The following is a 55611-nucleotide window of genomic DNA, read 5'->3' as shown; positions in this document are numbered from 1 at the left end:
CGGGTTGATCGTCCGGTGGCTCCCGTAGTAATGCCCCTTGATGTGCTCGAAATTCACCGTCTCGGCCACCCCCGGCCACTGATATAACTCGCGCAACCAGTTCGACAGGTTCGGATAATCCGCGATCCGCCGCAAATTACACTTGAAGTGGCCGTAATACACCGCATCAAATCGAATCAGCGTGGTGAACAGCCGGATATCCGCCTCGGTGAGGTATTCGCCGGCCAGGTAGCGATGATCGCCAAGGTGCTGTTCCAGGTGGTCGAGTTCGGCAAACACATCGTCAAATGCGCTTTCGTAAGCCCTCTGCGACGTGGCGAAGCCTGCGCGATAGACGCCGTTGTTCACGGCCGGATAGATGCGCTCGTTGAGGCTGTCGATGGTTGCACGGAGTGGCTCAGGGTAAAAATCCAGGGTATTGCCGGTCAGTCCATCGAATGCGCTGTTGAACATGCGGATGATCTCCGCCGATTCATTGCTGACGATGCGCTTGAGTTGTTTGTCCCACAGCACCGGCACGGTGACGCGCCCGGTGTAGTCGGCAGTCTCGGCGGTGTAGCGCTGGTGCATGTAGGTAAAGTCGTCGAGGGCATCGCCGGTAGAGCCGTGAGCCTTATCGAAGGTCCAGCCGTTTTCCAGCATCAGCCAACTGACCACGGACACGTCGATCAGGCTTTCCAGGCCCTTTAGCGCGCGCATGATCAAGGTGCGGTGAGCCCAGGGGCAGGCCAGGGACACGTAGAGGTGATAGCGACCGGCCTCAGCCTTAAAGCCGCCTTCGCCGCTGGGGCCGGGCTGGCCGTCGGCCGTCACCCAGTGGCGGCGTTGGGCCTGTTCGCGCTGGAAAGCGCCATCGGCGCTGCTTTCGTACCACTGGTCTTTCCAGTGTCCTTCGATCAACAAACCCATGACTGGCTCCTCAACTGTTAAGCGTTGGAGCCCAGTCTAAAGGGATGAGTTCGAACTAAAAGCGCAAAGACTGCGGGTCAATGATCGATTAAATCGATTTGTCCCGTGCGTCCCAGTACTGCTGGGCCAAAGCGAAGGCCTGTTCCCGCGGGTGGCCGAGACCGCGCAAGGCCAGGGCCATGGTGGCAATCAGCGCCAATTGCGGATAGCTGTCCTGTACGTCGCCACGCCATACCGCTTTTAAATGCGCCGGGTCGAGGGCGGCCGGTTTTACGTGGCGCTGGGCGGAGAGGGCGGGCCATTCTTCGTCCCAGCTTTCGCCGCCGGTGGTGCCGTAGAGGTGGCTCGCCGTGTCGGGGTTGATCTCGATCTCACCGCCGTCGCCCTTGACCACAATCACGTTGTCGCCGAGCAGGCCGCTGGCGTCGCGGTGCACACCCTGGTAACCGGGGTGGAAAATGCTTTGCAGCCCGCAGCGTGCATTCAGCGGGTTGAGCAGGCGTGCCAGGGAGTGGATCGGCGAGCGCAGGCCCAGGGTGTTGCGCAGGTCGATCATGCGTTGCAGTTGCGGCGCCCAGTCGCCCAGCGGGATAAACGCCAGCTTGCCCTGTTCGAACGCGGTGCCCACCTGCTGCCAGTTGCGGCACAGCGGAATCTGCAAGTCGTCGAGCAGTTGTTCGGTGTACAGCCGGCCGGCGGTGTGGGCGCCGCCGCCGTGCATGAGGATGCGCACGCTGTTGTGTGCCAGACATTTGGCTGCCAGTAGATACCACGGCAGGTGGCGTTTTTTGCCGGCGTAGGTCGGCCAGTCGATCGCCACATCAAACTCGGGTGCATTCAAGCGTTCGCGCACGGCCTCGGTGAAACCGGCGAGTTCTTCCGGGCTTTCTTCCTTGTGACGCAGCAGCATCAGGAACGCGCCGAGTTGTGTGTCTTCAACTTTATCGTCGAGCAACATGCCCATGGCCTCGCGGGCTTCCTCGCGGGTGAGGTTGCGCGCGCCGCGCTTGCCTTTGCCGAGGATGCGCACGAAGGGCGCAAACGGGTGTTCGGCAGGGGTTTGAAGGGTCAGCGGGGCAACGTCGGTCATAAGCAATTCGTCGGTCTGGGCAGGCCCGCCAGTTTGGCGGCGAGTTTGGCGGGAGTGCCGTTGAACAGTTTGTTGAGGTGCAGGCTGTTGCCCTTTTCCGGCCCCAGTTTCATGGCGGTGTACTTGATCAGTGGGCGGGTGGCTGGCGACAGTTGGAACTCGGCGTAAAAGGCGCGCAGCAGTTCGAGGATCTGCCAGTGGTCCGCGGTCAATTCCAGGTGCTCGGCGGCGGCCAGGGCGTGCGCCACCTCGTGTGACCAGTCGTTGAGGTCGACGAGGTAGCCGTCCTTGTCCAGTTCGAGGCGGCGTTCGCCAATGGTCAGGGTGTTCATAGCCAGGTGTTGACCTTGTCGTAGTCGATCGACAGTTGCACAAAGCCTGGGTAATCCACGCTGTCAGCCCAATCCGGCAGCGGCAGGTTACGCGCTTGCATGTCCTCGGCCAGCACGAACACTTTGACCCCCTTGAGGTGCAGCGCCGGGGTGTGCAGCCCGTAGGCGCCGTCGCCGCAGAGCAGGATCGCGTCTTCGCGGGCGCAGATGCGCAGGCAGCTCTCGAGTCGGCTGTCGGTAAACGGGGAGTGGGCTATCACGTGTAAGGTCGACATCAGAGGGTAATCACCTGGTCGTAACGGTCAATCAGCTGCGAGATCGCGCGGCTGTCCAGCGGTTGTGCGTTGGCGGGGTGGGGCAGGCCACGCTCGGCCAGGCTGTGGTGGCAGGCAAATACATCGTCGACACCAAACAGCTCCAGTGCCTGCAGGTTGGCGCTCAGGTCTTTTTGTTGCACGGCTCTGGCGTCCTGATGCGCTGCCAACTGGAACACACCGTCATCCATGAATAGCAGGCCGATAGGCAGGTCGAACGCGCCGCCGGCCAGTACGATATCCAGCGCTTCGCGTGCGCTGGGCCCGGACCAAGGCGCCTGGCGGCTGATCACCAATAGGGATTTGGACATGTCATGGCCCTCCAAAACAGATCAGGCGGTCGGCACCCTGTATCGCATCATGCAATTGGCCCAGGCCCGACAGCGCCCAGGGCGCCTCCAGGTTCACCGCGCTGCGTTGATAGCGCGTAGCCTCTTCGCTATCAAGCACGCCACGGCGCAAGGCGGCGGCAATGCACACCACGCCGTCGAGTTGGTGCCGGCTGACCAGCTCGCGCCATTGGCGAGCGATGTCTTGCTCATCCTGAGGCGCGACGATGTTATTGGACGCGCTGTACACGCCGTCCTGATAAAAAAACAACCGCACAATCTCGTGCCCGCCGGCCAGTACGGCCTGGGCGAACAGCAGGGCGCGCCGCGACGAGGGCACGTGGGCGGCGGAATACAGGGCTATCGCAAACTTCATGGAGCACTCGGCAAGCAAACGTGGGCCAATGATAAAGCCGCAGCCCCAAAAAAGCCCGCCGTGATCAAAACAGTCACTATTGATGATTGTTCTGACGATTGCCGGTACGAACAAGGCTGCCTAGTCTGTGGGAACTCGAAACCGAAGTGGAGTTTCCATGACAGGTCCCTTGGCGTCCCTCAAAGTCCTCGATTTTTCTACCTTGCTGCCCGGCCCGTTTGCCTCCCTGATGCTCGCGGATATGGGCGCCGACGTCCTGCGTATAGAAGCGCCCAAGCGTCTGGACCTGCTGCGCGTGCTGCCGCCCCATGATCAGGGTACCTCGGCGAGCCACGCCTACCTCAATCGCAACAAACGCAGCCTGGCCCTGGACCTTAAACAGGCCGAAGCGCTGGAGATCGTGCGCGCGCTGGTGAAGGACTACGACATTGTGCTGGAACAGTTCCGGCCGGGCGTGATGGAGCGCCTGGGCCTGGGGTATGAAGCGTTGAAGGCGATTAATCCGCGGCTGATCTATGTGTCGATCACCGGGTACGGCCAGACGGGTCCGTATAAAGACCGCGCCGGGCACGATATTAACTACCTGGCGCTGGCGGGTGTGGCCAGTCACACCGGACGTCAGGACAGCGGGCCGTTGCCGCTGGGCGTGCAATTGGCGGACGTGGGCGGTGGTTCGTTGCATGCGGTGGCGGGGTTGCTGGCCGCGGTGATCGCCCGCCAGCACAGCGGGGTGGGGCAATACCTGGACGTGAGCATGACCGATTGCGCGTTCAGTCTGAACGCCATGGCGGGGGCGGGGTATCTGGCCTGTGGCATAGAGCCGGGTTGGGAAAGTCATGCGCTCAATGGCGGCAGTTTCTACGATTACTACCGTTCCCGTGATGGACGCTGGATGTCGGTCGGCAGCCTTGAGCCGGCTTTTATGCAGCGGCTCTGCGCGGCATTGGGGCGACCGGAGTTGGTCGCGTTGGGGTTGAACCCCGAGCGACAGCCGGCGCTGAAGCAGGCACTGCAGGTGGAATTCGAGAAGCGCAGCTTTGAGCAGTTATGCGAGTTGTTTGCCGGGGTGGACGCCTGTGTAGAGCCGGTGTTGAGCTTTGGTGAAGCCGTGGAGCATCCGCAGTTGAAAGCGCGGGAGTTGGTGAGCCAGGTACCTCGCGGCGACGGTTCGACCCAGGCGCAGATGGCCTGCCCGCTTAAGTTTTCTGAAGGGTTGCCAGCGCCTCGCTATATTGGCGCCGCTGTTGGGGCGCACACCGATGAGGTGCTGGCGGCCCTGGGGATCAGTGCTCAGCGGATCGCCGATTTGCGGCAGGGCAAAGTGGTTGGGTGACTGCGTGGCCTGGGACGAGGCCTCATTCCACCCGAGTTTCCCCGGAAAACACCAAGGTCTGCCGACACCGCCGACACAAATATCGCCGTCCCTGAGCCACCATGCCATGACGCTGCGCCGAAAACGGAAAATCACTCTCGGCACACGGGCAACGGTAGATGTAGCGGGTCACCTGGCGGCGTTTCACGACATAGGTATGGCAACGGTCGGGCGGCAACTCATACACGCCGCGCATGATCAATTGCCATTCCTCGCCATGGGGCTGGATGCGTTCGCCAAACAATTGATGAGCGATCAGGTGCGCCACTTCGTGGGCCACGGTTTGTTTGAGGAAATGCAGGCTGTTTTCACGGTACAACTGTGGGTTGAAGCGCAGCAGGTTCTCGTGCAAATGCGCGACACCGGCTTTCTGGCCCCGCAGCTTGAGGCTGACCTGGGGGCGTTTGAAGCTTCGTTTGAAAAAGGACTCGGCTTGCAGGAAACACTCTTCGACGCGGGTATTGAGTTGCTCGGACATGCTGTACATCTCTCCAGAGACGCCCAGTATGCCGCAAAGCCGAGTGTTTCCGAATCTGTCAGGCGCCGAATGGTCATGCATGACGCACAAAGCCACCTTGCGGTGGCCTTGCCTGCGGGTATGCGGTCAGTTGGTATAGATCGGGCCGACGCCCAAGCCCCACACGATCACGGTGAACGCCATGATCGCCACCAGCACCACCAGGCCGACCGCCAGCACCGAGCTGGAAAACAGGAAGCCTTCGTCCGGATCGATGTTCATAAAGGTCGGCAGCCCTACATACAGCAGGTAGACGGTATAGCAGATCGCCGCCGTGCCCACGACCATGCCCAGCCACATATGTGGGTAAAGCGCCGCCAGCCCGCCGATAAACAGCGGCGTGGCGGTGTAGGTGGCAAAGGCCACGCAACGCGCCATGCTGGGGCTGGCGTCGTAGGTGCGCGCCATCCAATGAATGAATGCGCCCATCACCGCCACGCCGCCGAGCATCGCGGCATACGACATTAGGGTCATCCACAACGCACTTTCCTGGGTCAGCATCACCGGCGCACGGTTGCCGATGACCCAACCCACCTGGGTGGTGCCGATAAACGCCGAGATTGCGGGAATCGCCGCGAGAATCAGGGTGTGAGTGAGGTACATGTGGCCGATGCTTTCTTCTTTATCGCCACGGATTTCCCGCCATTCCTGATCGGGATGGGTAAACAGCCCCACGACGTGATGGATCATGCCAGTCACTCCTGTCGTTATTACCATCGCCCCCCAGCGGAGCGCCCACGGGCCACATGGCCTCAAAGGTCCGGATAGATGTGTGCGACCTCTAGTCGCAGTATAGGAAGGGATGACCGGAAAAACTGTAGGGCTTTAGAGCAAATTGCGCTGTAAACATTGGGGTTAATCGCGGCGGGGTCTTTTAGTGCTAGCGCTCTCGCCAGTTTTTTTGCGTAAAATACCCGGCTTTTCGTCACACACCTTCAGCGGATCCAAGCGCCATGGGCACTCTTACGGTCAACCAGAACAAACTGCAAAAACGCCTGCGTCGCCTGGCCGGTGAGGCAGTCGCCGATTTCAACATGATCGAGGACGGCGACAAGGTCATGGTCTGCCTCTCCGGCGGTAAAGACAGCTACACAATGCTCGATGTGCTGCTGCACCTGCAAAAGGTCGCGCCGATCAAATTCGAGATCGTCGCGGTCAACATGGACCAGAAGCAACCGGGCTTTCCCGAGCATGTGCTTCCGGCCTATCTCAAAGCGTTGGGCGTGGAGTACCACATTGTCGAAAAAGACACCTATTCGGTGGTCAAGGAACTGATCCCGGAAGGCAAGACCACCTGCTCGCTGTGCTCGCGCCTGCGCCGTGGCACGCTGTATACGTTCGCCGATGAGATCGGTGCGACCAAGATGGCCCTTGGGCATCACCGCGACGATATCGTCGAGACCTTTTTTCTCAATATGTTCTTCAATGGCTCCCTCAAGGCCATGCCGCCCAAGCTGCGTGCCGATGACGGGCGCAACGTGGTGATTCGGCCGCTGGCGTATTGCAACGAGAAGGACATCCAGGCTTACTCCGACCTCAAGCAGTTCCCGATCATCCCGTGCAACCTGTGCGGCTCCCAGGAAAACCTGCAACGCCAGGTGGTCAAGGAAATGCTGGTGGACTGGGAGCGCAAGACTCCAGGTCGCACCGAAAGCATCTTCCGCAGCCTGCAGAACGTGATTCCATCGCAGTTGGCCGACCGCAACCTGTTCGACTTCAGCAGCCTGAAAATTGATGAGAGCGCCGCTTCGCGTTTCGTCAATGTGGTGAACCTCTGACGCTGTTCAACGCTCTGAAACACGGCGCTCATGGGCGCCGTTTTGATTTTCTACCCCCAGGAGAGGGCATGCGCGATTACAAGTGGCTGCACGAATATTGTCTGAACCGCTTCGGTTCAGCGGCCGAGTTGGACGCCCACCTGCCTGTCCCCAAGACCCCGGCACAACTGCGCAAGATCAGTGATGACCGTTACCTGTCGACCCTGGCCCTGCGGGTATTCCGTGCGGGCTTGAAGCACAGCGTGGTCGACGCCAAGTGGCCGGCGTTCGAGCAGGTGTTCTTCGGCTTCGATCCGGAAAAAGTTGTGTTGATGGGCGCCGAACACTTGGAGCGCTTGATGCAGGACACCCGCATCATCCGCCACCTGGGCAAGCTCAAGAGCGTGCCGCGCAATGCGCAAATGATGTTGGATGTTGTTCAGGAGACGGGCAGCTTTGGCGCGTTTATCGCCGACTGGCCGGTGACTGATATCGTTGGTCTGTGGAAGTATCTGAGCAAGCACGGGCACCAGTTGGGCGGGCTGTCGGCGCCGCGCTTTTTGCGCATGGTGGGCAAGGACACGTTTGTGCCGAGCGATGATGTGGTCGCGGCGTTGAATGCGCAGAAGATCGTCGACAAAGCGCCGACCAGCCTGCGCGACCTTGCCACGGTGCAGGCGGCGTTCAACCGGTGGCACGAAGAGAGTGGGCGGCCGATGTGTCAGTTGTCGATGATGCTGGCGTACACCGTCAATCACTGATCTGTGGGGTGGAGCGAGCAAGCTCGCTCGCCACTCAGGCCTGCGCCAGCCGCCGATTCAACTGATGCCGCCAGCGCACGTAAAGCAGCGCAGTACAGAACACGGCCAAGCTTGCGAGCATCTCCAGCACCCCGAACCACTGGCGGTTCGGGTCGTACGCGGCCAGCGCGCCCTTGATGAAATACAGGTTCACCACAAAGCACATCCACGAATGCCCGCGTGCGCTGCCGGTCAGCATCCCCGGCGCCAGCACCAGCAAGGGCACCAGTTCGATCAGCAGGATCACCCATGGCCGCGCGCCGTGCAGGTCGGCGACGAACAGGTAATAACCGCACAGCAACCCCACCAGACCGAAGAACGCCAGCAGGCTCAGCGCGCGCGCCACGTTCACGCGTGGCTCCAGCCACGCCTGGGGTGGCAGCACCTTAGGCTTTCTGGCCACGGCCGTTCTCCAGCAGCGTTGCGGTGGTGGCCAGGCGCAGGCCCAATGCGCGGCACAGGGCGATTTCATGGGTGTCGAGCAGGCGCTTGCCGTCCGGCCCGGAATGGTGGCTGGGGCCGTACGGCGTGCCGCCGCCCTGGGTGTCGAGCAGCGCCTGTTCGCTGTAGGGCAGGCCGGTAATCAGCATGCCGTGGTGCAACAAAGGCAGCAGCATCGACATCAGCGTGGTTTCCTGGCCGCCGTGCAGGCTGGCGGTGGAGGTGAACACGCCAGCCGGTTTGCCGACCAGGGCGCCGGTGAGCCACAGGTTGCTGGTGCCATCCAGGAAATACTTGAGCGGCGCTGCCATATTGCCGAAACGCGTCGGGCTGCCGAGGGCCAGGCCTGAGCAGTTTTTCAGGTCGTCGAGGCTGGCATACAGCGCGCCTTCATCCGGAATGCTTGGCGCCACGGCCTCACACTCGGTGGAGATCGCCGGCACGGTGCGCAAACGCGCCTCCATGCCGCCTTGCTCAATGCCCCGGGCGATCTGCCGCGCCATTTCACTGACCGAGCCGTTGCGGCTGTAATACAACACCAGCACATACGGTGTGGTCACGGCAGAATCTCCAGTACGTTTTCCGGTGGGCGGCCAATGATGGCCTTGCTCGCGGTTTCCAGGATCGGGCGTTCCATCAACTTGGGGTGTTCAGCAATGGCTGCGATCAGGTGTGCTTCGCTGAGGCTTGCATCGGCCAGGTTCAGGCGCTGGTATTCTTCTTCGCCGGTGCGCAGCAGTTGGCGCGCGCTGAGGCCGAGCTTGGTGAGCAAGGCCTTGATTTGCGCGGCGTTCAGCGGGGTTTCCAGGTAGCGCACCACGATCGGGGCGAGGCCGCGCGCTTCCAGCAGTTCGAGCGCACCGCGGGATTTCGAGCAGCGCGGGTTGTGATAAAGCGTCAGATCGGTCATGTGCGGGTCGCATCTTGCGTAAGGTGGCGGGTATTCTACCCGCGCGGCGCCCCGTCCTTAAACCGTAAGAGGCGATAGGTCGCAGCCAACGTTCATTTTTGCGAAGGATTACCCCATGACAAGTCGACTGATCGGTGCATTGGCGATCATCACAACCCTGCTGCTCAGCGGCTGCGGCAATGACTATGGCGTTGACCAATATGGCCAGAAAATCGCGGCCGAACGCCTGGACAAGCAATGGCTGGTGGTCAACTACTGGGCTGAGTGGTGTGGCCCGTGTCGCACGGAAATCCCGGAGCTCAATGCTCTGGCCGAACAGCTCAAGGCCCAGAACGTAGGTGTGTTCGGGGTCAACTTCGACAACGTACAGGGTGAAGAACTCAAGGCCGCCAGCGACAAGCTGGGGATCAAGTTCACCGTGCTGGCGCAGAACCCTGAGGGGATCTTTGACATTCCACGCAGTGAAGCCTTGCCGGTGACTTACATCATCGATGACAAGGGTAAGGTGCGTGAGCAGTTGATGGGTGAACAGACGGCGGAAGGGGTGTTGGCCAAACTCAAGGCTTTGCGCGGCTAGCGTCATTTGCCTCAGCAAAAGGGGGGAGAGGGCAAGCCCGCTCCCGTCTTTGCATCTCATGACCTGCAGATATCTGGAATCAGCCCTCTTCAAGCCACAAGCGAATCGGCTTGCCCTCGGCGGGCCAGAAACGCGTCTGCTCGATGGGTGAGATGTCCCAGCGCTGCACGCCCTGCAAAGCCTGGAAGAAACGTTGCTCCTGTTCCATCAAGGCCTCGCCGCACAGCTTGCGGGTGCTGCCAAGCTTGCCGAAGCTGAGCTTGTCGCCGTCCAGGGTGTAGGGCGCAAACCAGTGGTTGCAGCCGCCGTTGCCGTAGGCGCGGCCATCCTCACCGAGGGTGACGGTCAGGTGCGCGTAATCCATCAACGGCCGCTCACCGATCCACTCCACCACATAGCTGTGATTCTGCTTGAGCTTGACCGCATTCCCTGCGCAACCGCTCAGGCCCGCCATGGCGGCGGCGAGCAGAAGCAGGCGTTTCATTGCGCGGCCTGCTGGCATTTCGGGCAGCGGTGTTTGTCGGCGTCGCGGGCCCAGCCCAGCGCTTGGATGCGCGCGTTGGCGGCCGGTTGCAGCGGTTCTTTGGTCAGCTTGGTTTCCACCGCGAATTCAAACTCCAGCACGGTGTCGCAGCTGTCGCAGTTGACCTTCCAGGTGTGAATCTCCAACTCGCCGAATTTTGGCCCCTGGGCCATGGCGACCCATTGGCCTGCCGGGCGAATCGAATAGCGCGCGTCCCCTTCGACATTCAGGCGCATCGACAGGGTTTTACTGCCGCGCAGGGTGACGATCAGTACATCGCCATGCTTGATCGAACCACCGTTGCCAGTGACTTGGTAACGGCCCGGCACCAGGGCGCGGCATTCGATGAGGGTGTGTTGCGGGCTCAGCAAGCTGAAGCGGAAATCGTGTTCGGCCATGGATCCTCCAAATAGGCGCGGCATCCTATCACGGGTGCCTGCTGATCATGAGCCTGGTATATGACCGCTGATCATCCCTCTACGCGGTTTTGTGCACGGCCATCGGCCCAGGCCGCGATGTTGGCCAGGGTGGTACCGGCAATCGCCGCCAGGGCCTCGCGGGTCAGGAATGCCTGGTGCGCGGTGATGATCACATTAGGGAAGGTCAACAGGCGTGCGAGCACGTCGTCTTGCAGGGGCAGGTCGGAGCGGTCCTCGAAGAACAGCTGCGCTTCTTCCTCGTAGACGTCCAGGCCCAGGTAGCCGAGCCCGCCGTCCTTGAGGGCTTCGATCAACGCCGGGGTGTCCACCAGGCCACCGCGACCGGTGTTGATCAGCATCGCACCGGGCTGCATCTGCGCCAGGGACCTGGCATTGATCAGGTGCTTGCTGTCGACCGTCAGCGGGCAGTGCAGGCTGATGATCTGCGCGTGCGCCAGCAACTCGGGCAGGCTCACGTACCGCGCCCCCAGGGCCTGGACCTGCGGGTTGGGAAAGGGGTCGTACGCCAGCAGTGTGCAGCCGAAGCCGGCCATGATCCTGGCGAACGTTGCGCCGATCTGGCCGGTGCCGACCACACCGACGGTCTTGCCCGCCAAATCGAAACCGGTCAGGCCGTGCAGGCTGAAGTCGCCATCGCGGGTGCGGTTATAGGCGCGGTGCAGGCGGCGGTTGAGCGCCAGGATCAGCGCCACCGCATGTTCGGCCACGGCATGGGGTGAGTAGGCGGGCACCCGCACGATGGTCAGGCCCAGGCGTTTGGCGGCGGTCAGGTCGACGTGGTTGTAGCCCGCCGAGCGCAGCGCGATCAGCCGCGTGCCGCCATTGGCGAGGTGCTCCAGCACTGCTGCGCTGAGGTCATCGTTGATGAATGCGCAGACCACCTCGTGGTGTTCGGCCAGGGCCACCGTGTCGAGGTTGAGCCGGGCTGGCTGGAATTGCAGCTCCAGACCCGGCGGCAAGGGTTCGCCGAGGAAGCTGTCACGGTCGTAGGCTTGGCTGCTGAAAAGAATGACGCGCATTAAAAGCTCCCTGCAATGATTAGGTGAAGTCGCCTATGGCCCGGTTTCCATAAGCCTCAGGCACTGATCCGAGCTTCACTGGCCAGCCGGGCGATGGCCATTTCCAGTTCGTCCAGTGCGCTCATGGCCTTGGCGTCGTCCTGCTTGAGCAGGGTTTCCGCCCGTTGGCAGGCGGCGCGCAATTGCGGCACGCCACAGTAGCGCGTGGCGCCATGCAGGCGGTGCACGCGCTCGATCAGGGCGATGTTGTCATTGGCATCGCGGGCAACGTTGATGGCCTGGCGGTCGGCCTCCAGGGAGGCCAGCAACATGGCGAGCATGTCGGCGGCCAGATCAGCCTTACCGGCGGCCAGGCGCAGACCTTCTTCATGGTCCAGCACCGGCACTTGTACGCCTGGACCAAGGCCTTCAGTGACGCGCTCCGGTGCCTGGTTACGCAGGGCCAGGCCGGTCCACTTCAACACCACCTGGGCCAATTGCCGCTCACTGATGGGTTTGGTCAGGTAGTCGTCCATGCCGCTTTGCAGCAAGGCACGTTTCTCGTTGGCCATGGCGTGGGCCGTCAGAGCCACCACCGGCAATGGCGTGCCATGGCGCTGGCTTTCCCACTGACGAATCGCCTCGGTGCTCTGGCGACCGTCCATGCCGGGCATTTGCACGTCCATTAACACCAGATCGTAGGTCTCCTGTTTTACCGCGTCGACCGCCGCATAGCCGCTTTCTACCGCACGCACTTTGGCGCCCATATCCTCCAGCAGGGTTTGCACCAGCAACAGGTTCGCCGGGTTGTCGTCGACACACAGCACCCGGGGGGCACGGCTGGACAACGGCTCGCCCGGCTCGTTGCGTGATGGGCGCGGGCTGATCAGGTCGGCCAGTGCCCGGCGTAGTTTGCGGGTACACGCAGGCTTGGCCTGCAATTGGCTGTTGGGGTTGGGTACCGATTGGCTAAACAGCATCTGTTCGGTGGTCGGGCACAGCACCAACACTTTGCAACCCAGGTGTTCGAGGTCCCACAGATGTTGGTTGAGGCGCTCGGGCGGTATGTCGTTGGCGGTCACGCCGAGTACCGCCAGGTCGATCGCCTGTTCGGTCTGATGGGCGCTGGTGATGCCGTTGGTCAGGCTCTCCAGCGTGTTGAACGGCGTGACTTCAAGGCCACAGTCTTCCAGTTGGTGTTGCAGGGCCTGGCGCGCCAGCTCATGGTTTTCCAGCACGGCGACGCGATGGCCCAGCAACGGCGCGCAGGGCAAGTCTTCGACATCATCGCGGGTCTTGGGCAGGTTCAGGCTGATCCAGAACTCGGAGCCTTCGCCCGGTGTGCTGTCGACGCCGATTTCACCGCCCATCTGCTCGATCAGGCGCTTGGAGATCACCAGGCCCAGCCCGGTGCCGCCGGGCTGGCGCGACAGCGAGTTATCCGCCTGGCTGAACGCCTGGAACAACGCACGCACGTCCTGGCTGGACAGGCCGATGCCGGTGTCCTGCACGCTGATGCGCAACTGCACGCTGTCTTCCTGCTCGTCTTCGATCATCGCGCGGGCCACGATGGTGCCTTCGCGGGTGAACTTGATCGCATTGCTGATCAGGTTGGTGAGGATCTGCTTGAGTCGCAGCGGGTCGCCCACCAAGGCCAGCGGGGTGTCGCGGTAGACCAGGCTCACCAGTTCCAGCTGTTTGGCGTGGGCCGCAGGGGCGAGGATAGTCAGCGTGTCTTGCAGCAAGTCGCGCAGGTTGAAGGGGATGCTGTCGAGTACCAGCTTGCCGGCCTCGATCTTCGAGAAGTCGAGGATCTCGTTAATGATGCCCAGCAGGTTGTCGGCGGATTTTTCGATGGTGCCCAGGTAGTCGAGCTGGCGCGGGGTGAGTTCGCTTTTTTGCAGCAGGTGGGTAAAGCCCAGGATACCGTTGAGCGGCGTGCGGATTTCATGGCTCATGTTGGCCAGGAACTCCGACTTGATGCGGCTCGCTTCCAGGGCCTCCTTGCGTGCCAGGTCCAGTTCAATGTTCTGGATCTCGATGGTTTCCAGGTTCTGGCGCACGTCTTCGGTGGCCTGATCGATGCTGTGTTGCAATTCTTCCCTGGCGTTTTGCAGGGTTTCGGCCATGCGGTTGATGCCTGAGGCGAGTTGGTCGAGTTCCTGGCTGCCCAACGGTGGCAGGCGGGTTTCCAGGTTGCCGTCCTTGAGTTGCGCCACGGCTTGCTTGATTTGGCCAATCGGCGAGTTGATCGTGCGGCTGATGCGCAACGCCAGGGCCGCAGTAAAAATCAGGCCGATGGCAATCAGTAACAGGCTCGCGAACAGGCTGCGATAGCCACGCAGCAACATGCCGTTGTGGGACAGCTCCACTTCAACCCAGCCCAGCAGTCGGTCGGCTTCATCGGGAATAAAGTCGCCCGCCAGGTTGCGATGGCGACCAAACACCGGCAGCAGGTAACGGGTTGCGTCGTTGCCGGTGCGCTGCAACAAGTGTGAACTGTTGCCCACCGGCGGTTGGTTGAGCATGGTCGGCCCGGCATGAGCGAGGGTCGCGCGGTCCGGCCCGAGGAACGATACGGCGCGCACGTCGGGCTGTTCCAAGGATTGGGTGGCTACACGTTCCAGCAGCTCGGTATTCTTGCTGCTCAGGGCCGGGGCCACCAGGGGCGCTAGTTGCTCGGCGATCATTTCGCCGCGCTGCAGCAACTGAGTCTGCAGCTCCGAGAGTTGCATCCAGGTGAAATAGCCCCCCAACAGCAGCGCCATCAGGCTGGTCGGCAATAACGTCAGCAACAGTACGCGGCCTTTTATCCCCATTCTTCTAAGCACGCCACTCTCCTGCTACCACACTGATATCAATCTTCCGCGCCGGCATCCGGCCCGCGCCACCTGCGCAGTGTAGCCATTTGCGCGGCCCGCAATCTTGCAAATTAATGACAGGGCGCAATCTTCGGGCCATTCATTGCGCGGTGGCGATTGCCTGTGGCGGGGTAATCTTGAATAATCGCGTGATTGAGAATGACTTGCAGACGCTAATGAATCCCGCAGCAGTTGGCCTACCCAGTATCCTGACGATTGAAGATGATCCCGTGCTCGGTGCGTATGTGCATGAGCATTTGGGGCGCTCTGGCTTTCAGGTCACATGGTGCCAGAACGGCCAGCAAGGCCTGGAGTTGGCCCGTGAGCAAGCCTTTGATGTGGTGTTGATGGATATCCTGTTGCCGGGGCTGGACGGGCTGTCGGTCCTCACCCATTTGCGGCGCAGTCATTCGATCCCGGTGATCCTGATGTCCGCCCTGGGCGCCGAAGCCGATCGCATCAGCGGCTTCCGCCTGGGGGCCGATGACTACCTGCCCAAACCGTTCAGCATGGTCGAGTTGCGCGTGCGTATCGAGGCCATCCTGCGCCGGGTGGCGCTGGATCAGCGGCCGTCGCAGGCCCTGGCGCCTGTGCGTGACGATGTGCGTAGCCTGCGCTTCGACGATGAACTGTGTGATGTGTTCTATCTGGAGCATTGGGCCGGCCTGACGCGCAGTGAATACCGTCTGCTGGAAACCCTGCACCGCAATGGTGACGAGGTGCTCAGCAAAGCCTTCCTTTATCAGCACGTGCTGCAACGCGGTTATGCACCTCACGACCGCAGCCTCGACATGCATATCAGCCAGATCCGCCGCAAGCTCAAGGCCATCGGTTACAGCGAGCGCGAAGTGCGCACGGTGTGGGGCAGGGGCTATGTGTTGAGCGGTCACGACCATGGGCTTTGAGGCATCGCTGAAACGGTTGCCGGGCAGGCATTCGTTATTCTGGAAGCTGGCCTGCCTGCTGATCGCCTTCTGTTTGCTGATGATCTGGCTCAGTTGGTCGTGGGGCCGCTACATGGAACAGAAGAACGCGTACCTGTCCGACGAGGCCAGGATGACCTTGAGTGGTTACGCGGTTGGCGCCGAACAGGCCTGGAATCGCGACGGCCCCGCAGGCGTGGATGAGTGGTTGCAGGCAATGGGCAAACAAGAAAGCACGTGGATTGGTGTGATCGGCAATGATTTGCAGTCGTTGAGCAGCTACCCGCTGACCGATACCGAAAGCCAGCGTCTGACGTTTTTGCGTGGCCTGGATTGGCCCGTCAGTCGGCATGTGAAGGGCTTGCCGTGGTTGAAGATCCCCTTTCCGGCCGAGCCGGGCGCCGGTTCGTTGGTGATCGAGTTGCCGCAGCGCTTTATGCCGGGTCGCTACCAAGTGTTCTGGCGGGTAGTGACCCGCGGCGTGATCCCCGGCCTGTTTACCTTATTGTTGTGTATTGGCCTGTATCGGTTGTTGATCATGCCCCTCAACCAGTTGCGCGAGCAGGCCAATGCCTGGCGCGCCGATCAGTTGAATACGCGGTTGTCCCATGACGCCACCAGCCGCCAGGATGAATTGGGTGAGTTGGGGCGCGCGTTTGACCATATGTCCGAGCGTCTGCAGGGCACGGTGGTGTTGCAGCAGCAGTTGCTGCGAGACATGTCCCATGAATTGCGCACGCCGTTGAGCCGTCTGCGCGTGGCCTGTGACAGTGAGCAGGACTTGACGCGTCTGCGTGAACGGCTGGGTCGAGAGATCGACGCCATGCAACGCCTGGTGGAAGACAGCCTGCAATTGGCTTGGCTGGACACCGAACGGGCGCCCCTGACCCAAGAGGATATTCAGGTACAAGCGCTCTGGGACATGCTGCGCGAGAACGCCTGTTTTGAGAGTGGCTGGCCGGCGTCGCGCATGCCTTGCCTGTTGCCGGCTGATTGTTGGGTGCGGGGTAACCTGAATGCACTGGCCCAGGCGCTGGAAAATATCCTGCGCAATGCGATCCGCCATTCTCCGCAGGACGGAATGGTGTGCCTCGATGGGCGACGCGATGGTGAGTTCTGGCACATGTGGCTGGAGGATCAGGGCGGGGGCATCGACGAGGAGGACCTGGAGCGTATCTTTGCGCCATTTACCCGCTTGGATGGCTCGCGGCCTGGCGATGGCGGCTTTGGGCTGGGCCTGAGCATTGCACGCAACGCCGTGCAGCGTCAGGACGGCAGCCTGTGGGCGGAAAATACCGGCCAGGGTCTGCGGGTGCACCTGCGTTTGACGGCGCGCTAGGCCTGATTGCGACGCTGTTTGCGTTTCCTCCACTGGTGCGCGACCCACCAACGCCAGTAACCCATGGTCAGGCAATAGGCCAGTGCACCGAGCACCATTCCCAGCACCACCGAGCCCAACAGGAAGGGCTGCCACAGCGTGCTCAGCTGGCCGCTGATCCATTCCCAGGTCAAGTCATCAGGCAGGCTGCGTGGCGGTACATTCATCAGCCAGGCGCCGGTCATGTAGGTGCAGATAAACACTACGGGCATGGTGATTGGATTGGTCAGCCAGACCAGGCTGATGGCGATCGGCATATTGCCACGCACCGTGATCGCCAGTACCGCGGCCAGCAGCATCTGCAAGGGGATCGGTATAAAGGCTGCGAACAGACCCACCGCCATGGCGCGCGCCACCGAGTGTCGGTTCAGGTGCCAAAGGTTCGGGTCATGCAGCAAAGTGCCAAGAAACTGTAATGACTTGTGTTCCCTGATACTGGTGGGGTCGGGCATGTACCGTTTGAATAAGCGCCGAGGCATAAGGGGTCCAGGTCAGTTCGAGGGGCAAGTATGCGCGCATTCTATAAACAGAAAATTCAGACTTTGTGACAAAACATCATAGGGCACCCTGGTTGCCCAGCTATGACTGAGTGGATCACTTGAAAAGGATGATCCATGAAAACAGGGATGTTCGCATTGGCGCTGGGGCTGCTCGCCCTGCGTTTTTTGCCCGCGCTGCCAGCTACGGGGTGGCTGATAGCCATGTTGGTGTTGGCACTCATGTTGCTGCCGTTTCGCACCTATCCCGTGGCGTTTTTCCTGATGGGGCTGGGCTGGGCGTGCCTCAGCGCGCAATGGGCGCTGGATGACCGACTGCGGCCGGCGCTCGACGGTCAGACGCGCTGGTTGGAGGGACGTGTGATCGGCTTGCCGCAGCAGACCGCCAGCGGCGTGCGTTTTGAACTGGCCGACAGCCGGTCGCGCAACGCGCGATTGCCCACGCGCATGCGGGTCTCCTGGCACGGCGGGCCAGCGGTACGTAGCGGAGAGCGCTGGCGGTTGGCGGTGACACTCAAGCGGCCGTCCGGCTTGCTGAATTTCCACGGCTTTGATCACGAGGCCTGGCTGCTGGCCCAGCGCGTCGGCGCCACGGGGTCGGTCAAGGATGGTGAGCGGTTGTCGCCGGCGCGGCATGCCTGGCGCGATACGCTCCGCCAACGCCTGCTGAGCGTGGATGCCTGGGGCCGAGAAGCCGGGTTGGCCGCATTGGTGCTGGGCGATGGCTCCGGGATGGCGGCCGAAGATTGGCAGGTATTGCAGGACACCGGAACGGTGCACCTGCTGGTGATTTCCGGCCAACACATCGGCCTGCTCGCCGGGTTGGTCTACGGGCTGGTGGCGCTGCTGGCACGTTACGGTTGCTGGCCGCGCACCTGGCCATGGCTGCCGTGGGCCTGTGGCCTGGCGTTTGCCGCGGCGCTGGGCTACGGCTTGCTGGCCGGGTTCGGCGTGCCGGTGCAGCGGGCCTGCGTCATGGTGGGGTTGGTGCTTTTATGGCGATTGCGCTTTCGCCATCTGGGGTTCTGGTGGCCGTTGCTGCTGGCGCTGGACGGAGTGTTGGTCCTGGAGCCATTGGCCAGTCTGCAACCTGGATTCTGGCTGTCCTTCTCCGCCGTCGCGGTGTTGATTTTTGCGTTCGGCGGGCGTCTGGGGCCGTGGCGTGTCTGGCAGGCCTGGACCCGCCCCCAGTGGTTGATCGCCATCGGGCTGTTTCCGGTGTTGCTGCTGCTCGGTTTACCCATCAGTGTCAGTGCGCCGCTGGCCAATCTGGTCGCCGTGCCGTGGATCAGCCTGGTGGTGTTGCCGCTGGCACTGCTGGGGACTGTGCTGTTGCGGCTGCCGTGTGTGGGGGAAAACCTATTATGGCTGGCGGGTGGGGCGCTGGATGGGTTGTTCCGAGGGCTCGCCTGGCTTGCCGGGCAAGTGCCTGCGTGGATCCCGGCGGAGGTGCCTTTGGTGTACTGGTGGGTGAGCCTGGCGGGCGCGTTGTTATTGCTGCTGCCCAGCGGTGTGCCGTTGCGATTGCTGGGCTGGCCGATGTTGCTGTTGGCGGTCTTTCCACCGCGTGAACTGGTACCCCATGGGCGGGCAGAGGTGGTGCAACTGGACGTGGGGCAGGGGCAGGCGGTGATCCTGCGCACCCGCCATCACACCCTGCTTTACGACGCGGGGCTGCGCTCGGGAGCCTTCGACCTGGGCGCGCGCGTGGTGCTGCCGGCTTTGAAAAAATTGGGTGTGGAGGCGCTGGACCTGATGGTGCTCAGCCACGCCGACGCCGACCATGCGGGCGGCGCGGCGGCCGTTGCCCGGGGGTTGCCGGTCAAGCGCGTCGTGGGTGGCGAAACCGAAGGCTTGCCCGCGTTTCTGCACACACAACCCTGTGTCAGCGGTGAGCGCTGGACGTGGGACGGTGTGTCATTCGAACTGTGGCAGTGGCCCGACGCCATCGCGGGTAACCCCAAGTCCTGTGTGCTTCAGGTGCAGGCCAATGGCGAGCGGTTGCTGCTCACGGGGGATATTGATCGCGACGCTGAACGGGCGTTTCTCGCCTCATCCCTGGCGGTACGCACCGATTGGTTGCAGGCCCCTCACCATGGCAGCCGCAGTTCGTCGTCGCGGCCTTTCCTGCAACGGCTGGCGCCGACATCCGTGCTGATTTCCCGCGGGCGCAGCAATGCCTTCGGCCATCCGCACTCGCAGGTCATGCAGCGTTATGAGGCATTGGGCAGCCGTGTCTACGACACTGCCGAGCAGGGGGCCGTACGCCTGCAATTGGGCGCCTTCGCACCGCCGGATGTTGCGCGCAGTCAACGCCGTTTCTGGCGCGAAGCGTTACCCTGATCCCGCGTTAACGCGCAGTGGAGCCTGCCACGGGCGACTCCAAGGCCACGAACCCTGCTGCCGAACCTATATGGTAAAGTGGCGCACTTTTTCGAGGGGACATTCACTGTGTGGGAATTGGTCAAATCCGGCGGCTGGATGATGTTGCCGATCATCTTGAGTTCCATCGCCGCACTCGGCATCGTTGCCGAACGCCTGTGGACCCTGCGCGCCAGTCGCGTGACCCCCGAGCATCTGCTGGGGCAGGTCTGGGGCTGGATCAAGAACAAACAGCTGGACAAGGAAAAACTCAAGGCCCTGCGCGCCGACTCACCGCTGGGTGAAATCCTCGCCGCTGGTCTGGCCAACTCCAAGCATGGTCGCGAGATCATGAAAGAGTGCATCGAGGAAGCCGCCGCCCGGGTTATCCATGAGCTGGAGCGCTACATCAATGCCCTCGGCACCATTGCCGCCATGGCTCCGCTGCTGGGGTTGCTGGGGACGGTGCTGGGCATGATCGATATTTTCAGCTCGTTCATGGGGGCGGGCATGAGCACCAACGCCGCAGTGCTGGCCGGTGGTATCTCCAAGGCGTTGATCACCACCGCAGCCGGCCTGATGGTGGGTATTCCATCGGTGTTCTTCCACCGTTTCCTGCAACGGCGCATCGATGAACTGGTGGTCGGCATGGAACAGGAAGCCATCAAGTTGGTGGAAGTGGTGCAGGGCGACCGTGATGTGGACCTGGTTGGGGACAAAGCGTGAAATTTCGCCGCAAGCAACGGGAAAATGTCGATATCAACCTTGCGTCGCTGATTGACGTGGTGTTTATCCTGCTGCTGTTTTTTGTCGTCACCACCACCTTCACCCGCCAGACCGAGCTGCGCGTCGATTTGCCGGAAGCCGTGAGCGGTTCGCCGGCCGAAGACCAGGAAGTCAAGCAACTGGACATCGCCATCAGCGCCGACGGGGTGTTTTCGGTGAATAACCAGTTGCTGGAGAAAAATGACCTCGCCAGCCTGATGGCCGCGCTGGAGAAAGCGTCCGGGGGCGATACCAAGATGCCGCTGTCCATCAGTGCCGATGGCAAAACCCAGCACCAGGCCGTGATCACCGCGATGGATGCGGCCGGCAAGCTCGGTTTCAGCCATCTGCGCATGAGCACCGTCGAGGCGGCGGGCCAACCCTGATGGCCATGTCTGATCGTCTGCTCAAAGCCTGGTATGAAGGCCATCCTGCGCTCATCCTGTTACGGCCGCTGGAGGCACTGTATCGCCGTGTGGTGCTTCGCAAACGTGCACGCTTCGTGGCGGGCGAGGGCGATAGTTATCAAGCGCCGGTGCCGGTGGTGGTGGTCGGTAACATCACCGTGGGCGGCACCGGCAAGACACCGTTGATCCTGTGGTTGATCGACCACTGCCGACGTAGCGGCTTGAAGGTGGGCGTGGTCAGCCGTGGCTATGGCGCCAAGCCGCCAGCGTTCCCGTGGCGAGTCGAAGCCAGCCACAGCGCCGAAGTGGCCGGGGATGAACCTTTGCTGATCGTGCAGCGCTGCGGCGTGCCCTTGATGATAGATCCGGACCGCAGCCGTGCGGTCAAGGCCCTGCTGGCAACCGACAGCCTGGACCTGATCCTCTCCGACGACGGCCTGCAACACTACCGCCTGGCCCGCGACCTGGAACTGGTGCTGATCGACGCCGCCCGTGGTCTGGGCAACCGTCGTTGCCTGCCGGCCGGGCCATTGCGTGAGCCGGTAGAGCGTTTGCACAGTGTCGATGCGCTGCTCTATAACGGCGCTGCCGGCGACCGCGAAGATGGCTTTGCCTTTCGCCTCATGCCAACGGCGCTGGTCAACCTGCAGACCGGCGCGCGTCAGCCCGTGGATCACTTCCCCGTCGGCCAGCAGGTGCACGCGGTCGCGGGCATCGGTAACCCGCAACGTTTCTTCAATACCCTTGAAACGCTACACTGGCGGCCGATCCACCATGCTTTTGCCGACCATGCGCCTTACAGCGCCGAGGTCTTGAATTTCAGCCCGTCGTTACCGTTGGTCATGACCGAAAAGGACGCGGTGAAGTGCCGCGCCTTTGCCCAGCCGCACTGGTGGTACCTTGCGGTAGATGCAGTGCCGTCGCCGGCGTTCGTCGCCTGGTTCGACACGCAACTGATGCGCCTGCTGCCCGCCCGACTCTTGCCTTAAACGCTTCTTTCCAGGAAACACTCATGGACACCAAACTGCTCGACATCCTCGCTTGCCCGATCTGCAAAGGCCCGCTCAAGCTCAGCGCCGATAAAACCGAGCTGATCAGCAAGGGCGCAGGCCTGGCTTACCCGATCCGTGATGGCATTCCGGTGATGCTGGAAAGCGAAGCCCGCACCCTGACCACCGATGAGCGCCTGGATAAATGACCACCGCCTTTACCGTTGTCATTCCCTCGCGCTACGCATCGACCCGCCTGCCGGGCAAGCCGCTGCAATTGATCGGCAGCAAGCCGATGATCCAACTGGTGTGGGAGCAGGCCTGCAAAAGCAGCGCCGCACGTGTGGTGGTCGCCACCGATGACCCGCGCATCATCGAGGCCTGCAAAGGCTTCGGCGCCGAAGCGGTGCTGACCCGCGAAGACCACAACTCTGGCACCGACCGTCTGGCCGAAGTGGCCGCGCAGTTGGGCCTGGCGCCGGACGCCATTGTAGTCAACGTGCAAGGCGACGAGCCGCTGATTCCGCCGAGTGTGATCGACCAGGTGGCCGCCAACCTGGCCGCCCACGGCGAAGCGCGCATGGCGACCCTCGCCGAACCGATCGAAGACATCGAAACCCTGTTCAACCCGAACGTCGTGAAGGTGGTCAGCGATATGAACGGCCTGGCCCTGACCTTCAGTCGCTCGACCTTGCCATGGGCGCGTGACGCCTTTGCCAAGCGCCCTGACCTGTTGCCCGAAGGCGTGCCCTATCGCCGTCACATCGGCATCTACGCTTATCGCGCCGGATTCCTGCATGACTTCGTCAACTGGGGCCCATGCTGGCTGGAAAACACCGAATCCCTGGAACAACTGCGTGCGCTTTGGCACGGCGTGCGTATCCACGTGGGCGATGCACTGGAAGCGCCGCCTGCCGGCGTTGACACCCCTGAAGACCTTGAGCGCGTGCGTCGCCTGCTGGGGGCCTGATGGAGGTTTTGTTCGTTTGCCTGGGCAATATCTGCCGCTCGCCCACTGCCGAAGGTGTGTTGCGCCATAAATTGCGCGAAGCGGGACTCGCCGGCCAGGTCGAAGTGGCCTCCGCGGGCACCGGCGAATGGCACATCGGCAATCCGCCAGACCAGCGCAGCCAACGTGCGGCGCTGGTGCGCGGTTACGACTTGTCGGCTCAGCGCGCACAGCAGGTGACCCGCGCCGACTTTGCGCGCTATGACCTGATCCTGGCCATGGACGCCAGCAACCTGCGCAACCTCAAGGCACTGCACCCTGGGCAGGGCAAGGCCGAGCTGGACTTGTTCCTGCGTCGTTATGCCTCGGAAGTGGATGAAGTGCCAGATCCTTATTACGAAGGTGAGCAAGGCTTCGAGCGGGTCCTGGACCTGATCGAGCGCGCCTGTGATTTATTGGTGATCGAATTGAAGGGGCGGTTATGACCTTGCAAGTGCTTGCGCAGGTATCGCTCAAGCCATTCAACAGCTTTGGCCTGGATGTGCGTGCGCAGCTGTTCGCCGAGGCCCACACCGACGCCGATGTACGTGAAGCCCTGGCTTATGCGTCGGCGCAGGGGTTGCCGTTGCTGGTGATCGGCGGCGGCAGCAACCTGCTGCTGACCCAGGACATTTCTGCTCTGGTGCTACGTATGGCCAGCACCGGCATTCGCGTGCTGCACGATGACGGCGAGCACGTGGTAGTCGAAGCCGAAGCGGGCGAGGCGTGGCACCCGTTTGTACTGTGGACCCTGGAGCAGGGTTTCTGCGGTCTGGAAAACCTCAGCCTGATCCCGGGCACCGTTGGCGCGGCCCCCATGCAGAACATCGGCGCCTACGGTGTGGAGATCAAGGACGTATTCGCCGGCCTTACTGCGCTGGACCGCCAAACCGGTGAGCTGCGGGACTTCAGCCTGCAAGAGTGCAACTTTGCCTACCGTGACAGCCTGTTCAAGCACGAAACCGGGCGTTGGCTGATCCTGCGCGTGCGCTTTGCCCTGAGCCGCGCCAGTCACCTCAAGCTCGACTACGGCCCCGTGCAACAGCGCCTGGCCGGACAGGGCATCACCGAGGCGACGCCGAGCGATGTCAGCCGCGCCATCTGCAGCATCCGCCGCGAAAAACTGCCGGACCCCGCAGTGTTGGGCAATGCCGGCAGCTTCTTCAAAAACCCGCTGGTGAGCAAAGACTTGGCTCAAGAGCTGCAGACGCTGTATCCGGACCTGGTCGCTTATCCTCAGGCGGATGGGCAAATGAAGCTCGCCGCCGGCTGGCTGATCGACAAGGCTGGCTGGAAAGGCTTTCGCGAAGGCGATGCGGGCGTGCACAAGCTGCAAGCGCTGGTGTTGGTCAACTATGGCGGCGCCAGCGGGCACGACATCGCCAACCTGGCCGAGCGTATCCAAAGGGACATCGCCGAGCGTTTCAAGGTCGAGCTGGAAATGGAACCTAACAAGTACTGATGCCCTGAAAACAAAAATGCCCCGCATCTTTCGATACGGGGCATTTTTATGCGGCTAACAATCAGTCGTCACGGCTCATGATGCCGAAGATCTGCAACAGGCTGACAAACAGGTTGTAGATCGATACATACAGGCTCACGGTGGCCATGATGTAGTTGCGCTCACCGCCGTGGATGATCGCACTGGTCTGGAACAGGATGCACACGGAGGAGAACAGCACAAAACCCGCGCTGATCGCCAGTTGCAGACCGCTGATCTGGAAGAACATGCCCGCCACTACCGCCGCCAGCAACACGAAGAAACCGGCGGTGATGAAACCACCCAGGAAGCTCATGTCCTTACGAGTGATCAGCACGTAGGCCGACAGACCACCAAACACCAGCGCCGTCATGGCAAACGCCGAGCTGACCACTTCCGCACCGCCAGCCATGCCGAGGTAACGGTTGAGGATCGGGCCGAGGATAAAACCCATGAAACCGGTCAAGGCAAACGCCGAGACCAGACCCCAGGCCGAGTCACGCAGCTTGTTGGTCAGGAAGAACAGACCATAGAAGCCGATCAGCACGACAAAGATATTCGGGTAGCCAACGTGCATCTGCTGCGCCACAAACGCCATCACGCCGCTGAATGCGAGGGTAAGGGCGAGCAAGCCATAGGTGTTGCGCAACACGCGGCTGACTTCAAGCTGCTCAGCCTGCGCGTTGCCATTCACTGCGTAATTCTGTTCGCGCATGGCGACACTCCTTCGGTTTTGAAACGTTCAGTCGCAAAGATCATAACAGACGCTCTGTAACAAGCTATGGCGAGAGTTTGACAGTGTGTTTCATTCGGGTATTATGGCGCCCGCTGAGACAGGATGGCTTACTATAATCCTGTGACGCACAAGGGAAATTGGCAGAGTGGTTGAATGCACCGGTCTTGAAAACCGGCGAACGTTAATAGCGTTCCCAGGGTTCGAATCCCTGGTTTCCCGCCAAGATTCAAACGAAAGCCCCGCAATGTGGGGCTTTTGTGTTTTTGGGGTTTGGTAATGTCAGTAGCGAGACATTTGATCGTTTCCGCGCCATCTCAGTCGGCTTGCGCAACTGCGCCAGATTTGAGAACAAACACTCGACTCCACGATATCGCCAGCGCGTCTTTAAACGCTCATCTCAAGAATCCGACGTCTGTATTAGCCAAGGTAGCAATGCGTTTTGATCTTAGCGCCTCGCCCCCTGCGGCGCTCTTTGCTTTGAACCGTTCGTCCACCGCCCGGCACTCGCCCGGGTGTTGCCACTCCCATGTTTAAGCGCGGATGTCCCGAGCGTAAGAGCGGAGAGCCAGCATGGAAATTAATGAGAATGCCCCCGGCAACCTGTCACAGCAGGCGGTAACACGCGGCACAGACAATGAAACAGGGCACGACCCCAAGCGTGATGAGGATAAGATCCCATTGCCACCTGACGACGAGGCGCCTCTCGAAGAGGATATGTCGGACGTTGATGCTGCCGATTCCGTGGCGAGCGAACACCCCGACAACTGACGCGCTTCAGATCACCGGACCCGGCCATTGAGTCGGGTTTTTTTTGTCACGGTGCGGGTGATCCGCGCGTTCGGGGTAGGGATTTTCCTATCCGGTTTTCCAGTATCCCTACCCCAGAATAGGGATGATCTGATGGTTGCAATGCTATCATTAAGCCATTATTTCTCGAAGATTGAGCTGCCGATCTGACTGCGCGACAGGTTGATGATGTCCTGCCAAAGGCTGCGCTAACTCAATGACTGGCTGGCTTGCAGCTTCCGCAAGCTTGGTTGATTGCCTGGACGGAAACACACCAGGCACCGACCTCTCCAAGAGAGATAACAATGAACGTCAGGAATATAAACCTCGCGCCCAGGTCTGCCATCTTCTTCTCGCTGATTATCCTGGTGGTTTTTGCGCTGGGCATTGTCGCAGTGATGCAAATGGGCAAGCTTCGAGAGTCGGAGCAGGATGTCGAAACCAATTGGATGGCCGGGATTCGTGATATTGGAAAGTTGCAGACGGGCGTCTTGCGCCTGCGCCTTGAAAGTATCCGTATCACCGTGACCGCCGATGATCAACAGCGCCAAACCCGCATCGCGTCGTTGAGCGGCTACCGCAACACGCTTCAGAACACCATCAGCACTTACGAATCCTTGATTTCCGGGCCGACGGAGCGTGAGCTCTACCAAGCTGTGCTTGTCGATGTGCAGCAGTATTTGAAGTTGTTGGATGAGCTGGAACCATTGCTTCGAAGTGGCGATAACACCGCAGCCATTGCCCTGATCAATACCCGCATCAGTCCGATGACCAATACCATGCAAGACAAGCTGAACAAGCTCGCGGACTTTAACGAGGAGGGCGCCAAGCGTTCAGGTCTGGATTCCTCCGCAACGTACAGCAATGGTGTGACGCTGGTGATTGGCCTGTTGCTGGCGACCGTCATACTCACCGTGGTGTTAGCGGCGGTGTTGACCCGCAGCATTTCGGCACCGATCAGCGATGCCTTGGCCGTAGCCGAGCGCATCGCCGACAGCGACCTGTCACGGGAAGTGGTGATCAGTGGCCGTGATGAAGCCGGTCGCCTGCTGGCCGCTTTGGCGAAGATGCAGGGCAACCTGCGGGAAACCATCGCTCGTATTGCCGATTCCTCCACCCAATTGGCGTCAGCCTCTGAAGAAATGACTGCCGTGACCGAAGAGGCCAGCCGCGGGTTGGTGCGGCAGAACGATGAAGTCAATCAGGCCGCGACCGCAGTGACCGAAATGAGCGCCGCGGTGGATGAGGTGGCTCGCAATGCTGACGCCGCCGCTCAATCTTCTCGCGAGTCCATGGAATTCACGCGCTCGGGTATCGAGAATGTGGCGCAGACCCTCAAAGCCATCGAAAGCTTGGCGGGCAACGTTGCCAGCACGGGGGATCAGGTCAAGGCGTTGTCTGGCAGGGCCCAGGACATCAGCAAGGTGGTCGAGGTGATTCGCGCGATTGCCGAACAGACCAACTTGCTGGCGCTGAACGCGGCCATTGAAGCCGCCCGTGCCGGCGAGCAAGGCCGTGGCTTTGCGGTGGTAGCCGATGAGGTGCGTGCACTGGCTCACCGCACCCAGCAGTCGACCCAGGAAATCGAGCAGATGATCAGCGCGATTCAGGCGGACTCGACCCAGGCCGTGGGTGCCATGAACGTCAGTGCCCAGATGGCCAGCAGCTCAATCGCGGTCGCTCAGAATGCCGACCTTTCGCTTAAGCAGATCGCAGAGGCCATCGCCCAGATCAACGAGCGCAACCTGCTGATCGCCACCGCTTCCGAAGAGCAGGCTCAGGTGGCCCGCGAGGCTGACCAGAACCTGACCAGCATCCGCGAACTGTCGGTCCAGAGTTCGGCAGGCGCCAGTCAGACCGCCAGCGCCTGCGGCGAGATGGCCAACCTGGCGATTGAACTCAATCACTTGGTGGCGCGCTTCAAGGTCTGAAATAGGGGCACAGGTCTACGCTTGCCGCACCCGCGGCAGGCGTGGAGGGCAGTTTTAATCGCAATCAGCAAAAAAGCTGAGCCACCGAAAGCAGGCAAATCACCTGGACAAACATTTGTGCTCGAATGGGATGTCTCATTGCCGTCACCTCATTTACAACTGCTGTTGATAATGCCGTAGCCGGTGTACATGTATGCGCCAGGCTGTTCAATAGGCTCAACCGCCACCCTGGCTCGCCAACCACACACGCAACTGATCGAGGAAGTATAGACGCTCAATAGTATTCGTCATGAAACGCTCTGGCGCGCGCTTCTTACAACTATCTGCCGGCGCTCACTGCACTTTTTTTGATTTCCTGGCTCTATCTTTGTCCCAGCCCCGTCGATTTCCCGTGAGGGCAGATGAACCAGTTTGGGTGCCGATGGACCGCACGTTTTCTTATTTCTACATTCGTCCCCTGCGCCAGTCGTGGTTGCTGGCTGCCGTTTTAATGCTCTTTGCCACCGGTTGCACCCAGCAACAGGGGCGTGACATTGCCAAGCAGTTCAGCAACGGCAAGCCCGACGAGTTCTTTCAAACCAGTGTCGATCGCATGGCAACCCTGGGCATGCGCGACAACCTGCAAAGCCTGTACCTGCTGATGAGCAAACTCTATCTGCGTAACCCCAACCAGTGGCGGCAGTCGGGTTACCCGGATGCGGCGAGTGCCGAGCGCGAAATTCGTCGGGCGATCGAGCAGCGTCAACCGTTGCAGGCGCTGGGTGATCGGCGCGATCTGGTGGCCTTGAGTTACTCCTTGAGCCCCGAGTTCAAGGGCGATCGGGTTGGCGCGTTTATCTACGCGATTGGCAGCATGCTGGTGACGGCACACGGTGGCCGCACTGAGTTCTACATGACCGATTCGATCAACCCACAGTTCGTCAGCAATGCGGCACGCAATATCGAGAAGGCCACGTGGCTGCTCAGCAAGCGTCAGGATGCCAACGGCGTGTTGCTGCTGTTTTCCAATGAGATCTCGGAGGAGGGCAGTAACCTCAGTTTTGCCGTGGAGTTCGGCAAGATCGTCGCGCGGCTTGATCTGCTGACGCAAATGCTTGATGAGCGCTATCGACGTATCGGCCTCAACTACGCGCAAAGCCTGCTGTTGATGAATTTCCTGCCGGTGCAGTAAGGGTGAACATCGGCAGATAAATGTTGATGATCAATCCCTGTGCGGTATTTCCTTTCTATCTGTAGGAAGCGGCCGATCTTGGGTCCGCGCGCTTGAATCACGCGGACGTCGGCAATAGCCTCGGACTTTTCCGAAAATATGAGGCCCTACCTTGGGTAAGCGAAAAACGGTGTGGCCGACGGATCGCGAAATACGCCTGCGCTTTATCCTCTTCGCGGTGATCGACGCCGCCAGTGCCGAGGGCGTTGCTGCCGAGTTGTTGTTACCTGCACACAAGCTGCTGCGCGAGTCGCCGACCGAGGCGCAGTTATTGAGTGCCCTTGGGCGAATACTGGCGGCCGATGAGATGTACGGCTTTCGGTTTGCGCCGGGCTCTGAGGCCGATGAGTTGATGCTGGCTTTGGAGTGGCCCGCTGGCTAGTTTCTATCGTGGCGCTCGGTAGTAACAAAAGGCCAGCAGGACTGTTCTTCGGTCTATGCTTAAGCCGCAGGCCCAACGGCCGATGCAGTGATGACCACCTCAGGGACGCCGCTATGTTTAATCGCCGCTTGAAGAAGGATCTACAGGACCGTGACGATGAGCTGTTCCACTTGCGACAGCTCGTCGCGCAATGCGATCGAGGGATGCTTTCCATCGACCTCGACGCTGAATTCCGGGTTACCGCCGTCAACGAAGGCTTCGCCCGTGCGCTGGGCTATTCCCGTGAACAATTACAGGGCCGCTTGCTGGCTGAGATTGTTCCGGCTTACGTCAAGGACTTGCCCTGCTTTCATAATTTAGGTGCGGCGATCACACGCCTGGAACCGGTGACCGACGATTACCGTTTTTTGCGCGTCGACGCCAGCCTGGCCTGGATCAACCTCACTTGGTGCCCGATCCACGGGCGTGATGGTCGGCTGTCACATATCCAGGGCTACGGCGCCGAGGTCAGCCGCGCCATCGAAAAAGCCAAGGAAAACGAAGCGTTCATCAACGCGTTAATCCGCTCGACGGCCGTCATTCAGTTCAAGTTGGACGGCACCGTGGTCACTGCCAATACGCAGTTTCTCGACGCCATGGGTTATACGCTCGATCAAATCGTCGGCAAAAAACACAGCCTGTTTTGTACTGCCCAAGAGGCTGCGTCGCCGGGGTATGCGGGATTCTGGCAGACCCTCAACCGTGGCGAATTTGTCGCCAGTCGCTTCAAGCGCGTGGACAGTCGCGGTAATGAAGTCTGGCTCGAAGCCACCTATAACCCGGTGCACGATGCGGAGGGCAACCTGTGCAAAGTGGTCAAGTTTGCCAGTGTGGTCACTGATCAGGTGTTGAGGGAATCGGAGGTCAAGGAGGCAGCTGGCGTGGCCTATGAGGTATCACTACAAACAGACGTCACCGCAGAGCGCGGCGCGGCGGTGGTGCAGAACACGGTGCAAACCATGCAGAACATTGCGTCGCAGATGCAATCGGCCACCGGCAGCATTGAGGCCCTGGGCAAACAATCGCTGTTGATCAGCGCCATTGTGCAGACCATCGGCGGCATCGCTGCGCAAACCAATCTGTTGGCGCTCAACGCTGCGATCGAGGCCGCCCGAGCCGGTGAGCAGGGGCGTGGCTTTGCAGTCGTGGCCGATGAGGTCCGGCAATTGGCCAGCCGCACCAGTACCGCGACCGAGGAGATCGTCACGGTGGTGCAACAGAACCAGCGCCTTGCCGACGAAGCCATTAACGAGATGTTCAGCAGCCGTGAACAGGCCGAGCAAGGCCTGACCCTTGCCAACCAGGCCGGCGCCGTTATCACCGAGATCCAGGGCGGCGCCAAGCAGGTGGTGAACGCAGTGGGACGTTTCGCGAACGAGCTTCGATAAGGGCTGCTGGGTTGTACCTAACCCATCCTTTCCAGCTTCAAGCCTTCGGTGATCGTGCGCCGGGCAATAGGTGCTGATCCGTTAACAGGCGTGACTTGCCGGGCATCGCTGGCTTCCCATCACTGTTCGCGTGCTGGGCCAGGCTCCTCACGCCCCGCATTCCAAGGATCTATCCATGCTGCTGCGCCACCCTCCGTTCCTATTTGCCGCCCTGACCTTAAGCACCCTGGCGCACGCCGAAGACCTGCAATTGGCGCCGGTTGAAGTCACCGCCGCTGAGGCCAGTGCAGGTGAAGTGGCCCAGGCCCAGCTCAAGAGCGTGCCCGGTGCCAGCAATTACATCGACATGAGCGGCGTGCAGCAGGGCCGGGTGAGTACCAACGAGGACGTGTTCAAGTACCAGCCCGGCGTGTACGCCAAGGCGGCGAACAACGAGGGCGTCAAACTGTCCATTCGCGGTTCGGGCCTGAACCGCAGCCCCGGTGCCCACGGCTCCGGGCTCTATGAAATGTTCGATGGCCTGCCGCTCACTGGCCCTGGCGGCACGCCCTATGAACTCAAGGACCCGCTGTGGCAAAGCCGTGTGGAGGTGTTGCGCGGTGCCAACGGTTTTGACCAGGGCGCGCTGGCCTTGGGTGGCGCGGTCAACTACGTGACGCACACCGGCTACGATGCGACCAAGCTGCAGGTGCGCTATGAGGCGGGCAGTCGTGGCTATGCCCAGCGCGAGATCAGTTCCGGCCAAGTGCTGGGGGACGCCGACTACTACATCAGCCTGACGGACTCGGCGTCCGACGGTTATCAGCGCCAGAGCGCGGCCACCGGCAAAGGCGTGGCGGCCAACTTCGGCTACCGCTTCAACCCGAACCTGGAAACCCGTTTCTATTTGCGCTACCGCGAAACCACCAACGACACTCCTGGCAAGCTCACCCGCGACCAGATCAGCCACGACCCGCGCGCGGCCAACAGCCTCAACGCCGCCCGTGACTCAAAGCGCCTGCAACCCGGTTCTACCTGGATCGCCAACAAAACCACCCTGCAACTGGACGATAACTCGCGCCTTGAGCTCGGCCTGGCTTACCACGATTACCCGATGGACCTGCGCGAAGGCAGCATTCGCCTGAAAGTCGCCTACACCGACGTGAGCAGTACCCTCAATTACATTCGCCAGGACAGCCTGTTCGGACACGACAGCAAAACCACCGTTGGCCTGCGCACCACCCAGGCGATGCCCAACAACGGCGGTGCCGAGTACGTGCGCATCCCCGCCGGCAACACCGCCAACTATGCTCCCGGCACCAAGACCCGCGACTACAGCTACCTGGGCTCCGACACCGTGCTGCATATCAGCAACGATTTGGAACTGGTGCCCGACCTGTGGTTGACCACCGGCCTGGCGGCGATCTACACCCGCCGCGAAACCCAGGTCAGCTACCCCGAAGGCCAGGCGCCGCTCAGCCAGCACGACTGGGACTACGCGCCGCGCATGGGCTTGCGTTATGACGTCAACCCGCAATTGCAGGTGTACGGCAACCTGAGCCGCTCGGTCGAACCGCCCCATGCGTGGTCAATGATCTGGGGTTCCAACAAGTACTTCACCAGCGGCCCGGCCAAAGGCATGGCACGGGAAGGCGTGAGCCTGAAAAACCAGACCGCCACCACCCTGGAAATCGGCGGGCGCGGCGAAGCGTGGCTCGGTCAATGGGACCTGGCGCTGTACCGCTCCGAAGTGCGCCATGAATTGCTCACGGTGGAAACCCAGGCCCAGACGCCTACCAGCAACGCAATCGTCGCCGAGGCCAACGCCAGCCCCACGGTGCACCAAGGCGTGGAACTGGGCCTGCTCAGCCCGCTGTGGGAGGACGGCCGCAATGGCAGGCTTGACCTGCGCCAGGCGTATACCTTCAGCGACTTCCACTACCGTGACGACGACCGTTTCGGCGACAACACCTTGCCGGGTATCCCCGCGCACTACTACCAGGCGCAATTGCGCTACAGCCACCCGACAGGGTTTTACACCAGCCTTAACACCGAGCACTCATCCCGGGTAGCGGTGGATTACGCCAACTCCTACTACGCGGCGGCTTATACGATTGTTGGCACAACCTTCGGCTACGACGCGCCAGGGCAGGACTGGCAAGCCTGGGTCGACCTGCGCAACCTCACCAACCGCCGCTACGCCAACACCGTCACGCCGGGGTATGACGACAACGGGTTGGACGCAGCGCGCTCTACACCCGCCGATGGGCGTGGCCTCTACACCGGCGTCTCGTGGCGCTGGCGCTGAGCCCGCTCGCCCCAAAAAACTCCGCAGACGACGAAGAAGGGGCGGCCGAGAGCCCCTTGCTCCGTGCGCGTTTTACTGGCATTGTTCACGCAATTGGTAACATTTCCCATTTGAGAAATTTTTGCGCATGCATGACATTCCGGCCGCGCTGGGCGACTCCGCGCGTCAGCAGACCCTTACGGCGATGTACCGCGAGCACCACGGCTGGTTGCACGGCTGGCTGCGCAAAAAACTCGGCTGCTCCCAGCACGCCGCCGACCTGGCCCACGATGCGTTTATCCGCGTTCTGATGCTGGCCGAACCGCAAACCATCAAAGAACCTAGGGCGTTCCTGGCCACCACGGCGGGGCGTCTGTTGATCGACGGCGCGCGTCGACGTCGAATCGAAAAAGCCTACATGCAGGCGTTGGCCATCAGGTGCGAAGACGCCGGCATGCCCGACCCTGCGGCGATCCATGTGGCCCTGCAAGCCCTGGAACGCATCGCCGAAATGCTGGTTGGGCTGCCAACCAAAACCCGCGAGGCATTCCTGTTGAGTCGCCTCGATGGGTTGACCTACAGCGAAATCGCCTTGCGCCTGGACGTGTCCGCCAGCACGGTCAAAAACTACATCTCCAGCGCTCTGGTGCACTGCTATCACAGTCTGCACGCCGCCGACCCGCTGCCATGAGTACCGAGCACATTATCCAGCAGGCGGCGGACTGGCTCACACGTCTGCACGACGAAGACGTCACCGACGCCGACCGCCACGCCTTCGATGCCTGGTGCCAGGCCGACCCGCGTCATGCGGTGGCGATCGAACGCATGCGCGCGCTGTGGGGCAGCCTCGATACCTTGCCCGCGCAACCGGCGCGCCTGGCCCTTAACCGCGCGTTTACCGCGCAACGTCCGCGCAGTGCGCAGGTGCTGGGCTTGCTCGGCGTGTTGCTGTGCGGCTGGCAGGCCTTCGAGCACCTGCCGGTGTGGATGGCGGACCAGCGCACCGGCGTCGGCGAGCGTCGCCAGATCGCCCTCGACGATGGCAGCAGCTTGCAACTCAACAGCAACTCGGCGGTGGATGTGAAATTCGACGGTCACCAACGGGTGATCGAACTGCTGCAAGGCGAGCTGTGGGTGGACGTGGCCAAGGACGCACAGCGGCCATTCGTGGTGCGCACCGACCAAGGCACGGCGACGGCGCTGGGTACCCGGTACCTGGTCAAGCGCGCGGCGGACGGCGCCACGGTGGTCACGGTGATCGAGTCCAGCGTGGCGGTCAAAGGTCAAGCCGAGGAGGGCGTCAAGGTCGCCGCCGGCCAGCGTGCGATCCTTGAACATGGCCACGCCATGGCGGCGCAAGCCACCGGCAATGCCGACCCGGACGCCTGGACCCGTGGCTTGCTCAAGGTTAACGATCAGCCCCTGAGCGAGGTGTTGCAGACGCTGGCCAGTTACCGCCATGGCATGGTGCGCTTCGACCCCAAGGCCCTGGGCGACTTGCGCGTGTCCGGGGTGTTCAGGCTCGATGACACCGCGGCAGCCCTGTCGGCGTTGGCCGATAACCTGCCGATTCAGGTGGAGTACTTCACCGACTTGCTGGTGGTGGTCAAACCGCGCTGACTCAGCCCCCCTGCTGGCGCAGGCGTTTGTACAAGGTGTTACGGCTCACCCCCAGCTCCCGTGCCAGGTGGGAAATATTTCCGCCGGCGGCCTTTAAGCGCTGGCTCAGGTCAATGCGCTCGTCCAGGTACTCACCGGCCGGCGGCGGTGGCGGGGCGAGGTTCAGGTCGACAAAAAAATCATCCGGCAGGTGCTCCGCTCGGATTGGCTGCTCCTCGGCCATCGCCAGTGCCACCTGCAACACGCTGCTGACCTGGCGCAAATTCCCTGGCCACGGATGCTGCTCGAACAATGCCAGCACCTCAGCGCTCAAGCCGGCCCACTGCGTGGGCTCGCGGTGCTGCTGCCACAGTTGCTGGAACAACGCCTGCTTGTCGGTGCGCTCGCGCAACGGCGGCAGTTCCAGGGTCAGGCCGCCGATACGGTAGTACAAATCCTCTCGAAAACGCCCGGCCTGTACCAACTCACGCAGTGCGCGGTTAGTCGCCGAGATAATGCGCAGGTCCACCGGGAACAGCTCGCTGCTGCCCACCGGCTGCACGCAGCGTTCCTGCAATACCCGCAACAGGCGGGCCTGGGTCGCCAGCGGCATATCGCCGATTTCGTCGAGAAACAGCGTGCCCTTGTCGGCCTTGCGGATCAGGCCGATGCTGCCTTTTTGATTGGCGCCGGTGAACGCGCCTTTTTCGTAGCCGAACAGTTCCGATTCCACCAACTCAGCGGGAATCGCCGCACAGTTCACCGCGATATACGCTTTTTGGCTGCGCGAACTGGCTTGGTGCAGGGCTTTGACGAACACCTCTTTGCCCACCCCGGTTTCGCCATGGATCAGCAGCGGAATGTCTTTTTCCAACAAGCGCTCTGCCTGGCGCACGGCCTTTTCCACGCGCACATCACCAAAATGCAGGGTCTTGAGGCCAATCGCCGTCGGTTTTGGCTGCGCAGGCTCAGTGAACACGCGGGCCTGCATCGGCACCTGCTGGGGACGCTTCAACACACACTGGAAGCGATTGCGTCCCGCCGCCTGCAACGAAAACGGCAGACCCTCCGGCTGGTTCAGCAATTCCAGCAACGACACCTTGAACAGGCTGTCGATCATCACCCGCGACAGGCTGATGCCCAGCAGGTTGTCGGCGCGACGGTTGGCCGACAGCACCTGGCCGCTTTCATCAAAGATCAAAAGCCCGGCCCACTGACTGTCGAGGTTGCTCAGGCCGGTATTGAAGGTCAGTTGAAAGTGTTCACCGCGAAACAAGTTGAGGATCAGCCGGTTTTCCACGGTCTGGCTCATCATTTTGACCATGCCCAGGGTGTGGGAGGGCGGCAGGTAGCTGTCACTGGACACGTCCAGCACCGCGATGATTTCACGCTGCGCATCAAAGATCGGCGCCGCCGAGCCGGTCATGAAGCGGTTGGCCTTGAGGAAGTGCTCGTCGTGCTCGATATGCACCGCCTGGGCGCAGGCCAGTGCGGTGCCGATGGCGTTGGTGCCGCTGCAGCGTTCCTTCCAGCTGGCGCCAGCGCTGAACCCGCGGGCCAGCTTGGGCTCGATAAAGCGTTGGGTGCCCCACGACGTCAGTACCTGGCCCTGATTGTCGGCCAGCATGATCAGGCAATTGGAATTGCTCAGGATATTCTCGTAGTAGGGCAGGACCTCCTGGTGGGTGGTCTGCACCAGCGAATGCTGGCTCTCCAGCAGTTGGCTGATGCCCTCGGCCGGCAATGGATCAAAGCTGGGCGTGCTCTGGTGGTCCAGGCCAAACGCGCGGCAACGGCGCCAGGAGTCCTGGATGATGGTGTCGTGGGGCAAGGGTTCGGCCATGGGGCGACCTTCTGTTTTTATTGTTTTTATGGGCCCCCGCCGGCGCGGGGGCCTAATTAGTGTTGTTCAGGACTGTTCATTGTCAACCCCCGGATTGTTCAGTTGTTCAGCCTGGCTTGTTCATTTGTGTTCACTGTTGAACATGCAATTCAAGCTATTTCCTTATGGATCAATCACCTGCCGCTTTTGGCACGAAACTCGCTCTGACGACTGGCCAGATTCATTCCAATAATAAAAAGGTCGTGTCATGTCATTGACCCTGGAACATGTCTCCCGCGTCGTCGAAGGCCAAACCTGGATCGACGACGCCACCCTGCGTTTCGAGCCCGGCTCCTTCAACGTGTTGCTGGGCCGCACCCTGTCCGGCAAGACCAGCCTGATGCGTCTGATGGCCGGCCTGGACAAGCCCGACAGCGGCCGCATCCTGATGAACGGCGTCGACGTCACCCACAAGCCGGTGCGCCTGCGCAACGTGTCGATGGTGTATCAGCAGTTCATCAACTACCCCACCATGACCGTGTTCGAGAACATCGCTTCGCCTTTGCGCCAGGCGGGTGTGGCAGATGAAATCATCCGCAGCAAGGTGCAGGAAACCGCCCGGATGCTGCGTATCGAGAAGTTTCTCCAGCGCCACCCGCTGGAACTGTCCGGTGGTCAGCAGCAACGCACGGCCATGGCCCGCGCGCTGGTCAAGGACGCTGAACTGATTCTGTTCGACGAGCCTTTGGTGAACCTGGACTACAAACTGCGTGAAGAACTGCGTCAGGAAATGCGCGAGCTGTTCCAGGCCCGTCACACCATCGCCATCTACGCCACCACCGAGCCCAACGAAGCCCTGGCCCTGGGCGGCACCACCACCATTCTTCACGAAGGCCGGGTGATCCAGAGCGGCAAGGCCGCCGAGGTCTACCACCAACCGCAGAGCGTGCTCGCCGCCGAGCTGTTTTCCGAGCCGCCGATCAACCTGATGCCGGGGCGGATCAGCGGCAACGAGGTGAGCTTCGCCAATTTCGTGCACTTTCCTTTGAACGTCGACCTGCGTCCCATCGGCGAAGGCGAGTTCCGTTTTGGTGTGCGCCCCAGCCATATCAGCCTGGTGCCGAGCAACGACGATGATCTGGAGCTGGCGGTAACGGTGGAAGTCGCCGAGATCAGCGGCTCGGAAACCTTCCTGCATGTGCGCAGTGAGCATTTCCTGTTGGTGCTGCACCTGCCGGGGGTGCATGAGTACGACGTCGACGCGCCGATCCGCGTGTATATCCCCACCCATAAATTGTTTGTGTTCGATGGCCAGGGCCGTTTGGTCCAGGCCCCCGGACGCCGTGTCGCGAGGGTTGCCTGATGGCCGAGATCCATTTGCAGAACCTGGCGCACAGCTACAGCGCCACGCCCAGCGGCCCGGAGGACTACGCGATTCGGGAAATGAACCACGTGTGGGAGCAGGGCGGTGCCTACGCCTTGCTCGGGCCGTCGGGCTGCGGCAAGTCGACCCTGCTCAATATCATCTCGGGCCTGCTCAGCCCCTCCGAGGGTCAGGTGCTGTTTGACACACAGGTGGTCAACGACCTCACGCCGGAAAAGCGCAACATCGCCCAGGTGTTCCAGTTTCCGGTGGTGTACGACACCATGACGGTGTTCGACAACCTGGCCTTCCCCCTGCGTAACCAGGGCATGGCCGAGGCGAAAATTCACAGCAAGGTGCAGGAAATCGCCGAAGTCCTCGACCTGCAAAACCTGCTGACCAAAAAAGCCCGTAACCTCACCGCCGATGAAAAACAGAAAGTCTCCATGGGTCGCGGCCTGGTGCGCGACGACGTATCGGCGATCCTGTTTGACGAACCGCTGACGGTGATCGACCCGCACCTCAAGTGGAAACTGCGGCGCAAGCTCAAGCAGATCCACGAGCAGTTCAACATCACCATGGTCTACGTCACCCACGACCAGCTTGAGGCGTCTACCTTCGCCGACAAGATTGCGGTGATGTACGGCGGGCAGATCGTGCAATTTGGTACCCCGCGGGAACTGTTTGAGCGACCCAGTCACACCTTTGTCGGCTATTTCATCGGCAGCCCTGGGATGAACCTGATCGAGGTCCAGGCCGAGGCGGGCGGCGTGCGGTTTGCCGGCACTCATCTGCCATTGCCCGAGGCCATGCAGCAACGTCTTGCGGCGATGGACTACCGCAAACTGCAGGTCGGCATCCGTCCGGAATTTATCCACGTGTGGGACGAGCACAACCCCGACGCGTTGCAGGCTGATGTCACACACCTGGAAGACCTCGGCACCTACAAGATCATCACCCTCAACCTCGATGGCGCCCCCCTGAAAGTACGCCTGGCCGAAGACAAGCCGGTGCCCGAGGGCAAGGCCTCGATCAGCTTTCCCGCACAATGGTTGATGCTCTACGCCGACGATTACCTGCTGGAGGTGCTGCCATGAACAAGGTGCAGAACAACAAGGCCTGGTGGCTGGTACTGCCGGTGTTCCTGCTGGTGGCGTTCAGCGCGGTGATCCCGATGATGACCGTGGTCAACTACTCGGTGCAGGACATTTTCGACCAGTCCAGCCGCTACTTCGTCGGGGCCGACTGGTACAAGCAGGTGCTGCTCGACCCGCGTCTGCACGACTCGCTGCTGCGCCAGTTCATCTATTCGGCCTGCGTGCTGCTGATCGAAATCCCGCTGGGCATCGCCATTGCCCTGACCATGCCGACCAAGGGCCGCTGGTCGTCGCTGGTGCTGATCGTGCTGGCCATTCCGCTGCTGATTCCCTGGAACGTGGTGGGCACCATCTGGCAGATCTTCGGCCGTGCCGATATCGGCTTGCTCGGCTACAGCCTCAACGCCCTGGGCATCAGCTACAACTATGCGGCGAACACCGCGGACGCCTGGGTCACGGTGCTGGTGATGGACGTGTGGCACTGGACGTCACTCGTCGCGCTGCTGTGCTACTCGGGGCTGCGGGCGATTCCGGACGTGTACTACCAGGCCGCGCGGATTGATCGTGCGTCGGCCTGGGCGGTTTTCCGACATATCCAGTTGCCCAAGATGAAGAGCGTGCTGCTGATCGCGGTGATGCTGCGCTTTATGGACAGTTTCATGATCTACACCGAGCCGTTTGTACTGACCGGTGGTGGGCCGGGGAACGCGACCACCTTCCTCAGTCAGACCCTGACCCAGATGGCGGTGGGCCAATTCGACCTGGGCCCGGCTGCGGCGTTTTCCCTGGTGTACTTCCTGATCATCCTGTTGGTGTCCTGGCTGTTCTACACCGCCATGACCCACTCCGACGCCAACCGCTGAGGCCGCCAACATGAGCAAGCGCAAGGTTATTCCGCTGCTGATCTACATCCTGTTCCTGCTGGTGCCGATTTACTGGCTGCTGAACATGTCCTTTAAGAGCAACACCGAAATCCTCGGCGGGCTGACGCTGTTTCCGCAGGACTTCACCCTGGCCAACTACAAGGTGATCTTCACCGACCCCAGTTGGTACACCGGCTACCTCAACTCGCTGTACTACGTGAGTCTGAACACGGTGATCTCCCTGAGCGTGGCGCTGCCGGCGGCCTACGCCTTCTCGCGCTACCGTTTCCTGGGTGACAAGCACCTGTTCTTCTGGCTGCTGACCAACCGCATGGCGCCACCGGCGGTGTTTTTGCTGCCGTTCTTCCAGCTGTATTCGTCCATCGGCCTGTTCGATACGCACATCGCCGTGGCGCTGGCCCACTGCCTGTTCAACGTGCCGTTGGCGGTATGGATTCTTGAGGGCTTCATGTCCGGCGTACCCAAGGAAATCGACGAAACCGCCTACATCGACGGTTACTCGTTCCCCAAGTTCTTCGTGAAGATTTTCATCCCGTTGATCGGCTCCGGCATCGGTGTGACCGCGTTTTTCTGCTTCATGTTTTCCTGGGTCGAACTGTTGCTGGCGCGCACCCTGACCTCGGTCAACGCCAAGCCGATTGCTGCCGTGATGACCCGAACAGTGTCGGCGTCGGGTATCGATTGGGGCGTGCTGGCGGCGGCGGGGGTGTTGACCATCCTGCCGGGCATGCTGGTGATCTGGTTTGTTCGTAACCACGTGGCCAAGGGCTTTGCCCTGGGCCGGGTCTAGAGGAATCGATGATGGAATGGATGGCCTGGACCACCCCGACTGCGCTGTTCTTCGGTGGCATCGCCCTGATTCTGGCGGGCATGACCACCTGGGAACTGCGTTCGCCGAGCATTCCCCGGCGCGGTTTTTTACCGATCAGCACCACCCGTGGTGATCGCTTGTTTATCGGTCTTCTCGGCAGCGCCTACCTGCATTTGCTGGTTATTGGTGTTACCGACTGGAGCATCTGGGTGGCGTCCGCGCTCTCCCTGGTATGGCTGTTGAGTGTGATGCGTTGGGGCTAGTCCCCTTATGAATAAACAACCTGGAGGTCTCTATGTTGAATAAGAACAATAAGCTGCGACATAGCATTTCATTGGCCGCCGTACTGGCTCTGAGCGGTTTGAGCGCCACGGCCTGGGCCGATGCGTACGAAGATGCGGCGAAAAAATGGATCGGCAGCGAGTTCAAACCGTCCACCCTCACCGAAGCCCAGCAACTCGAAGAGTTGAAGTGGTTTATCAAGGCGTCGGAACCGTTCCGTGGGATGAAGATCAACGTGGTGTCGGAAACCCTCACCACCCACGAGTACGAGTCCAAGGTGCTGGCCAAGGCCTTCACTGAAATCACCGGGATCAAGCTGACCCACGACCTGCTGCAGGAAGGCGACGTGGTGGAGAAGCTGCAAACCCAGATGCAGTCGGACAAGAACATCTATGACGGCTGGGTCAACGACTCCGACTTGATCGGTACGCACTTTCGCTACGGCAAGACCGAATCGATCACCGACCTGATGGCCAACGAGGGCAAGGCCTTTACATCGCCGACCCTGGACCTCAAGGACTTTATCGGCCTGTCGTTCACCACGGCGCCGGACGGCAAGATCTACCAGTTGCCCGACCAGCAATTCGCCAACCTCTACTGGTTCCGCGCCGACTGGTTCGAGCGTCCGGAGCTTAAAGCCAAGTTCAAGGAAAAATACGGTTACGACCTGGGTGTGCCGGTGAACTGGTCGGCTTATGAAGACATCGCCAAGTTCTTCAGCGAAGACGTCAAGGAAATCGACGGCAAGCGCGTTTATGGGCACATGGACTACGGCAAAAAAGACCCGTCCCTGGGCTGGCGTTTCACCGATGCCTGGTTCTCCATGGCCGGCGGTGGCGACAAGGGCCTGCCCAACGGCTTGCCGGTGGACGAATGGGGCATTCGCGTGGAGGACTGCCACCCGGTGGGCTCCAGCGTCACTCGCGGCGGCGACACCAACGGCCCGGCCGCGGTGTTTGCCACGCAGAAATATGTGGACTGGATGAAAGCCTACGCGCCACCGGAAGCGGCGGGCATGACCTTCTCCGAATCCGGGCCGGTGCCGTCCCAGGGCAACATCGCCCAGCAGATCTTCTGGTACACCGCGTTCACCGCCGACATGGTCAAGCCAGGCCTGCCAGTGGTGAACGCCGACGGCACGCCGAAATGGCGCATGGCGCCGTCGCCGGTCGGACCGTATTGGGAAAAGGGCATGAAGAAGGGGTATCAGGACGTAGGCTCCTGGACCTTCCTCAAATCCACGCCCGAGAAACAAAGGCTGGCGGCCTGGCTGTACGCGCAGTTCGTCACCTCCAAGACCGTCTCGCTGAAGAAAACCATCGTGGGGCTGACGCCGATTCGTGAATCGGATATCAACTCCCAGGCCATGACCGACATGGCGCCGAAACTCGGGGGGCTGGTGGAGTTTTACCGCAGCCCGGCCCGCACCGAGTGGTCGCCGACCGGCACCAACGTGCCGGACTACCCACGCCTGGCGCAACTGTGGTGGAGCAACATCGCCTCGGCCGCCAGCGGCGAGAAGACCCCGCAACAGGCGTTGGATAACCTGGCCAAGGAACAGGACGCGATCATGACGCGCCTGGAACGCTCCAAAGTGCAACCGGTGTGCGGCCCGAAAATGAACCCCGAGCGTGACGCGCAATACTGGTTCGACCAGCCGGGTGCGCCTAAGCCGAAACTGGCCAACGAAAAGCCAAAAGGCGAGACCGTGACCTACAGCGACCTGCTTAAGTCGTGGGAGGCGGCGCGTAAGTAATAGCGCCAGGCAGTGAAGGACAGAACGGCACGCTTGCGTGCCGTTTTTTTGTTCGTGGGTGAAGGTGCCTGCCTTTCATCTGCAGGGTGGTAAAACCCATTGACCGCTTATCCCCACTGTCACAAACCCGATTGAATTTTCCCCACCCGCCCATGCTCTTCCCTATAGAAGCGCCGCACAGCGCGCGCTCTTGCGGGGCCTTCATGCCAGAAGGCCAGGTTGTATAGGACATTGCGGGAACTGCCATCATGACGCTATTAACGGCGCTGTCGGGCCAACCGGCTTCTGTGCATCACTCGGGCTGCGGCGACTGTCAGCGGGTCTATCAACAGCTGTATGGCGAAGCGCCGGACGCTTGCGCACTGGCGCGCGAGTTCCTGCACACGCAGCTGGCGCAGGTCCAGGACGCGGCCTGCGATCTGCCCGACGAGCCGGACCATTTGTTTGCCTGGGTCGAGCAGCGTTGCGCCGCCGTCGCCCAGGCCTACGCCGACTACCTTGAGCAGCGCCAGCAAGGCCGGCCGCGTCGTTACTTTCGCAACAAGGCCCATGCGCTGTATGTGCTGCAACGTGTGGCGCCGACCAAGCAGGTCGATGGCGCGTGGCTCTATGGGTTGCTGCGCCACTGGCAGGACCAGCGCTTCGACGGCCTGCTCACCACCTACCTCGAAGAGCTGGGCGATGGCCAGGCCGCGCAGAACCATGTGGTGATCTACCGCAAGTTGCTCAGTGAGCACGATGCCGACAGCGAGGCGGGCCTGGAGGATGAGCACTACCTGCAAGGCGCGCTGCAACTGGCCCTGGGCTTGTGCGCCGACGAGTTTCTGCCGGAGGTCATCGGCTACAACCTGGGCTATGAGCAGCTGCCGCTGCACTTGTTGATCACCGCCTATGAGCTGAGCGAGTTGGGCATCGACCCTTACTACTTCACGCTCCACGTGACCATCGACAATGCCAGCAGTGGCCACGCCTGCAAGGCGGCACAGTCGGTCCTGAACCTGCTGCCGCTGGGCGAGGGCAGGGCGGACTTTTACCGGCGCGTGGCTCAGGGCTATCGCCTGAATGATTTGGGTGCGGGCACCACGGCGGTGATCGACCGCTTCAACCTGTTGGACGAAGTGGTGGCAATGCTTGAACGCAAGCGCACCTTCGGCCAACACATGCATTCGGACTATTGCCGCTTCGAGGGCAAGACCGTCAATCAATGGCTGGCGACGCCGGGGCAGATCCCGGATTTTCTGCGCGCCCTGCAGGACAAGGGCTGGATCAAACTCAACCAGAACCCCGCCGACAGCCGCTTCTGGCAGCTGATCGAAGGGGCGGGCGCGGCGATGTTCGGTGTGTTCAGCGGCTATGAAAAACAACTGCTGCACGACTGGATCGCCGGTGACTGGGTCAGCGAGCAACGCGTTCCACCCGCCAGGCCGGGACGCGGCAGCCCGTTTGCCCGCGAGCAGCAGCGCCCGGCAGACCCGGATACCCAGGCGCTGGTGGAGTCGCTGAGTAACCTGCCCGACGCGCAACAACTCAACGCGCTGATCCCGTGGCTGTCGGCCCGCCGTCATTGCACCCCGGCCGGCCTGTACGCCACCCGCCGTTTTATCCAACTGCGTGCGCGTCTGCGCTAAGGAACCGCTCATGTCTGCACAACAACTGGCCGACCGCGCCTTACTCAACCTGGGCAAAGGCCTGAAAGAGAGCGGCTACCGCTTTGTCACCCCGACGCCCTTGACCCACGAACGGGTGTACCGGCGGCTGGCGACCCCGCTGGCAATGAACCTGCGCGATGTGTTCGGCTGGTCGATGCCGTTTGAGCATGACCTGCTGCCCGCTGCCTTTCGTGATGAGCTGCAGCAAGCGGACGTGATCGAAAAACACGACGCGCTGTGGCGCAGTACCGTGCGCTGGTCGAGCCTCGGGGATTTGTTGTTTGCGCATTCGCCGTACCCCACCACCCAGGCGGATGCGGTGTTCTTCGGCCCCGACAGCTACCGGTTCGCCCAGGTGATCCAGGCCCATCTGCAACAGCGTTTCGAACCGATCAAGTGCGCCGTCGACATTGGCTGCGGCGCAGGTGTGGGCGCCCTGGTCATCGCCCAGGCGCGGCATGACGCGCAGGTGCTCGCGGTGGACATCAACCCGCGCGCCCTGCGCATGACCGCGGTGAACGCCGAGCTGGCCGGGCTGGACAACGTCAGGGTGTACCAGAGCGACCTGCTGGCGAGCCTGGACGGTACGTTCGATTTAATCGTCGCCAACCCGCCCTACATGAACGACGACCGTCAGCGCGCCTACCGGCATGGCGGCGGTGCATTGGGTGAGCACTTGTCGGTACGCATCGTCGGCGAGTCCCTTGGGCGCCTGACCCTGGGCGGCAGCCTGGTGCTCTATACCGGGGTGGCGATGGTGGCCGGCGGCGATCCGTTTCTGGAAGCGGTCGAGCCGTTGCTGGCCAGCGATGCCTTCGGCTGGACCTACCGCGAACTGGACCCGGATGTCTTCGGTGAAGAACTCGACAAACCAGGCTATGAGCGCGTGGAGCGGATCGCCGTGGTCGCGCTCACCGTGACCCGCTTGCGCTGAACGCCCATGCTCACCTTCGGCATTGAAGAGGAATACTTCATCACCGACCTGCACAGCCGTCGCATGCTCAGCGAGCCACCGGCCGCGGTATTGGCGGCGTGCCAACGGGCGATCGGCGCGGGGTTTGCCTTCGAGATGTTCCAGGGGCAGATCGAAGTCGCGTCGCCGGTATTCAAGGCCAGTCGCGAAGCCGCCGATTACCTGGCCACCGTGCGGCATAACTTGGCTGAATCCCTCGGCGAATTCGGCCTGGGCATTGTCTGCGCCGGCAGCCATCCCCTCACGGCCTGGCGTGACCAGGCACCCACCGCGCAGGCGCATTTCGAGTGCCTGTTCGAGGACATCCAACACGTGGCGCGCCGCAGCGTGTTGTGCGGGCTGCACGTGCATGTGCAGGTGCCGGCGCAGGTGGACCGCATAGCGGTGATGAACGAAGTGTCACCGTGGCTGCCGTTGTTGCTGCTGCTCAGTTGTTCGTCGCCGTTCTGGGAGGGCGCGCCCAGTGGTTTCATGAGCTACCGCCAGGCCGCCTGCGACGAGTGGCCGCGCATGGGCGTGCCGGAGCATTTCGAGGATTGGGCGGCCTACCAGCGCTACCTGGCGTTGATGCAGCGCGTGGGTGCGATCAAGGCTGACGGCAACGGCTGGTGGGGGATTCGCCCGGCGGCGCGTTATCCCACCCTGGAACTGCGCATGACGGACGCGTGCCCCCGGCTGAACGACGCACTCCTACTGGCGACGCTGTTTCGTGTAATGGTCACCCATGCCTGCGGGATGCCTCGGCCCGGCGCCCTGTTCACCGCCCAGACCCGTTGGCTGCTCAAGGAAAACCGCTGGCAGGCCAAGCGCTACGGTACGGCGGGTACTTTCGCCCTGGACGACCAAGGCACCACCGGCGCCGCCGAACAGCTGTTACAGCGCGCGGCACAACGCTTCCAGACGACCGCCGAGGCCATGGGCGAACCCTTGTTGTTCGAGCACGCCCTGGTGCTGTTGCGGCGCGGCAACAGTGCGGTGGATCAACTGAAGTGTTTCGCCGACGCCTCTGCCACGGACGCGGACGCGCATGCGGGGCTACAGGCAGTCGTCGACCGCTTGCTTGCCCAAAGCCGTGGCGACCTTTGATCGGCTGGCTGCGAACGCCAACGGAACACTTGCCATCACTGCTGCCCCTAATGACTGACTCTACTCAATAACCGGAGTGCAGCCCATGCGAGCCATGACGTACCAAGGCGCCCATAAGGTGCAGGTGGACACCGTCCCCGACCCCATCATCGAACAACCCGACGACATTATTTTGCGGGTCACCGCCACCGCTATCTGCGGCTCTGACCTGCACCTGTACCGCGGCAAGATCCCCACCGTGGAACATGGCGATATATTCGGCCATGAATTCATGGGCATCGTCGAAGAAACCGGGCCAGGGGTGACAGCGGTCCAACGCGGTGACCGCGTGGTGATCCCGTTCGTGATCGCTTGTGGTGAGTGTTTTTTCTGCCAGTTGCAGCAATTCGCCGCCTGTGAAACCACTAACGACGGGCGCGGCGCGATTCTGAACAAAAAGGCGATCCCGCCGGGTGCTGCGCTGTTCGGCTACAGCCGCCTGTATGGCGGCATTCCGGGTGGTCAGGCCGAGCTGGTAAGGGTGCCTAAGGCCAACACCGGCCCGTTCAAAGTGCCCGGCGTGCTGGCGGATGAAAAGGTGCTGTTTCTATCCGACATTTTGCCCACCGCCTGGCAGGCCGTGACCAACGCCGGTATTGGCCAGGGCTCCAGTGTGGCGATCTATGGTGCCGGGCCGGTGGGGTTGCTGAGTGCAGCGTGCGCGCAGATGCTGGGCGCCGAGCAGATCTTCATGGTTGACGATCACCCGTATCGGCTGGCCTATGCGCAGAAGATGTACGGCGTGATCCCGATCAACTTCGAAGACGACGATGATCCCGCCGACACCATCATCCGCCAGACCGCCGGCATGCGTGGCGTCGATGGCGTGGTGGATGCCGTCGGCTTCGAAGCCAAGGGCAGCACCACCGAGACCATCCTCACCACCCTCAAGATCGAAGGCAGCAGCGGCAAGGCCCTGCGCCAATGCATCGCCGCCGTGCGCCGGGGTGGGGTGGTCAGCGTGGCGGGTGTGTATGCGGGGTTCATCCATGGGTTCATGTTTGGCGACGCGTTCGACAAGGGCCTGACCTTCAAGATGGGCCAGACCCATGTGCAGCGCTTTCTACCGGAACTACTGGAGCACATTGAACTGGGGCGTTTGAACCCGGAGGCGATCGTCACCCATCGACTGTCACTGGAACAGGCGGCGCGGGGCTATGAGCTGTTTGATAAAGCCGAGGAGGAGTGCCGCAAGGTGATTCTGGTGCCAGGCATTGAGGATCGGCCGCTGGCCGAGCCGCTGGACGAAGAACTGACGCCCGAGTTCCGCGTACAAGGCATGCCCGGTTTCTAGGCCACAGCGCGCTGTGAATGTGGGAGGCGTTGTGCTCCCACAGTTGCGCTATAACGTTGTGGTCGACTCGTATCAGGCCAGTGCCTGTGGCTGAATGCGCAGCTCACCGTCGACATCCTTGACCAGCCCACTGGCCAGAAACAGCGGCGCCAGGCGCTTGTGCAATTGCGGTTCGACAAACTCCTTCACCGTGTCCAGCGCCAGTGCGCCGCTGGCGGGCAGCTCTGCTTTGGTGTACGACAACCACGCTTTCTTCAGCGCCATCAGCACATCGCTGCCAGCCGTGGAGGCAAAGCGGCGGTGGCCGGGTTTGCCGTCGAAAGTGAAGGTGTGCTGGAACTCATAGCCAGTTTCATTTCCACTGCCCGCGGTGCAGCGGATGCAGGTGCAGAGGCCGTCGCCGAAGGCGCTGCGCAGGTAGGCGTTGAAGTCCACCACGGGCTTGAGTGACAGGCGCTTATCGACCTCGAACAGGTCCCCGGTCATTTTTTCGTCAGTGTTCAACGGGCAGTTCCTCGCGGGTTGCGGCAGTTTTTTCAAAGCGCGGCACGATACCAGCCGTGCGCGGGTTTGGGGGTATTTGCATCACAAATAGATGCGCGCTGTTGCCGCCCGCCGTTGCTGAAGCGAGCAGCGAGGCCCTGGGTGGCGGTGGCGGCTAGCGGAAAAACTCACCGGGTGTGGCATCAAACTGCTGGCGAAATGCATTGATGAAGGCTGACGTCGACTCATAGCCGCACCCCAGCGCCACGTCCGTGACCCGTTCGCCTCGCTCCAGGGCGGGCAGGGCGCTGAGCAGGCGCAAGCGTTGGCGCCAGGCGCGGAAGCTCAGGCCGGTGTCTTTTAGAAACAAGCGGCTGAGGGTTTTTTCGCTGAGGCCCAGTTTCTCGCTCCATTGGCCCAGGGTGGTCTGTTGTTCCGGGCGCAGGCTCAGGCTGCGGTAGATCTGGCGCAAGCGTGGCTCGTGGGGCAGCGGCAGCATCAAGTCCACCTGGGGCGCGGCGGCGAGTTGGTCGAGGATCACCTGGGCCAGCCGTCCATCCGGGCCATCCTCGGCATATTCCACCGGCAGCTCACTGAAACTGCGGATCAGCTCGCGCAGCAGGCTGTTCACCTGCAACACATGACAGTGCTCAGCCGCCCAGGCGGTGACGCTGCAATCAAGGTAGAGGCTGCGCATCTCGGTGTGCGGTGCGCTGTACACGCGGTGCGGCATGCCAGCGGGGATCCATACCGCCCGTTGCGGCGGTGCGATAAAGCGCCCGGCGCTGGTCTGGATCTCCAGCACCCCCGAAATCGCGTAAGACAATTGCACCCACGGGTGGCTGTGGCGGCGGGTCAACGCACGATTGGGCAGCGATTCGGTACGCCCATACACCGGACGCGGCAGGCTGGAGAGCCCGGGAATGCTGCGGCGAACGGTCTTATCGTGTCCTTTAGGCGGCATTTACTGGCTCATTGGCGTTAGTCGGTAACAAGCCGTTACGTTAGAGTCGCGGTGACGCTCTTGGCAACCCCTGGAAGATCCGCTTATGACTCGCCCCCGTTTCCTGCCTGACAACTTCACCCTGACGCTGATCGCCACGGTGGCCCTTGCCTCCTTGCTGCCCGCCAGCGGCCAGACCGCCGTGGCGTTTGGCTGGGTGACCAACCTGGCCATCGCGCTGCTGTTTTTTTTGCACGGCGCCAAGCTGTCGCGCCAGGCCATCGTGGCCGGGGCCGGCCACTGGCGCTTGCACCTGCTGGTGTTCAGCCTGACGTTCGTGCTGTTCCCGTTGCTGGGCCTGGCACTTAAGCCGGTGCTGTCGCCGTTGATCGGCAAAGACCTGTACATGGGCATGCTCTACCTCTGCGCATTGCCGGCCACCGTGCAATCGGCGATTGCCTTCACGTCCCTGGCACGCGGCAATATCCCGGCGGCGATTTGCAGCGCGGCGGCGTCCAGCCTGTTCGGGATCTTCCTTACGCCGTTGCTGGTGACGCTGTTGCTCAACGTGCACGGTGAAGGCGGCTCCACCGTCGATGCCATCGTGAAGATCAGTGTGCAACTGCTGCTGCCGTTCATTGCCGGGCAAATCGCCCGTCGCTGGATCGGTGCATGGGTGGGCCGCAACAAGACCTGGCTCAAGTTCGTCGACCAGGGCTCGATCCTGCTGGTGGTCTACGGCGCGTTCAGCGAGGCGGTCAACGAAGGCATCTGGCATCAGATTCCGCTGTGGGAACTGGGCGGCCTGGTGGTGGCCTGCTGCGTGTTGCTGGCGCTGGTGCTGGTGGCGTCGACCGTGCTGGGCAAGGTGTTCGGCTTTAACCAGGAAGACCGCATCACCATCCTGTTCTGCGGCTCGAAAAAAAGCCTGGCCACCGGCGTGCCCATGGCCCAGGTGCTGTTTGCCGGGGCGAGCATGGGCGTGTTGATTCTGCCGTTGATGCTGTTTCACCAGATTCAATTGATGGTGTGCGCGGCGTTGGCGCAGCGCTATGCGAATCGGCCGGAAAGCATCCCGGAGTTGATGGGGCAGGTGGAGCCTTAGGTTGGCGAATCACCTCAAGTTTGCGCACTGAAGGTCGATCTCTTGCTTACCAGCCCAAGCAGGAGCGTCGACGAAGGGGGGGACGCTGTCTTCGCCCTGAGCGGTTGGCCGTCGAATCTTCAAGGATCAGCGCCTACACCGCGGCGAGAAACCTATAGAATGCTTGGCGGCGGCGCTTGTCCTGGGTGGCCGTTCGATCATCGCTAGAGTACTTCGCCGTTAAATGAGCCAGTCAGCCGCAACCCCTCAAGCCAATTGGCAACCGGTCATCGCCCTCGCGCTGGCCGCCTTTGTGTTCAATACCACCGAATTCGTGCCCGTCGGGCTGCTCAGCGCCATCGGCGCCAGCTTTGACATGCAGGTGTCCAGCGTCGGCCTGATGCTCACCATCTATGCCTGGATCGTGTCCCTGACCTCGCTGCCGGTGATGCTGCTGACGCGTAACGTCGAGCGGCGCAAATTGCTGATCGTGCTGTTCGCTCTGTTTATTGCCAGCCATATCCTGTCCAGCGTGGCCACCAGTTTTGGCCTGCTGATGGTCAGCCGGGTCGGCATCGCGCTGGCCCATGCGCTGTTCTGGTCGATCACCGCGTCCCTCGCAGTGCGCCTGGCGCCAGCCGGCAAGCAGGTACAAGCCCTCGGGCTGCTGGCCACCGGCACGTCGCTGGCGATGGTGCTGGGCATTCCCCTCGGCCGTCTGCTCGGCGAAGCCATGGGCTGGCGTACCACGTTCCTGGTGATCGCCGCGTTCGCGGGAGGCCTGGTGTTCTGGCTGGCGCGCACGTTGCCGCTGCTGCCGAGCCAGAACTCCGGTTCGCTGCGCAGCCTGCCGCTGCTGTTCAAACGCCCGGCGCTGGTGGCGCTCTACGTGCTCACCGCGCTGACCGTGACCGCGCAATTCACCGCCTACAGCTACATCGAACCGTTCGTCGAAGGCGTTGCCGGCCTGGGTGGCAGCGCGGTCACCCTGATCCTGCTGGTGTTTGGCGGCGCGGGCATTATCGGTTCGCTGCTGTTCAGCCTGGTGCACCGCTTCAATCCCCACCTGTTCGTGGTCGGCGCGGTGTTTATCCTCGCCGCGTGCCTGGCGCTGATGCTGCCGTTGAGCGGTGCCGAATCCTACCTGGTGGTGTTGAGCGTCTTCTGGGGCATGGCGATCATGGGCTTCGGCCTGGCCATGCAGTCCAAAGTACTGGTGCTGGCCCCGGACGCCACCGACGTCGCCATGGCGATGTTCTCGGGCATCTACAACATCGGCATCGGCGGCGGCGCCCTGATGGGCAGCTGGGTCGGCAGCCACTTCGGCTTCGCCTGGATCGGCGCGGCGGGCGGGTTGCTGGCGGCGCTGGCGTTGGGTGGGTATTGCCTGGCGATTCGGCGGTTTGGGACGGGCGTGGCCGGCGCTTGAGTTCGACGTCAGGGCGCAGATTCCTGGCATGCAACGTGACACCAAACGATAGGTGTTTAGAAGGAGTGGACGACTATGAAGGTAGCGGAACTCAAGCGTTTTCTTGAGGCGCAGACTCAGTTCTCGTTTGGGGATGTAGCGACGGCCTATACCGCCAATGACTTCTGGACGTGGGCCTTTTCCAACATGGAGGTTCCTGTTCTGCGGGGTGTGTTGATTGAGTATCTGGTGGCCCGTCACCTGATCGCCCACAACGATGCAATCGTTGGAGACACGGTCAGGTCACTCACGACTCAAACCCCTGGCCCTGGTGAATTGACCAAGAGTATCGAGCGATTCTACGGGCAGCAGCCCCACGGTGATGTGTTTGATCTCCAACTCACGTGGGGCGTGACGCTTGAAATCAAAAGCACAGCGTCGCCGCACAACTGGCGGATTCGGAAAACCAGTCGCTGGAACGGCATCGAAGACAAAAACCTCAAACAGACCGTGTTCCCGGCGCAGTTTTACATCCTTGCCCATATGGCCGATGACGCGGTGATCAAGGACGGTAAACTCGATTTGGGCGCGGTGGTTTTCCACGTGCGGACCGGCCGCGAAATGGACGCGCTTGCGGGCAAGCATGAGTCGGTGGGGTTTTCCACGTTTGTGGGAGAGGGCGCCAGTTTTCGCTGTTGCAGTTTTGATCAACTGCCTGACGTATTGCTTGCTCTGCAGACCAGGCGGCTTGCCGATATCCGCGCAAAAATGCTGCCCGGTTGGCAGCTTGAGCCTTTCAAGGAGAACACCGATCAGGTTTATCTGCCATTGGCCGTCGAGGAGGACGGCAAGGTGCACGCTTGGTGGTACTGGGAGTTCAATTACGAGATCAAAGGAAAAAAAGAGCGGCGAATGGTCCTGGTGGATACCATCGACTCATGCTGGCTTCCCGGTGTGGTACCCGACTGGCGTGACTGGGAGGCTGCGGGGTTCTCTTACGTCGCGCAGGTCCCGGTTGCTGAAGAAGCGGGCGAACCTGATCCTGCAATGGTTTCCTAGAACCCGGCCAACACCGCCCCCTGCATTTTCGATTACACCATTGTTCGAGGCTTCCGGGCCGGGTCGGGCGACCTTCGGTCGTCAGTGGCTGTCTTTGAGCGCAATCGTCGGGGCGGTCGCGCCGACAGCCCCGGCCCGGTCCGCCATGAAACGCGCCGGCGGCTGGCCCACGGTTTTGCGGAACATGGTGATAAAACCGCTGGCGTTTTCGTAACCCAGGTCCAGTGTCACACGCTGCACACTGTCGCCCTTGGCCAGGCGTTGCAGTGACAGGATCACAGGCAACTCCCGACGCCCGCGGCCGAAACTCAGGCCCAGTTCCTTTGAGCGGTGCAGATCACCGGCATCTGGACTACTTTGATTGACGAGTGATCCTACCCGGTACTGACCCATGCACACGTTTTGGAAGCGTTACTTGGCCCTGTTGGAAAATGACCTGAGCACGCAGATTTTCGACAACGTCAAGAACCTGCTGGTCTGTGCGCTGCTGTTTGCCGCAGGCACCAATGCACTGCTGGGCCAGCAGGTGTTGTTCGTTGGGGTGTTTGCGTCCGGCGTGGCGGGGTGGGGGCTGATTGTGCTGTCGGCGGTGCTGATGTTGCTGAACGTGAGCGATGGCATTCGCCGGCTCGCCAAGCTGCGCTATCACTTGGCGTTGCAGCTGTTGTTGATCCTGATTTATCTGGTGGTGGCCGAGCGGGTGGTGGAGATTGTGTGGGGCTTTCGCGCCCATTGAAGTATCCTCCGCGCCCCGCTATCACTGATTCAAACCAAGATGACAGGACAAGACATGCAGGCGCTGCTGGAGTCGATCCTCGACGAAGTGCGTCCATTGATCGGCCTCGGCAAAGTCGCCGATTACATCCCCGCCCTGGCCCATGTACCGGCCAACCAACTCGGCATCGCCGTGTACGGCAACGACGGCTCGGCCTACCGTGCCGGCGACGCCGATACGCTGTTCTCAGTGCAGAGCATCTCCAAAGTGTTCAGTCTGGTGCAGGCCATCGACCACGGTGGCGAGAGCATCTGGGAACGCCTGGGCCATGAGCCGTCGGGGCAGCCGTTCAACTCGCTGGTGCAACTGGAGTTCGAAAGCGGCCGCCCGCGTAACCCGTTCATTAACGCCGGCGCGTTGGTGATTTGCGACATCAACCAGTCGCGCTTTGCGGTGCCGATCCTGTCGATGCGCGACTTCGTGCGGCGCCTGTCGGGCAACCCGCATATCCTGGTCAACAGTGTTGTCGCCGACTCCGAAGCCCAGCACGGCGCACGCAGCGCGGCCATGGCTTACCTGATGAAATCGTTCGGCAACTTCCACAACGATGTGCATGCGGTGCTGCACAGCTACTTCAACTATTGCGCCTTGCAGATGAGCTGCCTGGACCTGGCCAAAGCGTTCAGCTTCCTGGCCAACGAGGGCACCAGCGCCCACAGTGGTGAACAGATCCTGAGCCCACGCCAGACCAAGCAAGTCAACTCGATCATGGCCACCAGCGGGCTCTACGACGAGGCGGGCAATTTTGCCTACCGCGTCGGCTTGCCGGGCAAGAGCGGGGTAGGGGGTGGCATTGTCGCGGTGGTGCCAGGGCAGTTCACGGTGTGCGTGTGGTCGCCGGAGCTGAACGCGTCGGGCAACTCCCTGGCGGGGATCAAGGCGTTGGAGTTGTTGAGTGAGCGGATTGGGTGGTCGGTGTTTTGAGTGGGTTGAGATCGTTCCCACGCTCTGCGTGGGAATGCACCCCGTGACGCTCCGCGTCACCATTGCGCACTCTTCGAACTTCACACTGGCCGGCGGGACGCGGAGCGTCCCAGGCGGCATTTCCACGCAGAGCGTGGGAACGATCATTGGGTGTCATGCGGCTGGATGGGCGTCATCCAGTGCTTTGTCCACCAACAGTTGCACACAGCGTTCGCGGTCAAACGAAGAGGGTGGCAGCTGTACGCGGGTTGACCGACCGGTTGTCAACGAACCCGGCATACCCGAAGGTATCCCGCGCACAACTGCCGCGACACGATACCTCAGGCACAAAAAAACGCCTGGGATAGGGGCAGGGCGTAGCAGTTCGTTAAGAAGGCCGGACGGTCAAATCCGGTCGCTGAATTGGCAGCGACGGGCGAAGAGGTTAGTCAGCGAAGTTCCGGGCGGCAACCTGAAAGAAGTGTGAGAAATCCCTGATCAGGTACGCGACTTCACGGCACCACAACCCCGCTATAGGGGGGAGTTTCTACAGCAGGATTGTTGCCAAAAAGAATGCGCCCCTTGGGGCGCATTCTTTTGTTCGGTCAACAATCACCCATCAGGCAATTGAGATCGTTCCCACGCTCTGCGTGGGAATGCACCCCGTGACGCTCCGCGTCACCATTGCGCACTCTTCGAACTTCACACTGGCCGGCGGGACGCGGAGCGTCCCAGGCGGCATTTCCACGCAGAGCGTGGGAACGATCATTGGGTGTCATGCGGCTGGATGGGCGTCATCCAGTGCTTTGTCCACCAACAGTTGCACACAGCGTTCGCGGTCAAACGAAGAGGGTGGCAGCTGTACGCGGGTTGACCGACCGGTTGTCAACGAACCCGGCATACCCGAAGGTATCCCGCGCACAACTGCCGCGACACGATACCTCAGGCACAAAAAAACGCCTGGGATAGGGGCAGGGCGTAGCAGTTCGTTAAGAAGGCCGGACGGTCAAATCCGGTCGCTGAATTGGCAGCGACGGGCGAAGAGGTTAGTCAGCGAAGTTCCGGGCGGCAACCTGAAAGAAGTGTGAGAAATCCCTGATCAGGTACGCGACTTCACGGCACCACAACCCCGCTATAGGGGGGAGTTTCTACAGCAGGATTGTTGCCAAAAAGAATGCGCCCCTTGGGGCGCATTCTTTTGTTCGGTCAACAATCACCCATCAGGCAAT

General features: G+C 61.5%; 57 protein-coding genes, 1 tRNA gene and 1 pseudogene (1 of these 59 only partly in view). 38 read left to right on the top strand and 21 right to left on the bottom strand.

The window, feature by feature from the left end; all coding sequences use genetic code 11:
* The 6 genes from KZX66_RS11545 to tusD form a co-directional block, all read right to left on the bottom strand.
* A protein-coding gene (locus KZX66_RS11545) for a glutathione S-transferase family protein (RefSeq protein WP_248079470.1) crosses the window boundary here: on the bottom strand, positions 1-909 show its 5' portion. The gene continues 93 nt to the left of window position 1, outside the view; the window shows 909 of its 1002 coding nt (coding positions 1-909); the start codon lies at positions 907-909; its stop codon lies beyond the left edge, outside the window.
* An 88-nt stretch (positions 910-997) separates the two neighbouring features.
* On the bottom strand, positions 998-1999 hold the full coding sequence (locus tag KZX66_RS11540; protein ID WP_248079468.1) for a glycosyl transferase family protein: 1002 nt from the start codon (positions 1997-1999) through the stop codon (positions 998-1000).
* Complete coding sequence (locus KZX66_RS11535) at positions 1996-2331, bottom strand: TusE/DsrC/DsvC family sulfur relay protein (RefSeq protein ID WP_248079465.1); 336 nt, start codon at positions 2329-2331, stop codon at positions 1996-1998. The genes KZX66_RS11540 and KZX66_RS11535 overlap by 4 nt, the downstream gene beginning before the upstream one ends.
* A complete protein-coding gene (gene tusB, locus KZX66_RS11530; RefSeq protein ID WP_248079463.1) occupies positions 2328-2606 on the bottom strand; it encodes a sulfurtransferase complex subunit TusB in 279 nt (92 codons plus the stop codon). Before tusB ends, KZX66_RS11535 begins: the two co-directional genes overlap by 4 nt.
* The gene (gene tusC, locus KZX66_RS11525) at positions 2606-2956 is read right to left on the bottom strand and encodes a sulfurtransferase complex subunit TusC (RefSeq protein ID WP_248079461.1); all 351 of its coding nucleotides are present in this window, start codon (positions 2954-2956) and stop codon (positions 2606-2608) included. Before tusC ends, tusB begins: the two co-directional genes overlap by 1 nt.
* A 1-nt stretch (position 2957) precedes the next feature.
* Positions 2958-3350 carry a sulfurtransferase complex subunit TusD gene (tusD, locus tag KZX66_RS11520; protein ID WP_248079459.1) on the bottom strand — a complete coding sequence of 131 codons (393 nt, stop codon included), beginning with the start codon at positions 3348-3350 and terminating at the stop codon, positions 2958-2960.
* 157 nt (positions 3351-3507) lie between these two features.
* On the opposite strand from tusD, the gene KZX66_RS11515 reads away from it, so the two are divergent.
* Entirely contained in the window at positions 3508-4683 is a 1176-nt protein-coding gene (locus tag KZX66_RS11515) for a CaiB/BaiF CoA-transferase family protein (RefSeq protein WP_248079457.1), read from the top strand.
* 22 nt (positions 4684-4705) lie between these two features.
* Here the strand turns inward: KZX66_RS11515 and KZX66_RS11510 are convergent, their stop codons facing one another.
* Positions 4706-5200: a SprT family zinc-dependent metalloprotease gene (locus KZX66_RS11510; RefSeq protein WP_248079455.1), complete on the bottom strand. Its 495-nt coding sequence runs from the start codon at positions 5198-5200 to the stop codon at positions 4706-4708.
* Between the two features lie 126 nt (positions 5201-5326).
* Positions 5327-5929 (bottom strand): Yip1 family protein, encoded by a 603-nt coding sequence (locus KZX66_RS11505; RefSeq protein ID WP_248079453.1) that lies wholly within the window; start codon positions 5927-5929, stop codon positions 5327-5329.
* Positions 5930-6192: 263 nt separating this feature from the next.
* Between KZX66_RS11505 and ttcA the strand changes: the two genes are divergently transcribed.
* Positions 6193-7017 carry a tRNA 2-thiocytidine(32) synthetase TtcA gene (gene ttcA, locus KZX66_RS11500; RefSeq protein ID WP_248079451.1) on the top strand — a complete coding sequence of 275 codons (825 nt, stop codon included), beginning with the start codon at positions 6193-6195 and terminating at the stop codon, positions 7015-7017.
* Positions 7018-7085: 68 nt separating this feature from the next.
* Entirely contained in the window at positions 7086-7757 is a 672-nt protein-coding gene (locus KZX66_RS11495; protein WP_248079449.1) for a DNA-3-methyladenine glycosylase I, read from the top strand.
* 34 nt (positions 7758-7791) lie between these two features.
* Here KZX66_RS11495 and KZX66_RS11490 read toward each other — a convergent pair whose 3' ends face one another.
* Genes KZX66_RS11490 through arsC form a run of 3 tightly spaced genes read right to left on the bottom strand, consistent with a single transcriptional unit; the run spans position 7792 to position 9147 of the window.
* Entirely contained in the window at positions 7792-8199 is a 408-nt protein-coding gene (locus KZX66_RS11490; RefSeq protein WP_248079447.1) for a DUF2069 domain-containing protein, read from the bottom strand.
* Positions 8183-8797, bottom strand: a complete 615-nt coding sequence (gene wrbA / locus KZX66_RS11485; RefSeq protein ID WP_248079445.1) for an NAD(P)H:quinone oxidoreductase — start codon at positions 8795-8797, stop codon at positions 8183-8185. Before wrbA ends, KZX66_RS11490 begins: the two co-directional genes overlap by 17 nt.
* Complete coding sequence (arsC, locus tag KZX66_RS11480) at positions 8794-9147, bottom strand: arsenate reductase (glutaredoxin) (RefSeq protein ID WP_248079443.1); 354 nt, start codon at positions 9145-9147, stop codon at positions 8794-8796. The genes wrbA and arsC overlap by 4 nt, the downstream gene beginning before the upstream one ends.
* A 115-nt stretch (positions 9148-9262) precedes the next feature.
* On the opposite strand from arsC, the gene KZX66_RS11475 reads away from it, so the two are divergent.
* Positions 9263-9724 (top strand): TlpA disulfide reductase family protein, encoded by a 462-nt coding sequence (locus KZX66_RS11475; RefSeq protein WP_248079441.1) that lies wholly within the window; start codon positions 9263-9265, stop codon positions 9722-9724.
* Between the two features lie 79 nt (positions 9725-9803).
* Here the strand turns inward: KZX66_RS11475 and KZX66_RS11470 are convergent, their stop codons facing one another.
* From KZX66_RS11470 to KZX66_RS11455, 4 genes are all read right to left on the bottom strand, one after another.
* Complete coding sequence (locus KZX66_RS11470; protein ID WP_248079439.1) at positions 9804-10208, bottom strand: META domain-containing protein; 405 nt, start codon at positions 10206-10208, stop codon at positions 9804-9806.
* Complete coding sequence (locus KZX66_RS11465) at positions 10205-10645, bottom strand: hypothetical protein (protein ID WP_248079437.1); 441 nt, start codon at positions 10643-10645, stop codon at positions 10205-10207. The genes KZX66_RS11470 and KZX66_RS11465 overlap by 4 nt, the downstream gene beginning before the upstream one ends.
* Before the next feature lie 71 nt (positions 10646-10716).
* Complete coding sequence (locus KZX66_RS11460) at positions 10717-11706, bottom strand: 2-hydroxyacid dehydrogenase (RefSeq protein ID WP_248079436.1); 990 nt, start codon at positions 11704-11706, stop codon at positions 10717-10719.
* Positions 11707-11762: 56 nt separating this feature from the next.
* Positions 11763-14516, bottom strand: coding sequence for a response regulator (locus KZX66_RS11455; RefSeq protein ID WP_248079435.1), 2754 nt, complete (start codon positions 14514-14516; stop codon positions 11763-11765).
* A 206-nt stretch (positions 14517-14722) separates the two neighbouring features.
* On the opposite strand from KZX66_RS11455, the gene KZX66_RS11450 reads away from it, so the two are divergent.
* Complete coding sequence (locus KZX66_RS11450) at positions 14723-15451, top strand: response regulator transcription factor (protein WP_248079434.1); 729 nt, start codon at positions 14723-14725, stop codon at positions 15449-15451.
* Positions 15441-16808 carry a sensor histidine kinase gene (locus KZX66_RS11445; protein ID WP_248079433.1) on the top strand — a complete coding sequence of 456 codons (1368 nt, stop codon included), beginning with the start codon at positions 15441-15443 and terminating at the stop codon, positions 16806-16808. The genes KZX66_RS11450 and KZX66_RS11445 overlap by 11 nt, the downstream gene beginning before the upstream one ends.
* Here the strand turns inward: KZX66_RS11445 and KZX66_RS11440 are convergent.
* Positions 16805-17326 (bottom strand): DUF2062 domain-containing protein, encoded by a 522-nt coding sequence (locus KZX66_RS11440; protein ID WP_248079432.1) that lies wholly within the window; start codon positions 17324-17326, stop codon positions 16805-16807. The two genes, KZX66_RS11445 and KZX66_RS11440, sit on opposite strands and share 4 nt — an antisense overlap.
* Positions 17327-17461: 135 nt before the next feature.
* Between KZX66_RS11440 and KZX66_RS11435 the strand changes: the two genes are divergently transcribed.
* The 8 genes from KZX66_RS11435 (at position 17462) to murB (ending at position 24316) form a co-directional block, all read left to right on the top strand.
* Positions 17462-19687 carry a DNA internalization-related competence protein ComEC/Rec2 gene (locus tag KZX66_RS11435; protein WP_248079431.1) on the top strand — a complete coding sequence of 742 codons (2226 nt, stop codon included), beginning with the start codon at positions 17462-17464 and terminating at the stop codon, positions 19685-19687.
* A 108-nt stretch (positions 19688-19795) separates the two neighbouring features.
* Positions 19796-20431, top strand: coding sequence for a MotA/TolQ/ExbB proton channel family protein (locus tag KZX66_RS11430; protein ID WP_248079429.1), 636 nt, complete (start codon positions 19796-19798; stop codon positions 20429-20431).
* Complete coding sequence (locus tag KZX66_RS11425; protein WP_248079427.1) at positions 20428-20856, top strand: biopolymer transporter ExbD; 429 nt, start codon at positions 20428-20430, stop codon at positions 20854-20856. The genes KZX66_RS11430 and KZX66_RS11425 overlap by 4 nt, the downstream gene beginning before the upstream one ends.
* A complete protein-coding gene (gene lpxK, locus KZX66_RS11420; protein WP_248079425.1) occupies positions 20856-21866 on the top strand; it encodes a tetraacyldisaccharide 4'-kinase in 1011 nt (336 codons plus the stop codon). Before KZX66_RS11425 ends, lpxK begins: the two co-directional genes overlap by 1 nt.
* 23 nt (positions 21867-21889) lie before the next feature.
* Positions 21890-22075 (top strand): Trm112 family protein, encoded by a 186-nt coding sequence (locus KZX66_RS11415; RefSeq protein WP_003174668.1) that lies wholly within the window; start codon positions 21890-21892, stop codon positions 22073-22075.
* The gene (kdsB, locus tag KZX66_RS11410) at positions 22072-22836 is read left to right on the top strand and encodes a 3-deoxy-manno-octulosonate cytidylyltransferase (protein ID WP_248079423.1); all 765 of its coding nucleotides are present in this window, start codon (positions 22072-22074) and stop codon (positions 22834-22836) included. Before KZX66_RS11415 ends, kdsB begins: the two co-directional genes overlap by 4 nt.
* The gene (locus KZX66_RS11405) at positions 22836-23300 is read left to right on the top strand and encodes a low molecular weight protein-tyrosine-phosphatase (protein WP_248079421.1); all 465 of its coding nucleotides are present in this window, start codon (positions 22836-22838) and stop codon (positions 23298-23300) included. Before kdsB ends, KZX66_RS11405 begins: the two co-directional genes overlap by 1 nt.
* Positions 23297-24316 (top strand): UDP-N-acetylmuramate dehydrogenase, encoded by a 1020-nt coding sequence (murB, locus tag KZX66_RS11400; RefSeq protein ID WP_248079419.1) that lies wholly within the window; start codon positions 23297-23299, stop codon positions 24314-24316. The genes KZX66_RS11405 and murB overlap by 4 nt, the downstream gene beginning before the upstream one ends.
* Before the next feature lie 61 nt (positions 24317-24377).
* On the opposite strand, the gene KZX66_RS11395 is transcribed toward murB, so the two are convergent.
* The gene (locus KZX66_RS11395) at positions 24378-25049 is read right to left on the bottom strand and encodes a Bax inhibitor-1/YccA family protein (RefSeq protein ID WP_248079417.1); all 672 of its coding nucleotides are present in this window, start codon (positions 25047-25049) and stop codon (positions 24378-24380) included.
* A 152-nt stretch (positions 25050-25201) separates the two neighbouring features.
* Here KZX66_RS11395 and KZX66_RS11390 point away from each other — a divergent pair.
* The 9 genes from KZX66_RS11390 (at position 25202) to KZX66_RS11350 (ending at position 34692) form a co-directional block, all read left to right on the top strand.
* Positions 25202-25292, top strand: a tRNA-Ser gene (locus KZX66_RS11390).
* Positions 25293-25640: 348 nt separating this feature from the next.
* Positions 25641-25838 (top strand): hypothetical protein, encoded by a 198-nt coding sequence (locus KZX66_RS11385; RefSeq protein WP_248079415.1) that lies wholly within the window; start codon positions 25641-25643, stop codon positions 25836-25838.
* A gap of 323 nt (positions 25839-26161) precedes the next feature.
* On the top strand, positions 26162-27787 hold the full coding sequence (locus tag KZX66_RS11380; protein WP_248079413.1) for a methyl-accepting chemotaxis protein: 1626 nt from the start codon (positions 26162-26164) through the stop codon (positions 27785-27787).
* Between the two features lie 421 nt (positions 27788-28208).
* Positions 28209-28958 carry a hypothetical protein gene (locus KZX66_RS11375; RefSeq protein ID WP_248079411.1) on the top strand — a complete coding sequence of 250 codons (750 nt, stop codon included), beginning with the start codon at positions 28209-28211 and terminating at the stop codon, positions 28956-28958.
* Between the two features lie 151 nt (positions 28959-29109).
* Complete coding sequence (locus tag KZX66_RS11370; RefSeq protein WP_248079409.1) at positions 29110-29379, top strand: hypothetical protein; 270 nt, start codon at positions 29110-29112, stop codon at positions 29377-29379.
* A gap of 113 nt (positions 29380-29492) precedes the next feature.
* On the top strand, positions 29493-30806 hold the full coding sequence (locus KZX66_RS11365) for a PAS domain-containing methyl-accepting chemotaxis protein (protein ID WP_248079407.1): 1314 nt from the start codon (positions 29493-29495) through the stop codon (positions 30804-30806).
* A 175-nt stretch (positions 30807-30981) separates the two neighbouring features.
* The gene (locus KZX66_RS11360; protein WP_248079405.1) at positions 30982-33093 is read left to right on the top strand and encodes a TonB-dependent receptor; all 2112 of its coding nucleotides are present in this window, start codon (positions 30982-30984) and stop codon (positions 33091-33093) included.
* 127 nt (positions 33094-33220) lie between these two features.
* Positions 33221-33763: a sigma-70 family RNA polymerase sigma factor gene (locus tag KZX66_RS11355; protein ID WP_248079403.1), complete on the top strand. Its 543-nt coding sequence runs from the start codon at positions 33221-33223 to the stop codon at positions 33761-33763.
* Positions 33760-34692, top strand: a complete 933-nt coding sequence (locus KZX66_RS11350) for a FecR family protein (protein ID WP_248079401.1) — start codon at positions 33760-33762, stop codon at positions 34690-34692. The genes KZX66_RS11355 and KZX66_RS11350 overlap by 4 nt, the downstream gene beginning before the upstream one ends.
* 1 nt (position 34693) lies before the next feature.
* Here KZX66_RS11350 and KZX66_RS11345 read toward each other — a convergent pair whose 3' ends face one another.
* Positions 34694-36514 carry a sigma-54-dependent Fis family transcriptional regulator gene (locus KZX66_RS11345; RefSeq protein WP_248079399.1) on the bottom strand — a complete coding sequence of 607 codons (1821 nt, stop codon included), beginning with the start codon at positions 36512-36514 and terminating at the stop codon, positions 34694-34696.
* A 247-nt stretch (positions 36515-36761) separates the two neighbouring features.
* Here KZX66_RS11345 and KZX66_RS11340 point away from each other — a divergent pair, with 247 nt between their 5' ends.
* The 10 genes from KZX66_RS11340 (at position 36762) to KZX66_RS11295 (ending at position 47727) form a co-directional block, all read left to right on the top strand.
* Positions 36762-37856, top strand: a complete 1095-nt coding sequence (locus KZX66_RS11340; protein ID WP_248079397.1) for an ABC transporter ATP-binding protein — start codon at positions 36762-36764, stop codon at positions 37854-37856.
* Entirely contained in the window at positions 37856-38953 is a 1098-nt protein-coding gene (locus tag KZX66_RS11335; RefSeq protein ID WP_248079395.1) for an ABC transporter ATP-binding protein, read from the top strand. The genes KZX66_RS11340 and KZX66_RS11335 overlap by 1 nt, the downstream gene beginning before the upstream one ends.
* Positions 38950-39816, top strand: coding sequence for a sugar ABC transporter permease (locus KZX66_RS11330; RefSeq protein WP_003174635.1), 867 nt, complete (start codon positions 38950-38952; stop codon positions 39814-39816). Before KZX66_RS11335 ends, KZX66_RS11330 begins: the two co-directional genes overlap by 4 nt.
* A gap of 10 nt (positions 39817-39826) precedes the next feature.
* Positions 39827-40627, top strand: coding sequence for a carbohydrate ABC transporter permease (locus KZX66_RS11325; protein WP_003174634.1), 801 nt, complete (start codon positions 39827-39829; stop codon positions 40625-40627).
* Positions 40628-40638: 11 nt separating this feature from the next.
* Positions 40639-40911, top strand: coding sequence for a DUF2160 domain-containing protein (locus KZX66_RS11320; protein ID WP_003232363.1), 273 nt, complete (start codon positions 40639-40641; stop codon positions 40909-40911).
* A 32-nt stretch (positions 40912-40943) separates the two neighbouring features.
* On the top strand, positions 40944-42686 hold the full coding sequence (locus KZX66_RS11315; protein ID WP_248079393.1) for an ABC transporter substrate-binding protein: 1743 nt from the start codon (positions 40944-40946) through the stop codon (positions 42684-42686).
* A 248-nt stretch (positions 42687-42934) separates the two neighbouring features.
* Positions 42935-44314 (top strand): iron-containing redox enzyme family protein, encoded by a 1380-nt coding sequence (locus KZX66_RS11310; RefSeq protein ID WP_248079391.1) that lies wholly within the window; start codon positions 42935-42937, stop codon positions 44312-44314.
* Positions 44315-44324: 10 nt separating this feature from the next.
* The gene (locus tag KZX66_RS11305; RefSeq protein ID WP_248079389.1) at positions 44325-45269 is read left to right on the top strand and encodes a class I SAM-dependent methyltransferase; all 945 of its coding nucleotides are present in this window, start codon (positions 44325-44327) and stop codon (positions 45267-45269) included.
* A gap of 6 nt (positions 45270-45275) precedes the next feature.
* Complete coding sequence (locus KZX66_RS11300) at positions 45276-46394, top strand: carboxylate-amine ligase (RefSeq protein ID WP_248079387.1); 1119 nt, start codon at positions 45276-45278, stop codon at positions 46392-46394.
* Positions 46395-46479: 85 nt separating this feature from the next.
* A complete protein-coding gene (locus tag KZX66_RS11295; protein WP_248079385.1) occupies positions 46480-47727 on the top strand; it encodes a zinc-dependent alcohol dehydrogenase in 1248 nt (415 codons plus the stop codon).
* A 72-nt stretch (positions 47728-47799) separates the two neighbouring features.
* Here the strand turns inward: KZX66_RS11295 and KZX66_RS11290 are convergent, their stop codons facing one another.
* Together KZX66_RS11290 and KZX66_RS11285 are read right to left on the bottom strand one after the other, a co-directional pair.
* Positions 47800-48231 carry a hypothetical protein gene (locus KZX66_RS11290; protein WP_248079383.1) on the bottom strand — a complete coding sequence of 144 codons (432 nt, stop codon included), beginning with the start codon at positions 48229-48231 and terminating at the stop codon, positions 47800-47802.
* Positions 48232-48385: 154 nt separating this feature from the next.
* The gene (locus tag KZX66_RS11285; RefSeq protein ID WP_248079381.1) at positions 48386-49174 is read right to left on the bottom strand and encodes a helix-turn-helix transcriptional regulator; all 789 of its coding nucleotides are present in this window, start codon (positions 49172-49174) and stop codon (positions 48386-48388) included.
* Between the two features lie 85 nt (positions 49175-49259).
* On the opposite strand from KZX66_RS11285, the gene KZX66_RS11280 reads away from it, so the two are divergent.
* From KZX66_RS11280 to KZX66_RS11270, 3 genes are all read left to right on the top strand, one after another.
* Positions 49260-50258 carry a bile acid:sodium symporter family protein gene (locus KZX66_RS11280; protein ID WP_248079379.1) on the top strand — a complete coding sequence of 333 codons (999 nt, stop codon included), beginning with the start codon at positions 49260-49262 and terminating at the stop codon, positions 50256-50258.
* A 223-nt stretch (positions 50259-50481) separates the two neighbouring features.
* Positions 50482-51666 (top strand): sugar transporter, encoded by a 1185-nt coding sequence (locus KZX66_RS11275; protein ID WP_248079377.1) that lies wholly within the window; start codon positions 50482-50484, stop codon positions 51664-51666.
* 75 nt (positions 51667-51741) lie between these two features.
* Positions 51742-52704, top strand: a complete 963-nt coding sequence (locus KZX66_RS11270; protein ID WP_248079375.1) for a hypothetical protein — start codon at positions 51742-51744, stop codon at positions 52702-52704.
* A gap of 81 nt (positions 52705-52785) precedes the next feature.
* Here the strand turns inward: KZX66_RS11270 and KZX66_RS11265 are convergent.
* Positions 52786-53028 (bottom strand): annotated as a pseudogene (locus KZX66_RS11265) (helix-turn-helix domain-containing protein); the annotation flags it as partial.
* A gap of 67 nt (positions 53029-53095) precedes the next feature.
* Between KZX66_RS11265 and KZX66_RS11260 the strand changes: the two are divergent.
* Positions 53096-53440 carry a hypothetical protein gene (locus KZX66_RS11260; protein WP_248079373.1) on the top strand — a complete coding sequence of 115 codons (345 nt, stop codon included), beginning with the start codon at positions 53096-53098 and terminating at the stop codon, positions 53438-53440.
* A 54-nt stretch (positions 53441-53494) separates the two neighbouring features.
* Complete coding sequence (gene glsB, locus KZX66_RS11255) at positions 53495-54403, top strand: glutaminase B (protein WP_248079370.1); 909 nt, start codon at positions 53495-53497, stop codon at positions 54401-54403.
* Positions 54404-55611: the final 1208 nt, after the last annotated feature.

This window comes from Pseudomonas sp. EYE_354 (assembly GCF_023148575.1).
GTDB lineage: Bacteria > Pseudomonadota > Gammaproteobacteria > Pseudomonadales > Pseudomonadaceae > Aquipseudomonas.
Note: the sequence above shows the minus strand (reverse complement) of the source record. Positions and strands in the feature narration are given on the sequence as shown.

Bases quoted from the DNA above. Each gene is read 5' to 3' on its own strand.
- KZX66_RS11305 (WP_248079389.1), top strand. From the start codon at position 44,325: ATGTCTGCACAACAACTGGCCGACCGCGCCTTACTCAACCTGGGCAAA.
- KZX66_RS11270 (WP_248079375.1), top strand. From the start codon at position 51,742: ATGAAGGTAGCGGAACTCAAGCGTTTTCTTGAGGCGCAGACTCAGTTC.
- KZX66_RS11435 (WP_248079431.1), top strand. From the start codon at position 17,462: ATGAAAACAGGGATGTTCGCATTGGCGCTGGGGCTGCTCGCCCTGCGT.
- tusB (WP_248079463.1), bottom strand. From the start codon at position 2,606: ATGTCGACCTTACACGTGATAGCCCACTCCCCGTTTACCGACAGCCGA.
- lpxK (WP_248079425.1), top strand. From the start codon at position 20,856: ATGGCCATGTCTGATCGTCTGCTCAAAGCCTGGTATGAAGGCCATCCT.
- KZX66_RS11535 (WP_248079465.1), bottom strand. From the start codon at position 2,331: ATGAACACCCTGACCATTGGCGAACGCCGCCTCGAACTGGACAAGGAC.
- KZX66_RS11450 (WP_248079434.1), top strand. From the start codon at position 14,723: ATGAATCCCGCAGCAGTTGGCCTACCCAGTATCCTGACGATTGAAGAT.
- KZX66_RS11345 (WP_248079399.1), bottom strand. From the start codon at position 36,514: ATGGCCGAACCCTTGCCCCACGACACCATCATCCAGGACTCCTGGCGC.
- KZX66_RS11505 (WP_248079453.1), bottom strand. From the start codon at position 5,929: ATGATCCATCACGTCGTGGGGCTGTTTACCCATCCCGATCAGGAATGG.
- kdsB (WP_248079423.1), top strand. From the start codon at position 22,072: ATGACCACCGCCTTTACCGTTGTCATTCCCTCGCGCTACGCATCGACC.
- KZX66_RS11380 (WP_248079413.1), top strand. From the start codon at position 26,162: ATGAACGTCAGGAATATAAACCTCGCGCCCAGGTCTGCCATCTTCTTC.
- tusD (WP_248079459.1), bottom strand. From the start codon at position 3,350: ATGAAGTTTGCGATAGCCCTGTATTCCGCCGCCCACGTGCCCTCGTCG.
- KZX66_RS11515 (WP_248079457.1), top strand. From the start codon at position 3,508: ATGACAGGTCCCTTGGCGTCCCTCAAAGTCCTCGATTTTTCTACCTTG.
- KZX66_RS11335 (WP_248079395.1), top strand. From the start codon at position 37,856: ATGGCCGAGATCCATTTGCAGAACCTGGCGCACAGCTACAGCGCCACG.
- KZX66_RS11300 (WP_248079387.1), top strand. From the start codon at position 45,276: ATGCTCACCTTCGGCATTGAAGAGGAATACTTCATCACCGACCTGCAC.
- KZX66_RS11440 (WP_248079432.1), bottom strand. From the start codon at position 17,326: ATGCCTCGGCGCTTATTCAAACGGTACATGCCCGACCCCACCAGTATC.
- tusC (WP_248079461.1), bottom strand. From the start codon at position 2,956: ATGTCCAAATCCCTATTGGTGATCAGCCGCCAGGCGCCTTGGTCCGGG.
- KZX66_RS11470 (WP_248079439.1), bottom strand. From the start codon at position 10,208: ATGAAACGCCTGCTTCTGCTCGCCGCCGCCATGGCGGGCCTGAGCGGT.
- KZX66_RS11280 (WP_248079379.1), top strand. From the start codon at position 49,260: ATGACTCGCCCCCGTTTCCTGCCTGACAACTTCACCCTGACGCTGATC.
- KZX66_RS11275 (WP_248079377.1), top strand. From the start codon at position 50,482: ATGAGCCAGTCAGCCGCAACCCCTCAAGCCAATTGGCAACCGGTCATC.
- KZX66_RS11415 (WP_003174668.1), top strand. From the start codon at position 21,890: ATGGACACCAAACTGCTCGACATCCTCGCTTGCCCGATCTGCAAAGGC.
- KZX66_RS11395 (WP_248079417.1), bottom strand. From the start codon at position 25,049: ATGCGCGAACAGAATTACGCAGTGAATGGCAACGCGCAGGCTGAGCAG.
- murB (WP_248079419.1), top strand. From the start codon at position 23,297: ATGACCTTGCAAGTGCTTGCGCAGGTATCGCTCAAGCCATTCAACAGC.
- KZX66_RS11350 (WP_248079401.1), top strand. From the start codon at position 33,760: ATGAGTACCGAGCACATTATCCAGCAGGCGGCGGACTGGCTCACACGT.
- KZX66_RS11325 (WP_003174634.1), top strand. From the start codon at position 39,827: ATGAGCAAGCGCAAGGTTATTCCGCTGCTGATCTACATCCTGTTCCTG.
- KZX66_RS11355 (WP_248079403.1), top strand. From the start codon at position 33,221: ATGCATGACATTCCGGCCGCGCTGGGCGACTCCGCGCGTCAGCAGACC.
- KZX66_RS11330 (WP_003174635.1), top strand. From the start codon at position 38,950: ATGAACAAGGTGCAGAACAACAAGGCCTGGTGGCTGGTACTGCCGGTG.
- KZX66_RS11365 (WP_248079407.1), top strand. From the start codon at position 29,493: ATGTTTAATCGCCGCTTGAAGAAGGATCTACAGGACCGTGACGATGAG.
- KZX66_RS11465 (WP_248079437.1), bottom strand. From the start codon at position 10,645: ATGGCCGAACACGATTTCCGCTTCAGCTTGCTGAGCCCGCAACACACC.
- KZX66_RS11495 (WP_248079449.1), top strand. From the start codon at position 7,086: ATGCGCGATTACAAGTGGCTGCACGAATATTGTCTGAACCGCTTCGGT.
- KZX66_RS11260 (WP_248079373.1), top strand. From the start codon at position 53,096: ATGCACACGTTTTGGAAGCGTTACTTGGCCCTGTTGGAAAATGACCTG.
- KZX66_RS11510 (WP_248079455.1), bottom strand. From the start codon at position 5,200: ATGTCCGAGCAACTCAATACCCGCGTCGAAGAGTGTTTCCTGCAAGCC.
- KZX66_RS11360 (WP_248079405.1), top strand. From the start codon at position 30,982: ATGCTGCTGCGCCACCCTCCGTTCCTATTTGCCGCCCTGACCTTAAGC.
- KZX66_RS11315 (WP_248079393.1), top strand. From the start codon at position 40,944: ATGTTGAATAAGAACAATAAGCTGCGACATAGCATTTCATTGGCCGCC.
- glsB (WP_248079370.1), top strand. From the start codon at position 53,495: ATGCAGGCGCTGCTGGAGTCGATCCTCGACGAAGTGCGTCCATTGATC.
- ttcA (WP_248079451.1), top strand. From the start codon at position 6,193: ATGGGCACTCTTACGGTCAACCAGAACAAACTGCAAAAACGCCTGCGT.
- KZX66_RS11385 (WP_248079415.1), top strand. From the start codon at position 25,641: ATGGAAATTAATGAGAATGCCCCCGGCAACCTGTCACAGCAGGCGGTA.
- KZX66_RS11310 (WP_248079391.1), top strand. From the start codon at position 42,935: ATGACGCTATTAACGGCGCTGTCGGGCCAACCGGCTTCTGTGCATCAC.
- KZX66_RS11405 (WP_248079421.1), top strand. From the start codon at position 22,836: ATGGAGGTTTTGTTCGTTTGCCTGGGCAATATCTGCCGCTCGCCCACT.
- KZX66_RS11375 (WP_248079411.1), top strand. From the start codon at position 28,209: ATGGACCGCACGTTTTCTTATTTCTACATTCGTCCCCTGCGCCAGTCG.
- KZX66_RS11475 (WP_248079441.1), top strand. From the start codon at position 9,263: ATGACAAGTCGACTGATCGGTGCATTGGCGATCATCACAACCCTGCTG.
- arsC (WP_248079443.1), bottom strand. From the start codon at position 9,147: ATGACCGATCTGACGCTTTATCACAACCCGCGCTGCTCGAAATCCCGC.
- KZX66_RS11540 (WP_248079468.1), bottom strand. From the start codon at position 1,999: ATGACCGACGTTGCCCCGCTGACCCTTCAAACCCCTGCCGAACACCCG.
- KZX66_RS11445 (WP_248079433.1), top strand. From the start codon at position 15,441: ATGGGCTTTGAGGCATCGCTGAAACGGTTGCCGGGCAGGCATTCGTTA.
- KZX66_RS11285 (WP_248079381.1), bottom strand. From the start codon at position 49,174: ATGCCGCCTAAAGGACACGATAAGACCGTTCGCCGCAGCATTCCCGGG.
- KZX66_RS11320 (WP_003232363.1), top strand. From the start codon at position 40,639: ATGGAATGGATGGCCTGGACCACCCCGACTGCGCTGTTCTTCGGTGGC.
- KZX66_RS11295 (WP_248079385.1), top strand. From the start codon at position 46,480: ATGCGAGCCATGACGTACCAAGGCGCCCATAAGGTGCAGGTGGACACC.
- KZX66_RS11460 (WP_248079436.1), bottom strand. From the start codon at position 11,706: ATGCGCGTCATTCTTTTCAGCAGCCAAGCCTACGACCGTGACAGCTTC.
- KZX66_RS11340 (WP_248079397.1), top strand. From the start codon at position 36,762: ATGTCATTGACCCTGGAACATGTCTCCCGCGTCGTCGAAGGCCAAACC.